This window comes from Pseudofrankia coriaricola (genome assembly GCF_032027725.1).
Classification (GTDB): Bacteria; Actinomycetota; Actinomycetes; order Frankiales; family Frankiaceae; genus Pseudofrankia.
This window is the reverse complement of record NZ_JASNFO010000029.1, coordinates 1-54,169: the sequence shown is the minus strand read 5'-3', so window position 1 is coordinate 54,169 and position 54,169 is coordinate 1. Positions and strand designations below refer to the sequence as shown.

The 54,169-nt window shown below is 73.3% G+C and carries 43 protein-coding genes and 1 pseudogene; 21 read left to right on the top strand and 23 right to left on the bottom strand.

Annotated features, from left to right (window positions below; genetic code table 11):
- Window positions 1-180: 180 nt before the first annotated feature.
- Window positions 181-1,068 (top strand): PHP domain-containing protein, encoded by an 888-nt coding sequence (locus tag QOZ89_RS16720; protein WP_071051399.1) that lies wholly within the window; start codon window positions 181-183, stop codon window positions 1,066-1,068.
- A gap of 3 nt (window positions 1,069-1,071) precedes the next feature.
- Here the strand turns inward: QOZ89_RS16720 and QOZ89_RS16715 are convergent, their stop codons facing one another.
- The 4 genes from QOZ89_RS16715 to QOZ89_RS16700 form a co-directional block, all read right to left on the bottom strand.
- Entirely contained in the window at window positions 1,072-2,058 is a 987-nt protein-coding gene (locus QOZ89_RS16715; protein WP_071051395.1) for a diacylglycerol/lipid kinase family protein, read from the bottom strand.
- 108 nt (window positions 2,059-2,166) lie between these two features.
- Window positions 2,167-2,841, bottom strand: coding sequence for a DUF6758 family protein (locus tag QOZ89_RS16710; protein WP_071051398.1), 675 nt, complete (start codon window positions 2,839-2,841; stop codon window positions 2,167-2,169).
- Between the two features lie 222 nt (window positions 2,842-3,063).
- Window positions 3,064-3,570, bottom strand: a complete 507-nt coding sequence (locus QOZ89_RS16705; RefSeq protein WP_071051394.1) for a MaoC family dehydratase — start codon at window positions 3,568-3,570, stop codon at window positions 3,064-3,066.
- 506 nt (window positions 3,571-4,076) lie between these two features.
- Window positions 4,077-4,730 carry a suppressor of fused domain protein gene (locus QOZ89_RS16700; RefSeq protein WP_312624174.1) on the bottom strand — a complete coding sequence of 218 codons (654 nt, stop codon included), beginning with the start codon at window positions 4,728-4,730 and terminating at the stop codon, window positions 4,077-4,079.
- 541 nt (window positions 4,731-5,271) lie between these two features.
- Here QOZ89_RS16700 and QOZ89_RS16695 point away from each other — a divergent pair.
- Window positions 5,272-6,837: a TerD family protein gene (locus QOZ89_RS16695; protein ID WP_312624173.1), complete on the top strand. Its 1,566-nt coding sequence runs from the start codon at window positions 5,272-5,274 to the stop codon at window positions 6,835-6,837.
- A 49-nt stretch (window positions 6,838-6,886) separates the two neighbouring features.
- Here the strand turns inward: QOZ89_RS16695 and QOZ89_RS16690 are convergent, their stop codons facing one another.
- The 3 genes from QOZ89_RS16690 to QOZ89_RS16680 all read right to left on the bottom strand — a co-directional run bounded on the left by QOZ89_RS16690 (window position 6,887) and on the right by QOZ89_RS16680 (window position 10,093).
- Window positions 6,887-8,083 carry an acyl-CoA dehydrogenase family protein gene (locus QOZ89_RS16690; RefSeq protein ID WP_312624172.1) on the bottom strand — a complete coding sequence of 399 codons (1,197 nt, stop codon included), beginning with the start codon at window positions 8,081-8,083 and terminating at the stop codon, window positions 6,887-6,889.
- Window positions 8,084-8,185: 102 nt separating this feature from the next.
- Entirely contained in the window at window positions 8,186-9,136 is a 951-nt protein-coding gene (locus QOZ89_RS16685; RefSeq protein WP_071049946.1) for an HpcH/HpaI aldolase/citrate lyase family protein, read from the bottom strand.
- Window positions 9,137-9,337: 201 nt separating this feature from the next.
- Window positions 9,338-10,093 (bottom strand): FkbM family methyltransferase, encoded by a 756-nt coding sequence (locus tag QOZ89_RS16680; RefSeq protein ID WP_071049947.1) that lies wholly within the window; start codon window positions 10,091-10,093, stop codon window positions 9,338-9,340.
- Between the two features lie 325 nt (window positions 10,094-10,418).
- Here QOZ89_RS16680 and QOZ89_RS16675 point away from each other — a divergent pair, with 325 nt between their 5' ends.
- Window positions 10,419-11,744, top strand: coding sequence for a magnesium transporter MgtE N-terminal domain-containing protein (locus tag QOZ89_RS16675; protein WP_083418957.1), 1,326 nt, complete (start codon window positions 10,419-10,421; stop codon window positions 11,742-11,744).
- A gap of 281 nt (window positions 11,745-12,025) precedes the next feature.
- On the opposite strand, the gene QOZ89_RS16670 is transcribed toward QOZ89_RS16675, so the two are convergent.
- Window positions 12,026-12,340, bottom strand: a complete 315-nt coding sequence (locus tag QOZ89_RS16670; protein WP_071049949.1) for a chorismate mutase — start codon at window positions 12,338-12,340, stop codon at window positions 12,026-12,028.
- Window positions 12,341-12,908: 568 nt separating this feature from the next.
- On the opposite strand from QOZ89_RS16670, the gene QOZ89_RS16665 reads away from it, so the two are divergent.
- Together QOZ89_RS16665 and QOZ89_RS16660 are read left to right on the top strand one after the other, a co-directional pair.
- Window positions 12,909-13,784 carry a RecB family exonuclease gene (locus tag QOZ89_RS16665; protein ID WP_071049950.1) on the top strand — a complete coding sequence of 292 codons (876 nt, stop codon included), beginning with the start codon at window positions 12,909-12,911 and terminating at the stop codon, window positions 13,782-13,784.
- Window positions 13,785-13,970: 186 nt separating this feature from the next.
- Window positions 13,971-15,188, top strand: a complete 1,218-nt coding sequence (locus tag QOZ89_RS16660; protein WP_083418922.1) for an aminotransferase class I/II-fold pyridoxal phosphate-dependent enzyme — start codon at window positions 13,971-13,973, stop codon at window positions 15,186-15,188.
- A gap of 21 nt (window positions 15,189-15,209) precedes the next feature.
- Here the strand turns inward: QOZ89_RS16660 and QOZ89_RS16655 are convergent, their stop codons facing one another.
- Complete coding sequence (locus QOZ89_RS16655) at window positions 15,210-16,004, bottom strand: hypothetical protein (RefSeq protein WP_131804065.1); 795 nt, start codon at window positions 16,002-16,004, stop codon at window positions 15,210-15,212.
- Window positions 16,005-16,214: 210 nt separating this feature from the next.
- Between QOZ89_RS16655 and QOZ89_RS16650 the strand changes: the two genes are divergently transcribed.
- Entirely contained in the window at window positions 16,215-17,144 is a 930-nt protein-coding gene (locus tag QOZ89_RS16650) for a ParA family protein (RefSeq protein ID WP_083418923.1), read from the top strand.
- An 8-nt stretch (window positions 17,145-17,152) separates the two neighbouring features.
- Window positions 17,153-17,599: a hypothetical protein gene (locus tag QOZ89_RS16645; RefSeq protein WP_312624171.1), complete on the top strand. Its 447-nt coding sequence runs from the start codon at window positions 17,153-17,155 to the stop codon at window positions 17,597-17,599.
- Between the two features lie 163 nt (window positions 17,600-17,762).
- Here the strand turns inward: QOZ89_RS16645 and QOZ89_RS16640 are convergent, their stop codons facing one another.
- Window positions 17,763-19,883 carry a DEAD/DEAH box helicase gene (locus tag QOZ89_RS16640; protein ID WP_241841871.1) on the bottom strand — a complete coding sequence of 707 codons (2,121 nt, stop codon included), beginning with the start codon at window positions 19,881-19,883 and terminating at the stop codon, window positions 17,763-17,765.
- 202 nt (window positions 19,884-20,085) lie between these two features.
- On the opposite strand from QOZ89_RS16640, the gene QOZ89_RS16635 reads away from it, so the two are divergent.
- A complete protein-coding gene (locus QOZ89_RS16635) occupies window positions 20,086-20,856 on the top strand; it encodes a ferritin-like fold-containing protein (RefSeq protein WP_083418925.1) in 771 nt (256 codons plus the stop codon).
- Between the two features lie 55 nt (window positions 20,857-20,911).
- Here the strand turns inward: QOZ89_RS16635 and QOZ89_RS16630 are convergent, their stop codons facing one another.
- The 4 genes from QOZ89_RS16630 to ligD form a co-directional block, all read right to left on the bottom strand.
- Window positions 20,912-21,139, bottom strand: coding sequence for a DUF3107 domain-containing protein (locus QOZ89_RS16630; protein WP_071049952.1), 228 nt, complete (start codon window positions 21,137-21,139; stop codon window positions 20,912-20,914).
- A gap of 328 nt (window positions 21,140-21,467) precedes the next feature.
- A complete protein-coding gene (locus QOZ89_RS16625; RefSeq protein ID WP_071049953.1) occupies window positions 21,468-22,145 on the bottom strand; it encodes a TetR/AcrR family transcriptional regulator in 678 nt (225 codons plus the stop codon).
- Window positions 22,146-22,364: 219 nt separating this feature from the next.
- Complete coding sequence (locus tag QOZ89_RS16620) at window positions 22,365-22,541, bottom strand: hypothetical protein (RefSeq protein WP_198543319.1); 177 nt, start codon at window positions 22,539-22,541, stop codon at window positions 22,365-22,367.
- A gap of 429 nt (window positions 22,542-22,970) precedes the next feature.
- Window positions 22,971-23,855 (bottom strand): non-homologous end-joining DNA ligase, encoded by an 885-nt coding sequence (ligD, locus tag QOZ89_RS16615; protein ID WP_071049955.1) that lies wholly within the window; start codon window positions 23,853-23,855, stop codon window positions 22,971-22,973.
- A gap of 572 nt (window positions 23,856-24,427) precedes the next feature.
- Between ligD and ku the strand changes: the two genes are divergently transcribed.
- The 3 genes and pseudogenes from ku to QOZ89_RS16600 all read left to right on the top strand — a co-directional run bounded on the left by ku (window position 24,428) and on the right by QOZ89_RS16600 (window position 27,600).
- A complete protein-coding gene (ku, locus tag QOZ89_RS16610; RefSeq protein ID WP_071049956.1) occupies window positions 24,428-25,483 on the top strand; it encodes a non-homologous end joining protein Ku in 1,056 nt (351 codons plus the stop codon).
- Between the two features lie 439 nt (window positions 25,484-25,922).
- A pseudogene (gene moeZ / locus QOZ89_RS16605) lies at window positions 25,923-27,095 on the top strand (adenylyltransferase/sulfurtransferase MoeZ); the annotation flags it as partial.
- A 103-nt stretch (window positions 27,096-27,198) separates the two neighbouring features.
- Window positions 27,199-27,600 (top strand): MGMT family protein, encoded by a 402-nt coding sequence (locus QOZ89_RS16600; protein WP_071049958.1) that lies wholly within the window; start codon window positions 27,199-27,201, stop codon window positions 27,598-27,600.
- A gap of 17 nt (window positions 27,601-27,617) precedes the next feature.
- On the opposite strand, the gene QOZ89_RS16595 is transcribed toward QOZ89_RS16600, so the two are convergent.
- Window positions 27,618-28,367, bottom strand: coding sequence for an SDR family NAD(P)-dependent oxidoreductase (locus QOZ89_RS16595; RefSeq protein WP_071049959.1), 750 nt, complete (start codon window positions 28,365-28,367; stop codon window positions 27,618-27,620).
- 211 nt (window positions 28,368-28,578) lie between these two features.
- On the opposite strand from QOZ89_RS16595, the gene QOZ89_RS16590 reads away from it, so the two are divergent.
- Together QOZ89_RS16590 and QOZ89_RS16585 are read left to right on the top strand one after the other, a co-directional pair.
- Entirely contained in the window at window positions 28,579-32,100 is a 3,522-nt protein-coding gene (locus tag QOZ89_RS16590; RefSeq protein ID WP_312624175.1) for an ATP-dependent helicase, read from the top strand.
- Window positions 32,100-35,831 carry an ATP-dependent helicase gene (locus tag QOZ89_RS16585; protein WP_397428792.1) on the top strand — a complete coding sequence of 1,244 codons (3,732 nt, stop codon included), beginning with the start codon at window positions 32,100-32,102 and terminating at the stop codon, window positions 35,829-35,831. Before QOZ89_RS16590 ends, QOZ89_RS16585 begins: the two co-directional genes overlap by 1 nt.
- An 18-nt stretch (window positions 35,832-35,849) precedes the next feature.
- Here the strand turns inward: QOZ89_RS16585 and QOZ89_RS16580 are convergent, their stop codons facing one another.
- On the bottom strand, window positions 35,850-36,761 hold the full coding sequence (locus tag QOZ89_RS16580; RefSeq protein WP_312624170.1) for an endonuclease/exonuclease/phosphatase family protein: 912 nt from the start codon (window positions 36,759-36,761) through the stop codon (window positions 35,850-35,852).
- 124 nt (window positions 36,762-36,885) lie between these two features.
- On the opposite strand from QOZ89_RS16580, the gene QOZ89_RS16575 reads away from it, so the two are divergent.
- Window positions 36,886-37,920, top strand: a complete 1,035-nt coding sequence (locus QOZ89_RS16575) for a nucleoside hydrolase (protein ID WP_312624169.1) — start codon at window positions 36,886-36,888, stop codon at window positions 37,918-37,920.
- Between the two features lie 37 nt (window positions 37,921-37,957).
- Here the strand turns inward: QOZ89_RS16575 and QOZ89_RS16570 are convergent, their stop codons facing one another.
- From QOZ89_RS16570 to QOZ89_RS16550, 5 genes are all read right to left on the bottom strand, one after another.
- Complete coding sequence (locus QOZ89_RS16570) at window positions 37,958-39,310, bottom strand: PucR-like N-terminal domain-containing protein (RefSeq protein WP_312624168.1); 1,353 nt, start codon at window positions 39,308-39,310, stop codon at window positions 37,958-37,960.
- An 83-nt stretch (window positions 39,311-39,393) separates the two neighbouring features.
- Window positions 39,394-39,837 (bottom strand): hypothetical protein, encoded by a 444-nt coding sequence (locus QOZ89_RS16565; RefSeq protein ID WP_131804066.1) that lies wholly within the window; start codon window positions 39,835-39,837, stop codon window positions 39,394-39,396.
- A 196-nt stretch (window positions 39,838-40,033) separates the two neighbouring features.
- Window positions 40,034-40,270 carry a hypothetical protein gene (locus QOZ89_RS16560; RefSeq protein ID WP_083418931.1) on the bottom strand — a complete coding sequence of 79 codons (237 nt, stop codon included), beginning with the start codon at window positions 40,268-40,270 and terminating at the stop codon, window positions 40,034-40,036.
- 248 nt (window positions 40,271-40,518) lie between these two features.
- Window positions 40,519-41,232: a response regulator gene (locus QOZ89_RS16555; RefSeq protein ID WP_083418932.1), complete on the bottom strand. Its 714-nt coding sequence runs from the start codon at window positions 41,230-41,232 to the stop codon at window positions 40,519-40,521.
- On the bottom strand, window positions 41,229-43,424 hold the full coding sequence (locus QOZ89_RS16550) for a GAF domain-containing sensor histidine kinase (RefSeq protein WP_083418933.1): 2,196 nt from the start codon (window positions 43,422-43,424) through the stop codon (window positions 41,229-41,231). The genes QOZ89_RS16555 and QOZ89_RS16550 overlap by 4 nt, the downstream gene beginning before the upstream one ends.
- 224 nt (window positions 43,425-43,648) lie before the next feature.
- Here QOZ89_RS16550 and QOZ89_RS16545 point away from each other — a divergent pair, with 224 nt between their 5' ends.
- From QOZ89_RS16545 to QOZ89_RS16530, 4 genes are all read left to right on the top strand, one after another.
- Window positions 43,649-44,464, top strand: coding sequence for a hypothetical protein (locus QOZ89_RS16545; protein ID WP_071049962.1), 816 nt, complete (start codon window positions 43,649-43,651; stop codon window positions 44,462-44,464).
- Between the two features lie 229 nt (window positions 44,465-44,693).
- Entirely contained in the window at window positions 44,694-45,422 is a 729-nt protein-coding gene (locus tag QOZ89_RS16540; RefSeq protein ID WP_071049963.1) for a DUF4386 family protein, read from the top strand.
- Window positions 45,423-45,600: 178 nt separating this feature from the next.
- A complete protein-coding gene (locus tag QOZ89_RS16535; protein WP_071050037.1) occupies window positions 45,601-46,902 on the top strand; it encodes a M16 family metallopeptidase in 1,302 nt (433 codons plus the stop codon).
- 130 nt (window positions 46,903-47,032) lie between these two features.
- Complete coding sequence (locus QOZ89_RS16530; RefSeq protein WP_071049964.1) at window positions 47,033-48,376, top strand: M16 family metallopeptidase; 1,344 nt, start codon at window positions 47,033-47,035, stop codon at window positions 48,374-48,376.
- Between the two features lie 93 nt (window positions 48,377-48,469).
- Here the strand turns inward: QOZ89_RS16530 and QOZ89_RS16525 are convergent, their stop codons facing one another.
- Window positions 48,470-49,651 (bottom strand): ANTAR domain-containing protein, encoded by a 1,182-nt coding sequence (locus QOZ89_RS16525; RefSeq protein ID WP_397428791.1) that lies wholly within the window; start codon window positions 49,649-49,651, stop codon window positions 48,470-48,472.
- Between the two features lie 207 nt (window positions 49,652-49,858).
- On the bottom strand, window positions 49,859-50,098 hold the full coding sequence (locus QOZ89_RS16520) for a mycoredoxin (protein ID WP_071049965.1): 240 nt from the start codon (window positions 50,096-50,098) through the stop codon (window positions 49,859-49,861).
- Window positions 50,099-50,398: 300 nt separating this feature from the next.
- Here QOZ89_RS16520 and QOZ89_RS16515 point away from each other — a divergent pair, with 300 nt between their 5' ends.
- The 3 genes from QOZ89_RS16515 (at window position 50,399) to QOZ89_RS16505 (ending at window position 54,023) form a co-directional block, all read left to right on the top strand.
- Complete coding sequence (locus QOZ89_RS16515) at window positions 50,399-52,771, top strand: ATP-dependent DNA helicase UvrD2 (RefSeq protein WP_083418934.1); 2,373 nt, start codon at window positions 50,399-50,401, stop codon at window positions 52,769-52,771.
- A 396-nt stretch (window positions 52,772-53,167) separates the two neighbouring features.
- Window positions 53,168-53,635, top strand: coding sequence for a hypothetical protein (locus tag QOZ89_RS16510; RefSeq protein WP_312624167.1), 468 nt, complete (start codon window positions 53,168-53,170; stop codon window positions 53,633-53,635).
- Window positions 53,636-53,729: 94 nt separating this feature from the next.
- Window positions 53,730-54,023 carry a WhiB family transcriptional regulator gene (locus QOZ89_RS16505; RefSeq protein ID WP_071049967.1) on the top strand — a complete coding sequence of 98 codons (294 nt, stop codon included), beginning with the start codon at window positions 53,730-53,732 and terminating at the stop codon, window positions 54,021-54,023.
- Window positions 54,024-54,169 lie beyond the last annotated feature (146 nt).

Below are 54,169 nucleotides of genomic sequence, written 5' to 3'. Positions count from 1 at the left end.
GCGCGCCCACCCCCGGCCCTGCACCCGGGGGGCTCCCCCCGCCTGGGGGTGGGTTCCTCCGTGCCCTGGCACGGAGGAACCCACCCGCTGTCGGTTCCTTTCCGGAACATCGCCGGGGACCGGGGCGCTGCGGTGAGGGACAGGACGCGGAACACGTCCGCCGGATCTGGGGAGGTCGCGCTGGCCGGGATTGATCTGCACACCCACTCGACGGCGTCCGACGGGCTGCTCACGCCCACGGCGCTGATGGCCGTGGCGGCAGACGCCGGACTGTCGACGATCGCGCTCACCGACCACGACACCACGGCCGGGATGACGGCGGCGGAGGCCGCCCTGCGGCCCGGCATGACGCTGGTGCCCGGGGCCGAGATCTCGTGCGAGGTGCGAGTCGCCGAGGACCGTGTGATCAGCCTGCACGTGCTCGCCTACCTGTTCGACCCCGCCGAGCCCGAGTTCGCCGCGGCCCGCGCCCTCCTGCGCGACGACCGCGAGACGCGAGCCAGGCGGATGGTCGCCATGCTCGCCGCCGACGGCCACCCGGTGACCTGGGAGCGGGTCGATGAGCTGGCCGGCGGTACGGTCGGCCGGCCGCACATCGCCGCCGCCCTCTTGGAGGCCGGGGTGCTCTCCCATTTCGACGAGGCCTTCACCCCGAGCTGGATCGGCGGCCGCAACAGCCGGTACTGGGTCGGCAAGACCCAGCCAGACGTCGCCGAGGCGCTGCGGCTGATCCACCAGGCCGGCGGGGTGAGCGTGTTCGCCCATCCGTTCGCCGCCGCCAGGGGCCCGGTCGTCGGGCCGGAAGTGATCGAGGAGATGGCCCGGCTGGGTCTCGCCGGCGTCGAGGTCGACCACCCCGACCATCCGCCGGCCGCCCGTGCCCGGCTGCGCGCGCTGGCCGCCGACCTCGGCCTGCTCGTCACCGGCTCGAGCGACTTCCACGGCACCAGGGAAGGGCCGGGCCGCGGCATCGGCGCGAACGGCACCGCCCCGACCGTCCTCGCGGCCCTCGTCGACCGCGCCACCGGCGACATCCCCCGCACCAGCGCGGACATCCCACGGTTCTAACCGTCAGGCGGCGGGCGGGACCAGGAGGCGCAGCGCGCCGGGGCGAACGGCGATCTCGGCGGGCAGGTCGGCGACCGGGTCGCCGTCGGCATAGACCTGGAACGGCCGGTCGGCGTCCAGCGTCAGCCTGCTCGCCCGCCGCACGGTCACATGCTTCGTGTCGACGTGGCGTCCGGAGAAGACACGAGGGAACAGCGCTAGCAAGGTTAGCCGGCTGGTCCGGTGAATGAAGATCACTTCAAGCTGCCCGTCGGCGATGTCCGCGTCGGGGGCCATCCGCATGCCGCCGCCGTAGTACGGGGCATTCGCCGCGCCCACGGTCCAGCCGACGACCTCCCGTGGCTCACCGCCGTCGAGGCTGACGGTGAAGCGGGCCGGCCGCCACGGCAGCAGCGCCCGCAGGGTCGCGAAGGTGTAGACGTTCTGGCCGCGCAGGAACCTCGTCCGGTTCGCGATCACCTGGACATCCGAGTCGAAGCCGACACTCGCGATGCCGATGAACGGCGTGCCGTTCGCCTCCGGCAGGTCGACCCGGCGCTCCACGGCGCCCGCGACGGCCGCGGCGGCGGCCACGGGGTCGCGGGGGATCCCGAGGCCGCGGGCGAAGTCGTTGCCCCGCCCGCCGGGCAGCACGGCGAGCAGGCCCCCGGCCTTCGCGGTGGCCCCCGCGACCCGCCCGACCAGCCCGTCCCCGCCGAGCGCCACCGCTATCCGGCCCGAGCCGGCCGCCGCAGCGGCGAGCTCGTCCGCGTGCGCGATGTCACGGGTCCTCGCCACCTCGACGTCGGACGCCCAGCCGCGCAGCGCCGCCGTGACGTCGTCGAGCACCCGTCCGGCCCGTCCCCCGCCCGCGCTCGGGTTGACGATGACGCAGAGCCGGTCACGCGCGATCGGCACCGCCGCGAACTCTGCCGTAGCGAACTGTGCCGGCGCGGCGTCGCGTTCCGGGGTCGCCGGGGTCGCCGGGGCGTGGTGGGTGGTTTCGGTCATGGCGGCCGGTGCTCTCTCACTTGGGGGCGCGTCCGGGGTGAGCCTTCGGGCCCGCCGGGTGTGCAGAGCCTACGAGCGGACGCGGCGCGGCGGGAACCCCCTGGTGCGTCAGCCGCCGTCGCCGTTGCTCTGGCCCATACTCCCGGGCCCGGGCATCGGCGTGCTGAGCCGGTCGGTCGGCGCGCCGAAGAGCAGGCGGTCGGCGAGCGTCGAACGGTCGCGGAGATCCTCCAGGACCAGGTGCTCCATCAGCAGGAGCGCGGCGTCCGCGGGCCACAGCAGCAGCCACAGCCACACTCCGCCGGCCTCACCGACGAACGCCGCCCGGTCACGTGGGCATGCCACCGGCCACAGCGCGGTCGGGTGCCCCGCCGCCTCGACCTTCGCCTCAGGAAGGGTGTCCAGATGCCGCGGGTCGGGCCCGGGGAGCCCCGCCAGCCGGGCACCGAGACCCGTGCCGGGCGACTCGGCGACCAGCAGCATGTCCGCCGGCCCGCCGACCGGCGACGGGCCGGCCGTCGCCAGCGCCACCGCCCGGGCGCCGGCACGGTCGTCGCCGGCCCAGCCGATCCCGCCGACATACCAGTGGACCGGCATCGGCGACGGCACCCAGGCGGGCACCGTCGCCGTGTCAGCGAGTTGGCGCAGTGCGTGCTCCGGCGTGGCGGTTGCCTGGTGCCAGGGGGAGACGTCGCCGTGCTGTTCGCACCTCCACTGGTCGCTCCACAGGTCGGGCGGCCGTAGCCCACCTAGACATCGGGGACAGGTGGGTACGCTCGTCACCTGGCTCCTCCCGAACTCCTCTGCCACCTCACGGGCGGTCCACTCCAGCACGTCCTGGTGGACGTCTCACCTCGCGGATGACGCCAACCGCCGGATGCGTGTGGAAGCCGGCCGCCGGATATGGATCCGCGGACGAAGTGTGCCCAGCCCCGCGCTGGCAAACCCGAGGCGCGCGGCCATGTGGGGAGAAGCCGGGAGGACCGGCCCTGGAAGGTGCGAAGGTCAGGACTCGACCGGCACCGGGCGGCCGGGCTGCTCGCCGCCCCTGGCCTCGCCGTAGGACCGCTTGGGGACCATCACCTTGCGGCGGTAGATGCAGACCAGGACGCCGTCCTGGTTGTAGCCGCGGGTCTCCACGGTGACGACGCCGCGGTCGTCCTTGCTCTTGGACTCCACCTTGTCGAGCACTGTCGACTCGCCGTAGATGGTGTCGCCGTGGAACACCGGCTTGACATGCCGCAGCGACTCGACCTCGAGGTTGGCGATGGCCTTGCCGGACACGTCCGCCACCGACATACCCAGTAGCAGCGAGTAGACATAGTTGCCGACCACGACGTTGCGCTTGAACTGCGTGGTCTCCTCGGCGTAATGCGCGTCGATGTGCAATGGGTGGTGATTCATGGTGAGCAGGCAGAACAGGTGGTCGTCGTACTCGGTGATCGTCTTTCCCGGCCAGTGCCTGTAGACGGCACCGACCTCGAACTCCTCGTAGTAACGGCCGAACTGCATCGTGCCCTCCCATGACCTGGCGCACGGCGGAATGTCCCGCCCGGCGGGGGATCCTGGCTTCGGCGAAGCGCCGACCGCCTGGTTTCCCACGGAGCGTAGGCGTGGCCACCGGCGTCGCGCAGGCGGTCGCGAGCACGGTCACTACCGCCGGCCCGCGCTCCTTCCCACCGAGCCGGTGATCGGAAGATGGCGCACGTCCGTACCGCCGGCCGTCGGCGCCGCGAATGACGCGGCGGCCGGCCGCGAACCCGCCGAGACCTGCCGAGACCCGCCGGATCGCCTTCCGGACCTACCAGATCACGACCTCCCAGCAGATCTCCCAGATCGGCTTCGCCGATCCGGCAGGGACCCCGGGCTTCGCCGATCCGGCAGGGACCCCGGGCTTCGCCGATCCGGCAGGGACCCCGTCCGCAAGCTCCGCCGATCCTGCAGGAACCCCGGATCCGGCGGGGCCCCGAGGGCCCGAGGACAGATGGGCCCGGGAAAGGCCCGGCCGAAAACCGGCGTCAGATACGAAGGCCCCGTCGGAGGGGATCGCGCAGGTCCATCTCCGCGGCGATCCAGCGCTCCCGCAGCGCCGCCGCGCCGTGGACACGCTTGTAGGCCGATTCGTTCGGCGTCATGGGGAAGACCGGCAGAAACCGCACCGGCGCGGGGATCTCCGTCGGATTGGCGAAGCTGGGGGCTCCTGTCGGGTCGTCGACCGGGCAAGTCTGCCCAGGGGTTGGCGACCCGGCCGCGTCGGCGAGCCGCAGATCCGGCACCAGGCCGCCCGGCTCGCCGACCAGCACACCGTGGAATGGAGCCTCGTCCCACAGCGGCTCACCAAGGTCCAAGCCTGCGCCCGCGACCACCGGGACGCCCTCGATCGAGGGAATCGCGGCGAGCAGGGCCAGCTGGCGCGCGACGCTGTCACGCGGGACCCGAAGCGAGAGCACGAGCTCGGCTCGCGGGCCGGCGGGATCACGGACCGCCGCGCCGGGGTCACTCATCGGCTCCGCCGACATGCCCACCGTCGCATACCGGAAGAAGCCGTCGGGGCGCGGGCCAAACCGCAGCACGTCGATCGGCTCGGCGCCCAGAAAGGTGACCCCCGCACGGCCGCCGACCGGGCCAAACGCCGCCACGAGGTGCCGCTCGACCGCGGCGCGCACATCCACGGCCCCCGATCGTAGGGCGGTCCCGCGGCCGGACGCTCCGCGCCCCAGACCTCCCAGATCGCTTCGCGATCCGGCAGGGACCCCGGCCGGGCGCCGCCCTCGGGCGCTGAGCGCCCTCGCGGCCTGGCTCCGGGCACAGGCATGTATCTGTGGGCGGTCTGAATCTGGGTCAGTGACATGGCTGGGCTGGCGCTGCGCTGATGCGCTGTCACTAGGCGGGGTTGGGTTGAGCCGAAACGGTGACCGGGGCGTCGCTGGGGTGCGTGGCGTGGGCTGGGGTGCGGGCCGGGGCGGGTCCGTGGGGAGACTTGTGCAGGGGCGAGCGGTGGGGAGAACGCCGTGGGGCCGCGGGCGCGGGCGCCGTGATGTACTCGGGATCGTTCCCGGTGCGTATGCCCGCCGGCTCCGAGGAGAGTTTCTCGGCGGCGGGGATGTCCCGGAACCGGCGTTATCTGGAACGATCGAGGCGTCCGGCCGCGTTGGCCCGGGAGATGCTGGGCGAAGCTAGCTCGGCGAAGCAAGTCGGAGTACGGGAGGAACCATGGCTGGTGTGCTGAGCAAGGGGGCGAACGCACCGCTGCCGACGCCGGACGTGCGGGTGGAGGTTTCCTCGTCGACGCCGCTCGACATCGCGGCGCTGTTGCTGACGCCGGCGGGCAAGGTCCGTTCGGACGCCGACTTCGTCTTCTACAACCAGCCCAACGGCCCGGGCGTACGGCTGACGCCGCCCTCGTCGCTGGAGTTCTCGCTGACGGCTGTCCCGCCGGACATCGACAAGGTGGCCGTCACCGGAAGCCTCGACGGTTCGGGGCCCGCGACGTTCGCGGCTGTCCGCGGGCTGACCGTCACCGTGCGGGACAGCCGGGGCGGCGCGGAGATCACCCGGTTCGCGCCGGAAGGCCTGGGCACCGAGACCGCGCTGATCATGATCGAGCTGTATCGGCGGGCCGGTGCCTGGAAGGTGCGAGCGGTCGGCCAGGGCTATGCCGCCGGCCTTGCCGGCATCGCCACCGACTTCGGCATCGCCGTCGACGACCCCGGCCCGGCGGCCGCCCAGCCGGCCCCCGCCTCGCGACCGGCGTCGTTCGACCGGCGGCCCGCGGGGGCGGGGCCGAACGCGGCCGGGCCGGCCGGTGGATGGCCGGCGCAGAACGAGGAGATGTTCGAGGCCCCGACCCAGCTGGTGCGCCCGGAGGCGGCCGCCGCGCCCGCCCCCCAGCCGCCGCAGGCCCCGCCGAGGCCGGGGGCAACGCCACCGCCCGGGCAGCCCTGGGGCGCACCACCCCCCGGCGGTCAGCCGGGATATGGGCAGCCCCCGCCTTCCGGGCCTCAGCCGTGGGGCTCGCCGCCTCCATCGGGCCAGCCCCAGCAGTGGGGGCCGCCACCTGGCGGATGGGCGCCGCCGGCCGGGCCGCCCGGAGCCCCCCAGCAGTGGGGCGCGCCGCAGGGGCCGCCGCCCGGTGGCCCGCCGGCTGGCCAGCAGTGGGGTCCGCCGCCCGGTCCGGCCGCGGCGGCGGGCGCCGCCGGCGCGGTCAACCTTGACAAGGGCCGGGTGTCGCTGCGCAAGGGCGAGGCCGTCTCGCTGGTCAAGACCGGCGCGCCGCCCCTGACCCGGGTCCGCATGGCGCTTGGCTGGGACCCGGCGATGCAGGGCCGGTCGATCGACCTCGACGCGTCCTGCATTCTTTACGACGCCCGAGGCAAGGACGTCGACAAGGTCTGGTTCATGTCGAAGAAGGGCGCGAAGGGCGCGGTACGCCATTCTGGTGACAACCTGACCGGTCAGGGCGAGGGCGACGACGAGGTCATCCTTGTCGATCTCGGCGCGTTGCCGCCGGCGGTGACGGCGCTGGTGTTCACGGTGAACAGCTTCCAGGGCCAGCCGTTCACCGAGGTGCGGCGGGCGTACTGCCGTCTGATCGACGATCTGACCAACCAGGAGCTCGTCCGGTTCGACCTTTCCGAGTCGAAGCCGGCCACCGGCCTGGTGATGTGCAAGGTGCAGCGCGTCCCGAACACGCCGGTGTGGGCGATGACCGCGATCGGCGAGTTCCACGAGGGCAAGACCGTCCGTGCCATGGTCGAACCGGCCAGGCGCTACCTCTGACACCTGGCGGTGCCTCGGGGCTTCCGTCCCGGGGCACCGCCTGGCTCTGCTAGGCCAGTTTGTATTCCTTGAGCAGGGCGCGGCTGATGATGCGTTTCTGGACCTCGGACGTGCCCTCGCCGATCAGCATGAACGGTGCCTCGCGGAACAGCCGCTCGATCTCGTACTCCTTCGAGTAGCCGTAGCCGCCGTGGATACGGAACGCGTCGGTGGTGACCTCGTGGCAGTACTCGCTGGCGAGGTACTTGGCCATGCCGGCCTCGACGTCGTTGCGCTCGCCGCGGTCCTTCTTGCGCGCGGCGCTGACCATCATCAGGTGACCAGCCTCGACCTTGGTCGCCATCTCGGCGAGCTTGAACGCGATCGCCTGGTGGTCGGCGATCTGGTGGCCGAAGGTCCTGCGCTGCTGGGCGTAGGCGATCGCCAGCTCAAAGGCACGGATCATGATGCCGCAGGCGCGGGCGGCGACGTTGACCCGGCCGACCTCGACGCCGTCCATCATCTGGTAGAAGCCCCTGCCGGCGGCCTCGGGCCCACCCAGGACCGACGTCGCGGGGACCCGGTGGTTGTCGAGCACCATCTCGGTGGTCTCGACGCCCTTGTAGCCCATCTTCTCGAGCTTGCCGGGAATGGTGATCCCGCCGGTGGTGCCGAATCCCGGCTCCTTCTCCAGCAGGAACGTCGTCATGTTCCGGTAGACCGAGGACGCGCCTTCGTCGGTCTTGACGAGGGTGGCCACGATCCCGGCGCGGGCGCCGTTGGTCAGCCACATCTTCTGGCCGTTGAGGACGTACCCGTCGCCGTCGCGGTCGGCCCGGGTGGTGATCGCGGAGACGTCCGAGCCGCAGCCCGGCTCGCTCATCGAGAAGGCGCCGCGGATCTCGCCGGTCGCCATCCTCGGCAACAGCCGCTGCTTCTGCTGTTCGGTGCCGTGCTGGATCAGGAGGTAGGCGAGGATGAAGTGGGTGTTGATGACGCCCGAGACGCTCATCCAGCCGCGGGCGACCTCCTCGACGACCAGCGCGTAGGTGAGCAGCGACTCGCCGAGCCCGCCGTACTGTTCCGGGATCGTGATCCCGAACAGGCCCATCTCCTTCATCTGCTCGATGATCTCGTGCGGGTACTCGTCCTTGTGCTCGAGCTCGGTCGCGTGCGGCAGAATCTCCTTGTCCACAAAGGTGCGCACCGCCGACAGAATGTCGGCCTGGACGTCGGTCAGACCGTCGGTCTGCGCGATCCTGCCCATTCCCAATCCTTTCTGGGCGTCACGAGTCCTGGTCAGCGCCCGGCCGGGGCGGCCGGGCTGGGCGCGTCTGGCCCGGCCGCCGCCGGCCGGCCCGGGACGGGCTCAGCTGGTCGGCGGCTCGAACTTCCTGGTCCGCTGCATCCCGGCGGCGCGGCCCTTGCCGGCGATGACCTGGGCCATCTTCGCGCTCGCCTCGTCGATCATCTCGTCGCCGAGCATGACCGCGCCGCGCAGGCCGCCCGCCTCGGAGGTGTGCCAGGCATACGCGTCGAGGATGAGCTCGGCGTGGTCGTAGTCCTCCTGACGCGGCGAGTAGACCTCGTTCGCGGCGTCGATCTGGCCCGGGTGCAGCACCCACTTGCCGTCATACCCGAGCGCGGCGGACTTCCTCGCGACCGAGCGGAACGCATCCACGTCGCGGATCTGCAGGAACGGGCCGTCGATCGCCTGCACACCGCGGGCGCGGGCCGCCTCCACAATCTTGAACAGGACGTAGTGGAACGGGTCACCCGGATAGTCGGGGTTGAGTGCCCCGACGACGAGCGACGGCATGTTCATCGACGCCATGAAGTCGGCCGGGCCGAAGATGATGGTCTCGATACGGGGGCTCGCGAACGCGATCTCCTTGACGTTCGACAGGCCGAGCGCGTTCTCGATCTGCGCCTCGATGCCGATCCGGCCGACCTCAAGGCCCATGACCTGCTCGATCTGGGTCAACAACAGGTCGAGCCACTCCACCTGGGCGGCGGTCTGCACCTTCGGCAACATGATGCAGTCAAGGTTGCGCCCGGCGCCCTCGACGACCGTGATGACGTCGCGGTACGTCCACTTCGTCGTCAGGTCGTTGACCCGTACCACCCGGGTCTTACCGGCCCAGTCGCCCTCGTTCAGCGCGGCGACGACATTGCCACGCGCCGACTCCTTCGCACCCGGGGCGACGGAGTCCTCCAGATCGCAGAAGATCTGGTCCGCGGGCAGGCCCTGCGCCTTCCCCAGCATCTTGACGGAAGACCCAGGAACCGCGAGGCAGGAGCGGCGTGGACGTAGCGACATGATCGAGATAGTAGCCGCAGCCCGTTGCCGGCGCCCGAGAACGGAGCCGTTTTCGATCATGCTCCGGTGTGGGTTCCCTCACCAGCCCGGCGGCCGTGGCTCCATCGGGCGCGTGATGGCGCGGCTCCCGCCGTGCCACCCGTCCTGGCGCGGGATAAAACGTTCAGGACGAGGGAATGGCGTTGTCCACTTCCCGCCCGGTCAGCCGAGGCCGTCCGAGCACTCGTCGCGTACCGCCACGCAGTCGAACTCCAGCATCCGCAGCTGCGGGTCGTGCGAGACGGGAAACATGCCGGACAGCGAATATCCGTACGAGGCGATCTGGGGCCATGCGCGGTCAAAGGTCGGGTTGTCCTCGTACAACGGCTGAATAGCCATCTCCGACTGCAGTGCCACCACCTTCGGGAGCACTTCCTCCGCGCCGCGCAGTACTTCGAGGTCGAAGCCCTGCGTGTCCATCTTCAGGTAGACGCGCGGTTCGCCGATCCCTCTCGTGACGTTGTCGAACACGTCCGCCAGCCGGTGGACAGCCACCTCCTCGGTCGACGTCACCCTTGACTCGTCAGCAAAGAGCTCGGCCGCGAGCCTGCCGGGCGTACGGAACGAGCTGAAATGAGTGAAGTTGGTGACATTGATGCTGGCGCGGCCCTCGGTGGCGCCCAGCGCATAGGGCTCGACGACCCAGCCGGGGTCGCGGCTCGCGCTGGCGCGCAGGTGCCGGATGTTGTCCCGCACCGGCTCGAACGAGACGATTCGGCCTCGATAGCCCGTCCCGCGCAGCCAGCGGCCGAACTCGCCTTGGCGGGCTCCCACGTCGAACACGCAGTTGATCCCGTAGAGAGCAAGCAGTTCGTGCAGGTGGGAGGCGAGCATGTTGCCATCCGGCGCGGTCCGGACGATCTCGAATCCGGTCAGGCGAACAGTGTTGCGTAGTCGGTAGGCAAGGGGGCTGGCCATTTTGTCCGTCCTTCGTGCTTGCGGCACCGGGCCCGGCCGTGGCGTTCGCGGTCGCCGGGCGGCGGTGGCTGACGGGTTGCCTGTTTCGACACATTAGCGTGGTTCCGAATCGAGACACAACGGCTCCTGTGTGGTATTTTAATACGCCGCCTGCCTTGTCTTCATGACCTGGCCGCCTTCTGGAACGCGGCCACGGCGGCACTCGCGCCCATCCAGTTCGCGCGGGTGCCTGTCCTCCCGCGGGGGACCCAGGGCCGCCTGACCAGACCGGCCGGGGGTAGCCTCGCGCGGTGAGCACGCGTTGTTCCGCCGCGTCGTGGCTGCCGTGACGGGCCCGGGTGCGTCGCGTCCGCCGGCGCCGGTACGGGTGTACTGCCGACGGCTGGCCGGGCTGCTGGTGCTGGACCCGAACGGTGACCAGGTCGGCCGGGTCCGCGACGTCGTGGTGACGCTGCGTCTCGGGCATGCCCCGCCCCGGGTCCTCGGGCTCGCCGTCGAGGTCCAGCATCGGCCGATCTTCGTGCCCATCAACCGGGTCACCGGGGTCGAGTCGGGCGCCGTCATCCTCTCGTCGGCCCGGCTGAGCTGGCGCCGGTTCGCGCAACGCGCCGGCGAGACCCGCGTCCTCGGCGAGCTGCTCGACCGCAGGGTCGCGGAGGTGGCCACCGGCCGGGAGGTGACGGTCCTCGACGCGGCGATCGCGCCCGTCCGCGGCGGCGAGTGGATCCTGGACCAGGTCGCCGTGCGGGTGGGGCGAGGCCGGCGCGGCGAGGTGCACACGGTCGCCTGGGACGAGGTCGGCGGGCTGTCCCTGCCCGAGGACGGCCAGGGCGCGGCGAACCTCCTCGCCGCGTTCGAGAAGCTGCGCCCGGCCGACCTGGCCTCGCTGCTGCACGACCTGTCCCGCAAGCGGCGCGCGGAGGTCGCGGCGGCGCTGGACGACGAGCGGCTCGCCGATGTACTGGAGGAGCTCCCCGAGGACGAGCAGGTGGAGCTGCTGGGCGGGCTCGCCGACGACCGGGCGGCCGACGTGCTGGAGGCGATGGGCCCGGACGATGCCGCCGACCTGCTCGGGGAGCTGCCGGAGGAGGACGCCGAGCGCCTGCTCCAGCTGATGGAGCCGGAGGAGGCCGCGCCCGTCCGCCAGCTCCTGCGCTACGCCGACGACACCGCCGGCGGCATGATGACCAGTGAACCTGTCATCCTCGCGCCGAGCGCGACCGTCGCCGAGGCGCTCGCCCGGGTGCGCGCCCCAGAGCTGTCACCAGCGCTCGCGGCTCAGGTCTACGTCGTGCGCCCGCCTTACGAGACGCCGACCGGGCGCTACCTGGGCCTGGCGCACTTCCAGCGGCTGCTGCGCGAGCCGCCGTCGACGCTGGTCGGCGCGGTGATCGACGTCGACACCCGGCCGCTGCGGCCGGACACCCCCCTCGCCGAGGTCACCCGCCACCTGGCCTCGTACAACCTGGTCGCCGCGCCGGTGCTCGACGATGCCGGCCGGCTGGTGGGCGTGGTGACGGTCGACGACGTCCTCGACCACATCCTCCCGCCCGACTGGCGTGAGCGGCAGCTCACGGACGACGTCGCGGAGTACGGCGCGCTCCACCACGAGCCGGACGGCGGCGAGCCGGACGGCGGCAGGGGGCCGTAGCCGGCTGGGGCGGGCCACGACGAGCCTGGCCCCGGCGAGAGGCGGCCGGCCCGGGCCTCCCGGAGCAACTCCCGGACCTCCCCGATCGCTGACCTCCCAGATCACGACCTCCCAGATCACGACCTCCCAGATCGGCTTCGCCGATCCGGCAGGGACCCCGTCCGCCGATCCGGCAGGGACCCTGTCGCCGGTCGGGCAGGGACCCCGGATCCGGTGGGCCCCGGACCTTCCGGGCCCGCCGGATCGGCGACGTCAATCCGGGAAGGACCCCGGGGAACCGCTCAGGTAAGGGAGCCGCGGCAGAGAGTCAGGACGGCGAGCGCGATCTCGACGCCGCGTGGGCCCAGCTCGTCGGCCCACGCCGCGATGATCTCGTTCTCGCGGCCGTGCTGGACGCGCGGGCCGCCGTCGGCGCTGCGCAGCGCCTGAATCTGCCGGGAGATGTCCCGGCGGACGGCGACCAGGTCACGGAGCTGGACGTCGAGGTCGTCGATCAGACGACGGCCCTCGTCGATCGTGGTGATGGTCGGCGCCGTCGGCGCGGCCGAGCCGGCGGCCAGAGTGCCATCCAGGCTGGCGTCCACGGTGTTGCTCACGGGGAACCCTTCGGGTCTGGGCTCGGCACGGCCCAGGCACGAGAACGGCCCGGGGCGTCCGGGCCATCGGTCTGTCTTCTGCGCAGGTCAGCGGCACAGCGGGAACCGGGCCCGGCCCCCATAAAACTGGCGTCGCGTCTCGTGTACGGGCTCGTGCCCGGCCGCGAGTGCGCTGCGCTCCATGCGGAGCAGCATGCCAGGCTGTGGCCGTTACGTCCAGTTGCCCAGCGCACCGGCTCCGGGCGCCGTGCGCACTCTGGGCACCTGCCAACGCTGGTGTCGCTGGTTCGCGGGGACTCGGTCGGCTCCCGCTGTGAGCCGCCCCACCGCCCGTCCCGTCCTGTTCCGGCTCGGCGCCCGCGCCAGAACTGTCGGTGTCCGGTGCGATGATCCTCTCGACTCGTGACCCCTGACGTGACCTCCAGCCGCGCGAGGCTTCGCCATCGTCGCGGCGGGGTTCCCGGATCCTCCACGGATCCGGGGTCCCTGCCCGATCGGCGAAGCCTATCGGGGAGGTCCGGGAGCCCGTGGGGCGCTTCGGCCTCTGACCCGGTGAGAGGAAGACATCGTGGCGCAGCTGTTGCTCGACGGGATGCCCCGCAGGTTGTTCAGCTGCACCCCGACGAGGCTCGCCTCCTTCGAGGACTGCCCGCGCCGCTACCGGATGACCTACGTCGACCGGCCGGTCCCGCCCAAGGGGCCGCCCTGGGCGCACACCTCGCTGGGCGTGAGCGTGCACAACGCGCTGCACCGCTGGTGGGACGAGCCGGAGCCCCGCCGGACGCCCGCGCGGGCCGCCGAGCTGCTGCGCGCCGGCTGGATCCGGGACGGCTGGCGCGACGACGAGCAGTCGGCGGCCGCCCGGGAGCGGGCCGCCGCGATGTGCGAGCGGTACGCCGCCGGGCTGGACCCGGCGGTGCCGCCGCGCGCGGTGGAGCGCCAGGTCGCCACCCGTACCGAGATCCTGGCGCTGCACGGGCGAGTGGACCGCCTGGACGAGCGGGACGGCGAGCTGGTCGTCGTCGACTACAAGACGGGTCGGCGCCCGCCGGAGGAGGGCGAGGCCCGGACGTCGCCCGCGCTCGCGCTGTACGCCTTCGCGGCCGAGCGGATGCTGCGGCAGCGCTGCCGCTGGGTTGAGCTGCACCACCTGCCGACGGGCCGGGTCGTCGTGGCGGAGCACACCGACGAAAGCCTCGCCCGGCACATCCGGCGGGCCGAGTCCGTCGCCGTCGACGCGGCCGCCGCCACCGAGAAGCTCGCCGCCGGCCAGCCGGCCGATGTGGCGTTCCCGCCGCGCCCCGGCCCGCTGTGCTCCTGGTGCGACTTCCGCCGCCACTGCCCCGAGGGCCAGGCCGCCGGTCCCGAGCTCACCCCGTGGGCGGGCGCGGAGCAGTTCGCCGAGGCCGGCGGCGAGAACACCGGCGGGCAGGCGCTGGACTGACCGTCGACCCGTCGACCCATCGACCCATCGGCGCGATCGGGTCGGCCCTGCTCGCGGTTCGACGAGACCTCTCCCGGCCTCGGCGTGAGGTTTTTCGCGGGTCGAACCCCGTGGTGAGCCCGGTCGACGCGGTGCACGGACCGCCCATGAGCACCAGCTCGGTGGGGATAGAGGCATCATGGGCCGGTGGCCTCGAAGATTGCGTACTCGCAGCCGGCTCCGGCGGCCGGTGCCGCCCGGCTGTCGGCGAAGGCGGCGACGTTCACCGAGTCCGTCATCCGGGAGATGACCCGGCTGGCGGTCGCGCACGGCGCCGTCAACCTGGCCCAGGGCTTCCCGGACTTCTCCTGCCCAGCCGAGCTGAAGGACGCGGCGAAGTCGGCCATCGACGCCGACGACAACCAGTACGCCATCACCTGGGGCGCGCCGGCCTTCCGCGCGTCGATCGCGGCCAAGGTGGCCCGCGCCTACCCTGGCTGGAACATCGACCCGGACACGCAGATCTGCGTCACCTGCGGGGCCACCGAGGCGATGATCGCGACGATGCTCGGGCTCGTCGACCCGGGTGACGAGGTCATCCTGTTCGAGCCGTTCTACGAGAACTACGGCCCGGACGCGGTGCTGTCCGGCGCCGTGCCGCGGCTGGTGAAGCTGCGCGCGCCGGACTGGAGCTTCGACGAGGCGGAGCTGCGCGCCGCCTTCTCCGACCGGACCAGGGCCATCGTCGTCAACACCCCGCACAACCCGACCGGCAAGATGTTCAGCCGGGCCGAGCTGGACGTCATCGCCGAGCTCTGCCAGCGCCACGACGTCCTGGTCATCACCGACGAGATCTACGAGCACATCCACTACCTCGGCCCCGGCGGGCACATACCGCCGGCGACCGTGCCCGGCCTCGCCGACCGCACGGTGACGGTCAACGCCTTGTCCAAGACCTACGCGGTCACCGGCTGGCGAGTCGGCTGGACGATCGCCCCGGCGGCGCTCACCGCCGGCATCCGCAAGGTGCACGACTTCCTCACGGTGGGCGCCGCCGCCCCGCTCCAGGCCGCCGGCGTCGCGGCGATGGGCCTGCCCGCGAGCTACTACACCGACCTCGCGGCCGCCTACCGGGCCCGTCGCGACCTGCTGTGCGACGCGCTCACCGAGGCGGGCTTCGGGGTCAGCCAGCCGTCGGGCGCCTACTACGTGATGTGCGACACCAGCGCCGTCGACCCGGCCGGTGACGATGTCGCCTTCGCCCGGCGGCTGGTGAGCGAGATCGGCGTCGCCGCCGTCCCCGGCTCGTCGTTCTTCGCCGACCAGGCCGACGGCCGCCACATCATCCGGTTCGCGTTCCCGAAGCGGGAGGAGACCCTGCGCGAGGCCGCCAGCCGCCTACGGCGGGTGCGTGACGGGCGCTGAGCCTGACGTCCCGGATCGCCGTCACCAGGGGCTTGCCTGACCGCGTGCCGGGGACGCGGCCGCGGTGGAGGCGGGGAGCGGGAGCGGGTATCCGGCGGCGGCGGCGCGGGCCCGGCCGGCGCGCAGCTCGCGTTCCAGGGCGCGCAGGTAGCCGCCGATGCCCCGCCGGCGAAGGCCGACGCGACGCAGCCCAGGGTGATCAAGCATCGCCAGGTAGGCCGGCAGCAGGTAGCGCCCACGCAGATGTTCGCCGACCCAGCTCGCCTGTGCCCAGGCGAGCTGTTGGCCAAGGCTCGACGGCGGCATTTCGTCGTCTTGGCCCGTGTGCCGAGTGGACGCGTCGCCTGGCTCCGTGAGCGCCGCGCCAGCGCCCTCGAGGCTGCCAACCAGGTAGACGCCGTCGGCTCGTGGATGGAAGACGCCGCCGTACCAGGGAGCGTCGACACCGATCACCCCGGCGACGGCGGCGACCGTCGTCACGGTCACCACGATGGCATCCCAGCTGCCCAGCGGCCGGCCATCAATGCTGATCTCGAAGCCGCGCCCCGGGTCGTCCTCCGTGCCGACGCGGCTGACGACGGGCAGGAGATCGGCGGTGGCCTCGTCCACGGGAGTCCGCGGCGCCGACTCACCGAGGTCGTCATCCCGGCCTCCGACGCGGCGGCTGGCGAGCGCGCGCTCGGCGAGCAGCACTCCGGCGGCCGGCGTGGGCGACCCGACGTAGACGGCGTCGATTCCGCCGTCGATGAGGGCGGTCAGCGCGACCGCGCCGGTCAGGTCGGCGCCGAGCACAGCAACGCGGGGGAGCTGAGGCACGGTGCAGGACTGTAGGCGGTCGCGCCGCCGATCGCCGCGCCGGGCGGCCCCGCGCGTCCGCGCCTCCGCGCCGCCACGCGCGGTGGGCGGTGGGCCGGGCCCGAGAGGGCGCCCCTCGCGCCCGTCGTGCGCGGGACCTAAGTAGTCGGCGCGACACTCGTGGGCGAGGGAGGTTGTGACCACACGGTCACGCTTGACACACTCTCAGTTGTGGCCCGCGTTCTCGCTGTCGCCAACCAAAAGGGTGGCGTCGCCAAGACGACCTCTGTGTCGAGTCTCGGCGCCGCCCTGGCCGAGCTAGGTCAGCGAGTCCTGCTGGTCGACCTGGACCCGCAGGCCTGCCTGACGTTCTCGCTGGGGCTCGACCCGGACGCGCTCGAGCTGTCCGTCCACGACGTGCTGCTCGGACGCCTGTCCGCGGGTCTTGTCGTCCTGCGTACCGCCGACGGGTCGGACCTGCTGCCGGCGACCATCGAGTTGGCCGGCTGCGAGGCGGTCCTGCTCTCGCGCACCGGACGGGAGCACGTGCTGCGGCTCGCCCTCGCCGAGATCGTCGACGACTACGACTTCGTCCTGGTGGACTGTCCGCCGTCGTTGGGGGTGCTGACCATCAACGGCCTCACGGCCGCCGACGAGTTGATCATCCCGCTGCAGTGCGAGACGCTGTCCCACCGCGGGGTCGGCCAGCTGCTCGACACCGTGCACGACGTCCGCCGCCTCACGAACTCGAAGCTGCGCGTGCGCGGCGTGCTGCCGACCCTCTTTGACGGCCGCACCGCCCACAGTCGAGCGGTGCTGGCCGATGTCGCGGCCCGCTACCAGGTCAGGGTGCTCGAACCGCCGGTCGCGCGCTCGGTGCGCTTCGCGGAGGCACCCGGCATCGGCCGCTCGATCCTCACCACCGCGGCCAGGTCGAAGGGCGCGCAGGCCTATCGGGCGCATGCCCGGACGATCGCCGGTCTCGGGCTGGGCCCGGTGCCCGGCGTCGGCGGGGCGGTGTTGTTGGCCGGCGCGCTGCCGGTCGTCGGCCTCGCGGAGGACCACCTGGCCGAAGACGTCGACGAGCTGGCCGTCGACGAGCTGGCGGCCGGCTCCCGCGAGGTGGCCGCCTCGGCCGCGTTGTCGCGCGTCGGCCGGTGAGCGGGCGCATGGCCGGCGCGGCCGTGCCGCCGGGTAAGGCCGGCGCGGCCGTGCCGCCGGGTAAGGCCGGAGCCGCGAGCGGGGGCGAAGGCGCGGGCAGGCGGGCGCGGGCCGCGTCGGCCGGGTTCGACCGGCTGCGCCCGCGCACCGGGCGTTCGCCCGCGTCCGGCGAGGCATCGTCCGGGTCCCGGCCAGGCGTCATCGGCCGCGACATGCACGGCAAGCGCGCTCTCTACAGCGGCGAGCGCCCGCCCGACCCCCACGGCTCAGGCGTGACGGTCAACTGTTCCCGGTGCATGCAGGCGGCGACGGTGGGCGCGAGGCGTGCGCTGACGCTGCTCACCCCGAGCCTGCACCTGCCGATCATCCGGCCGCGGTACCCGTCGTTGCTGCGCTGCCCGGCCTGCCGCCGGGTCTCGTGGGTCCGGCTGACGCTGAGCGTCACGAGAGACTGAATCGTGTGTCCGTGTCCGTGTCCGCGCACTGAGCCCGGCGTGTGTGCCCGAGACGGCGGGACCGGGGTCCGGCGTCTGGTCCCAGCAGAAATGCCGCGGGAACCCGGGAGCGGAACCCAGAGGATTCCGTTCCCAGGTTCTGAGGCTGCCTGGTCGTGGCCGCTTAGGCGGACTCGGCGTGGGACTCCGGTGCGCCGTCCTCGCCGTCGGCCGGCGTGATGTCCAGCGCGTCCGCCGCGGTGGACCGGGCAGAGCGGCCACGGCCTCCGCGCCGGCGCCGGCGTCGGCGCGCTGCGCCGCCCTCGGTGCCCTGTTCGTCGGCCCCGGTCACCTCGGATCCGTCGGTCTCGTCGGCGATGTCGGCCGCCACGAGCTCGGCCGTGGTGAGGCCGGTGACGTCGGCTCCGCCGTGGGCCCCGACAACCTCGAGCGCGACGGCGCCCTCGGTACCCTCGTCCGCGTCCTCAGGGAGCCCGACGGCTGCCGCCGCGGCGCCCGCGCCGCGGGTGCGGCGGCGCGTCCTGGCCCGGGCGGTCGCGGCCTCCTTGGCCGCGGCACGGTCGGTGTCGCCTGCCTGGGCCGCCGCGGGCCGGCCGCGGCGAGCGCGCCGGGCCCCGCCGCCGAGGTCCTCGATCTCCTCGGCGGCGAGCCCCGCGCGCGTCCGCGCCGCGCGGGGCAGCACGCCGGTCGACCCGGCCGGGATGCCGAGCGCCTCGAACAGGTGCGGGGAGGTGGAGTAGGTCTCCATCGGCTCGTCGAACGGGAGCGCGAGCGCCCGGTTCACCAGCTGCCAGCGTGCGAGGTCGTCCCAGTCGACGAACGTGACCGCGACCCCGCTGCCGCCGGCACGGCCGGTGCGGCCGATCCGGTGCAGGTAGACGCTCTCGTCCTCCGGGCACTGGTAGTTGACGACGTGGGTGACACCGCCGATGTCGATGCCGCGGGCGGCCACGTCGGTGGCCACCAGCACGTCTACCTTGCCGGCGCGGAACGCGCGCAGCGCCTGCTCGCGTTGGCCCTGGTTGAGGTCGCCGTGCACCGCGGCGGCGGCGAAGCCGCGTCGCGACAGGTCCTCGGCCACCTTGTCGGCGGTGCGCCTGGTCCGCACGAACACGATCGACAGCCCGCGGCCGTCGGACTGCAGAATCCTGGCCAGCACCTCCATCTTGTCCAGCGCGTGCGCGCGGAAGACGTGCTGGCTGGTGGTCGGGACGGTGCGGCCCTCGTCGGGCTGCTCGGCGGTCACGTGCACTGGCCGGATCATGAACCGGCGGGCGAGCGCGATCACCGGGCCGGGCATCGTCGCCGAGAACAACATGGTCTGCCGGCCAGCCGGCAGCAGCGAGACGATGCGCTCCACGTCCGGCAGGAAACCGAGGTCGAGCATCTCGTCGGCCTCGTCGAGCACCAGCGTCGCGACGTTGCCCAGATTGAGCGCGCGCTGACGGGCGAGGTCGAGCAGGCGGCCCGGAGTGCCGACGACGACGTCGACGCCCGTGCGCAGCGCGGCCAGCTGCGGCTCGTAGGCCCGGCCGCCGTATACGGACAGCACGCGCACCTGCCGGCGGGCACCCGCCCGCTCGAGGTCGGCCGTGACCTGGACACACAGCTCACGGGTCGGCACGACGATGAGCGCCTGCGGGCGGCCATCGGCGCCTTCGTTCAGGCCGATGACCTTCTGGACGATGGGGATGCCGAAGCCCAGGGTCTTGCCGGTGCCGGTGCGCGCCTGGCCGATGATGTCGGTACCGGCAAGCGCGAGCGGGAGCGTCAGCTCCTGGATGGGAAAGGGATGGATGATGCCCGCGGCCGTGAGGGCGTCCACCGTCTCGTGGCGAACGCCGAGGTCGGCGAAGGTGGTCTTGTGCTCGGCGGCGGCCGGGGCGTCTACCTGCGCCGGAGCGGTGAGGCCAGCGCCGGCGGGGGTGTCAGCATCGGCGTCGGCGGTGGATGTGGTGTCGGTGATGGTCAGAGATGCGGCTGTGACGGACAGCGGGTCGCTCCTGGTCTGCTCCTGAGCGGTGTCCGATGTTGAGGCGCCGCTCGCGATGTGTCGGGCCGCGCCAGCGACCCGATCGAGCGGGGGTGGGCCAGCGGCTCCGAAACCAGTGGTTTCGAAGCCAGCAGCTTGGCCCAGCAGCCCGGAAACCGGGGCGACGCGTTGCCTTCGACGGCCGGCCGGTCTGTGATGACCACCGGCTACGACAAGGATAGCCTGTGTGACCGCTCGATGGGCGCGCTCCGCGACGATCGTGGCCCGTCCGACGTTACTGAGGCGGAACATGGCCCGGTCAGTCGGCGTGCGCTCAGCGATGAGGAACGAACGGCGCCAACGGGTAACACGTCAGGTGACGACGTTGGATCAATCAGCCTGGGAGTTGAGGTACGTGACGGACAGCACAGTGCTTCCGGGGGCTGGGGGGTCCGCAGGGAGTGAGGGGCACTTTGGCGCCCCCATTGCCCCTCGAGACCCGAAAGCAGCACCTATGACCGCGCTCTCGCGGACAACTCCCGAGAAGACCACCGATGTGACCCTGGGCGACCTGACCGACGGAACGGTGACCGATGGGGTGGTGACCGATGGGGTGGTGACCGATGGGGTGGTCGTCGAGCGAGTGGTGGCCGACCAGGCCGTCGTCGACCTGCTGGGGATGATCGCCTACGGTGAGCTCACGGCGTTCGAGCGCCTGGCGACCGACGCGCGGATGGCGCCGACGCTCACCGACAAGATCTCTCTGGCGGCGATGGCCGCGGCCGAGTTCACGCACTTCGAAGCGATCAGCATGGCCCTCGTCGGCCGCGGCGTCGATCCGGAGGCGGCGATGGCGCCGTTCATCGGCCCGCTGACGGCCTTCCACGCGCTGACCGCCCCGGCCGACTGGCTGGAGAGTCTTGTGAAGGCGTACGTGGGCGACAGCATCGCGGCGGACTTCTACCGCGCGATCGCGCACCGCCTCGACGACGACGCCAGGGCGCTCGTGCTCGACGTGCTCGCGGACACCGGGCACGCGGCCTTCGTGGTCGACCGGGTCAGGGGCGCCATCGCCGTCAACCCGGTGGTCGCCGGCCGGCTCGCCCTCTGGGCGCGCCGCCTGGTCGGCGAGGCGCTCAACCAGGCCCAGCAGGTCGCCGTGGAGCGCGACGCCCTCACGGGCCTGCTCGTCGGGGTCGGTGACCTGGAGGCGGTCGCCGCCATCTTCAACAGCATCATGAAGGCCCACACGGAGCGCATGGCCGCTTTGGGCCTGTCCTCATAGACACCACTGGGGCGCGACCCACAAGGTCGCGCCCCAGGCTGGTCCGTTCCGTGCTCTATGAGGCGCCGAAGCCGACGCGGCGGGACTCGGCCTCCGCGATCTCGACGTAGGCCAGCTTGGCGGCCGGGATGACCACTCGCCGGCCCTTCTCGTCCAACAGGGAGAGCAGCCCGTTGTCCGCGGCGAGGGCCGCGGCGACCGCCTCGGCGACCTGGTCCGGCGTCTGGGCGCTCTCAAGCACCAGCTCCCGGCCGACGTTCTGCACGCCGATCTTGACCTCCACCCGGATGACCTCGCCTTCGTGTGCACTACGGGCTGATATTTAGCGTCGGCCTCCGGCCGCGCGGGCTTCGCCTTGTCACAGCCGAGATCCACAGGAGCCGGCGTCAACCGATCCCTGCGGGAGTGTCTTCGTCCGGAGCGTCCCCCCGGATGACCGACGGACACAGCCGGCGGGCGCGCACCGCCGTCGGGCGATCACAGGACACACTATGACCCCAGGAGCCCCGGCGGCTGACCCGAGTCGTCGTGTTCGCTCCCGGCACAGCGGTCATCGCCCGCTCGCGCGCCGCCCACGACCGGCCCGATACGGCCGGTACGAGTAGCGCGGGTCAGCCGGCGTCGACGCCGGCTACGGGGCCGTCGCCGTCGGAGGCCGGCGAGCTGCGGGGGTAGCCGCCGATTCCGTGCCAGGCGAGCTCGACCATCGCCTCGATCGCTCGCTCCGGCGGCACCGTGCCGCCGCGCACGAGCCACCAGCGCGAGCATGTCTCGGCCAGCCCCACCAGGCCGACCGCGAGCAGGTCGGCCTCGTCCTGGGACAGACCGGTGTCGGCGACGATCGTCGCCGCGATCGCGCGCACACACTGGGCGAAGGCGTCCTCGACCCGTTGCCGGACCGCCGGCTCGCTGCGCAGGTCGGACTCCAGCACCAGCTGGTGGGCGCCGCTGGGGTCGTTGACGAAGTCGAAGTAGGCCCGGACCGAGCGCTCGACCCGCAGCCGGTTGTCCGTCGTCGACGCGAGCGCCTCGCGGACGCTGCTGACCAGCTTCTCGGAGTGCTCCTCCAACAGCGCCAGATACAGCTCGAGCTTGCCGGGGAAGTGCTGGTAGAGCACCGGCTTGCTGACCCCGGCCCGCTCGGCGATCTCATCCATGGCCGCGGCGTGGTAGCCCTGCGCGACGAAGACCTCGCGCGCGGCGCCGAGCAGCTGGAAACGGCGGGCGGTGCGAGGGAGGCGAGGAGTCCTGCCTGGGCGCGACTGTGGCGCGGCCGGCTCGACGGTCACAGCCCACCTCCTGTTCGATCTCGACAACACTACTCACCCTCGTGCCCGCGCGCGCCGCCTCGTGGGGACGCGCCACACCGCGCCACACCAGGTGGCGGGCCCTGCCCCGGTACAGCCTGGCCGCCGGCTCCGGTATGGCGTGGCCGCCGTGTGCCGAGCGCGCGGCGGCCACAGGGCGGCCGGCCGGGCCGCCCTGGCCCGGCCGTGAGGCGGCGGACGTCAGCGGTAGTCGTCCTCGTCCTCCTTCACCTCCAGGCTTTGCTCGACCGCGTCGTACTCGTCGGCCTCGGCGACGACGGACGGCGGGGCCCACGAGTCGTCCGGGCGCACCTCCTGCGCCTGCTCCGCGGCGTCGGCATCCGGCACGTCGAGCGGAAGTTCGGTCGGTGCGCTCATGTGTTCCTCCACGTCATAACGGGATGAACCAGCGGGATGAACCGGTCGGTCCTCGGCGTCGGACTCCCGGTGGCGGGCCGCTGGCGGCCTGTCCCGGGACGGGCCGCGCGACGGGTGGCCAGGCTCCCGATCCAGCATCAGGATGACCCTCGCCGTGCGCGCCAGCCCGGTGACCACGCGGCCGGGCGCTGGTGTGCCCGACCAGGCAGGCCACTCACGGTCCGTCGCACCTCCGTTCCGAGCGTGCGCGGCCGGGCATCTGAGGCCGCGGGACCGCCGCCGGGGTCGGGACCCTGGCCATACCCAGACGAGCGCGGACTGAACGCCCGTCCCGGTGGGATCCGTCGTCATGAGCTCCGTCGTTCGGAGAGCCGGCGGGCGGCGACGGTGCCGGTCGTCAGGGACGTCGTCAGGGGACAGCGCCGGTCGTCAGGGCAGCAGCGGAGCGAAGAGGTCTCCGTGCGCCTGAACGCGGTCGAGCACCTGGGGAGCGGTGAAGCGGAGGTCGTCGACGTCCCGGGCGGCCGCGACCTCGTCCCAGGTCACGGGGGTCGAGACCGTCGGCGCGGCCCTGGCGCGCAGCGAGTAGACGGAGACAGTCGTCTTCGCTGGATTGTTCTGCGACCAGTCCAGCAGCACCCGGCCGCCGCGCAGGTCCTTGCGCATGTTCGACACGACCAGGTCCGGATGGTCCTTGGTCAGCCGCTCGGCGATGATCCGCATGTCGTCGCGCACCCGCATGCTTTCGCGCCCGTCGTCCACCCTCCCGTACACCTGCAGGCCCTTGGACCCGCTGGTCTTCACGCAGAGCGGTTCGGGCAGGACGTCGCGCAGCAGCAGCGCGACCCGCGCGCAGTCGAGCACGGTCGTCCCTGGACCGGGGTCGAGGTCCGCGACCAGGATGTCCGGCCTGCGGGTCGAGACCCGCCACATGGGGGTGTGCATCTCAAGAGCGGCGAGGTTCGCCAGCCACACCAGCGTGGCCTGCGCGTCGGCCACCAGGTAGTCGATCGTGCGGCGGTTCTTCGATGACCCGGGCGACGGCAGGGTCGCGACCGGCACCCAGTCCGGGCGGTGCGCGGGAGCGTTCTTGCTGAAGAAGCCCTCGCCTCCCACGCCCTCGGGGAACCGCACCACGGTCAGCGGGCGGTCGGCGAGGTGGGGGAGCAGAACGTCGGCGATACGGGTGTAGTAGTCGATGACCTCGGCCTTGGTCGTTCCAGCGGCCGGATAGAGCACTTTGTCCAGATTGGACAGCTTCAGCCGCCGACCAGCCACCTCGACGGTGGTGCTCGCGCCGCTCGCCTCACCCATTCGCGCCTCCCGCGCTCTGCCCTCACGTCCGTGCCGACCAGCCGCCGGAACACCTCGGCACGATCCAGCGTCTCGCGGGAAGCGCCCAGGCGGGCTCATTCCGGCCGCACCCGCGCGGACGGCGCGGGGAGGCGGGTGGCTAGCCCCCTTCTGTGGACGGCGTTCCAGGCCTCCGCTCATCGGTGCCGGAGCACCCACCTGCCATCAGATGCCTGAGATCGAGGACAACGTCCGCGTCGGCAGCGGCGTGCGATCGGGCCCGACTGGCCGGAGTGGGCGCGCCCGAGGGCGGTTCGGCACCCCTGGACGCGGAGGGCGCGGCTCGCATGTCGCTACGCCCAGGTGCGTCCCGACGATCAAGGCTTCCGCCGGCGGAGATGCTCCGTCCCGCCGGCCGCGAACGCGCCGGCGAGATCCCGGCCCCATTCCGCCGCGGCCGAGGGTGCCCTGGCTCGGGTAAAAGCGCAGGTCAGCAGAGTAATGCGAACATATGTTCGAATAAGTTTCGGTGATCCGGCAGACACGGCGCGGCGCGTGCCTCACCATGAGAGTGACGGGAGGTGACCTGAAACATGCGTTCGATCTGGAAGGGCGCCATCAGCTTCGGCCTCATCTCGATCCCCGTGAAGTTGTACTCGGCTACCGAGGAACGTGACGTCGCCTTTCACCAGGTCCGGCGCTCGGACGGGTCTCGGATCCGTTACAAGCGGGTCGCCGCGACCGATGGCGAGGAGGTCCCGTACTCCGAGATCGCCAAGGGCTACGAGCTGACGGACGGCGAGACCGTCGTCCTTACCGACGAGGACTTCGCGAACCTGCCGCTGTCCACGTCGCGCGCGATCGAAGTACTGGAGTTCGTGCCGCTGGAGCAGGTCGACCCGATCTACTTCGCGAAGAGCTACTACCTGGAACCGGACAAGATGGCGGCCAAGCCATACGTGCTGCTGCGCGACGCGCTGGAGTCGTCGGGCCGGGTCGCGCTGGTGAAGATCGCCCTGCGGCAGCGGGAGCAGTTGGCCACGCTGCGGGTCCGCGACGGCATCTTCGTGCTGGAGACCATGCTCTGGCCGGACGAGGTCCGCACTCCCGACTTCCCGTTCCTGGAGGAGGACATCCAGGCCCGTCCACAGGAACTGGCGATGGCGGGCTCGCTGATCGACATGCTCGCCGGGGACTTCGACCCGGCGAAGTTCGGTGACGGGTACCGTGCCGCGCTCCTCGAGGTGATCGACGCCAAGATCGCCGGCAGGGAGATCGTGGCTCCGCCAGCGGAGGAGAAGGCCGCGCCCGCCGGCGACCTGATGGCCGCGCTGCGGGCCAGCATCGAGGCGGCGCGCGCGGGCCGCCCGTCCGGCGGCGCCGCGTCGACGGCACAGGCCGAGCCGGAGGCGGAGCCTTCGGCCGAAGCGGAGACGGAGACGGCCGAGGCCAGGGAACCGGCGACGGCCGGGGCCAAGGGCAGGTCCGGTACGTCCGGTACCAAGAAGCCCGCGGCCAAGAAGCCCGCCGCGAAGAGCGCCCCCGCCAAGACAACGTCCAAGTCCGCGTCGACCGGTCAGAAGACGGCCCCGGGCAAGAGCGCGTCGACCAAGACGGCGGCCAAGACGTCCACTCGCCGCTCGGCCTGAGGCGCTCCCGTCGCGGACGCTCCGCGCCCGCGACCGGGCTGCGCCTGCCAGACGCTCCGCGCCTGGCGATGTGGCGCTCCCGCGGCAGACGCTCCGCGCCTGCCGCCGGGCTGCGCCTGCCAGACGCTCCGCGCCTGGCGATGTGGTTCCGGCTTGAGGTGTATGGCGGTGGTTCGGCTGGCTCCGGGTCGGTGAGGTGGTTGGGTAGGCGCAGGCGCTGATGCGCGGTCGCCAGATGTGGCTTGGTTGCGCTTGTCAGTCGCCGGAGCAAAGCGGAAACCCTGCGGCGGGCGGGGGCGCCGGGAACATCTGGCCTGGCGGGGGCGCTGCACCACAGGTCGTGGACCTCCACCCGCGGCTTGGCAGGCCGGAGGGGGAGCCAACTGTGGCATCGTCGAGGAGACGCCCTCACCGGCGATGCCGATAGCAAGGAGCACGTGTGTCCCTTCCACCTCTGGTGGAGCCCGCCGACGGGCTCTCCGTCGACGAGGTCCGCCGATACTCCCGACACCTGATCATTCCGGATGTCGCGATGGACGGGCAGAAGCGCCTCAAGAACGCCAAGGTCCTGGCGGTCGGCGCGGGTGGCCTGGGATCGCCGACCCTCATGTACCTGGCCGCTGCCGGCGTCGGGACGCTCGGCATCGTCGAGTTCGACACCGTCGACGAGTCCAACCTGCAGCGCCAGATCATCCACGGCCAGTCCGACGTCGGCCGGAGCAAGGCGGAGTCTGCGCGCGACACCGTCCGGGAGATCAACCCGTACGTCAACGTCGTGCTGCACGAGACGCGGCTCGACGTCGACAACGTCATGGACATCTTCAGCCAGTACGACCTGATCGTCGACGGCACCGACAACTTCGCGACCCGTTACCTCGTCAACGACGCCGCGGTGCTGCTCGGCAAGCCGTACGTCTGGGGCTCGATCTACCGGTTCGACGGGCAGGCCAGCGTCTTCTGGGCGGAGCACGGCCCGTGCTACCGCTGCCTCTACCCCGAGCCGCCGCCGCCCGGCATGGTGCCGTCCTGCGCCGAGGGCGGGGTGCTCGGCGTGCTCTGCGCGTCGATCGGCTCTATCCAGGCCACCGAGGCGATCAAGGTGCTGACCGGCGTCGGCGACCCGTTGGTCGGCCGACTGATGGTCTACGACGCCCTGGAGATGAGCTACCGCGCCATCAAGGTCCGCAAGGACCCGGAGTGCCCGCTGTGCGGCAAGAACCCGTCGATCACCACGCTCATCGAGGACTACGAGGCGTTCTGCGGCGTGGTCTCCGAGGAGGCGCAGCTCGCCGCCGCCGGTTCGACGATCACCGCGTCCGAGCTCAAGGAGTGGATGGACGAGGGCGCCGCGATCGAGCTGATCGACGTCCGCGAGCCGGCCGAGTGGGAGATCGTCCGGATCCCCGGCGCGAGGCTGATCCCGAAGGGTGACCTGCCCGCCCACCTGTCGGAGCTGCCGCAGGACAAGCGGGTCGTCGTCTACTGCAAGTCGGGCGTCCGCTCGGCCGACGCGCTCGCCACCCTGAAGGGCGCCGGCTTCTCGTCGGCCGTGCACGTCCAGGGCGGCGTCACCGCCTGGGCGACCCAGGTCGACAAGGCCCCCCCGGTCTACTTGACCGGTCCCGGCCCGTCACGCGGCCCCGGCTCCGACCAGGTCGGCGCCGGGGCCCTCGGCCACTTCAGGGAGTGTCGGACGTCGCTGGCATGCTGCCCCCATGCGAGGACCTAGGCCGGGCGGCCGGGGAGCGGGCGCGCCCGCGAGCGTGTCCGCGGGGCTGGGCACCCGGGTGCGCATCCACATCGGTGGCCGGCCGGGGGAGTACGCCAGGGCGGTGCTCGACGCGGTCGCCCAGATCCCGCCCGGCAAGGTGATGACCTACGGCGACGTGGCCGAGTACGTCGGCGGCGGCACCGGCCGCCATGTCGGCGCGGTGCTCGCCCGCTTCGGTCACGAGGAGGACGTCCCGTGGCATCGCGTGATCCGCGCCAGCGGTGAGCCCAACCCCTCCGCCCCGGTCGAGGCCATCACCCGCCTGATCGCGGACAGCACCCCGCTGCGCCCCGGCGGCGATCGCGTCGACCTTCGTCTCGCCCGCTGGGACGGCCAGCCGGCCTGAGAGGACGGCCCGGTCGGCTACCGGGCGGTGTAGCCGGCGTCGGCGAGGTAGACGCTGCCGGTGACGACGGAGGAGCGGTCGGAGAGCAGGAAGAGGACGACCTCGGCTACCTCGTCGACGGTGGCGAAGCGGCCCATCGGCGCGAGCAGGGCCGCCCCGCGCATCTTCCGTCCGGACCCCGCGTTGATCATCGCGGTATCGACGAAGCTCGGCGCGACCGCGTTGACCCGGATGTTGCGGGCGGCGTTTTCCAGCGCCGCGGCCTTCGTGAGGCCGATGACGCCGTGCTTGGCCGCGACGTAGGCGGCGGTGTCCGTGAAACCGACGACGCCGAGCACCGACGCCATGTTCACGATGGCGCCGCCGCCCGCCTCGCGCATCGCCGGGATCTCGGCGCGCAGGCAGTAGAAGACACCGTTCAGGTTGACCTCGACGACGCGTCGCCACTCGTCGACCGGGATCTTCTCGACGAGCTGGCGCGGCATGGAGATCCCGGCGTTGTTCACGGCCAGGTCGAGCCTGCCGAACGTCCGCGTCGCCGCCGCGACGGCCTCGGTGACCGCGTCCGGGTCGGTCACGTCCAGCCCGAGGGCGAGCGCCTTCGAGCCCGCGTGCTCGATCTCGTCGGCGGTCTTCTTGGCCGCGGCCTCGTCGACGTCGGTGACGACCACATGCGCGCCCGCGGCGCCGAGCAGGCGGGCACACGCCGCTCCGATGCCCGCGCCCGCTCCGGTGACCAGCACGACCTTGTCCGTGCACTCTCCCATACCGTGCAGACTCCCACAGTGAGCGCCGACGGGCCGCGCCGGTGGGATGCCGGCGCCCGGGCCGTGCCGGCGGACGCGCTCGGGGCGATCGCGAAACTGTCGGAGTCACGTGGTCTGCTGTATCCGTGTCCACCTCGTCCACCGTCACAGACGATCCACCGTGACGCCGCCCACCGTGACGCCGCCCACCGTCACGCCGCCGGTCGCCCTGATGCGGCCGGGCGCTGACGTACGCCGCTACCGGCTCGACCGGTCGGCGCCGGTGGCCGCGTGGGCCGAGCCCGCGGGGCTGGACGAGGCCCAACGGGCGGTGCTTGAGCACTCGGGTGGGCCGCTGCTGGTCCTCGCCGGGCCGGGCACGGGCAAGACGACGACGCTGGTCGAGGCGGTCGCCCGCCGCGTGGAGGCGGGGCTGGATCTTGGCTCGGTTCTCGTGCTCACGTTCAGCCGGCGGGCGGCGCGGGAGCTCTCCGAGCGGATCACCGCCCGCGTGGGCGCCGCGGTCGGCGGGACGGTGGCCTGGACCTTCCATTCCTGGTGTTATTCCGTGCTGCGGGAGTTCCCTCGCCCGGGCGACCCGCCGCCGCGGCTGCTGACCGGTCCGGAGCGGTTCACCCGGCTGCGCGATCTGATCGAGGGCTCGCGTGAGCTCGGCCGGCCGCGCTGGCCGGCGTCGCTCGAGGTGTGCCTGCGCACCCGGGGCTTCGCTGAGGAGGTCGAGGCGCTGTTCGCCCGGGTCCGTGAGGTCGGGTTCGACCCGGCTGGCCTCGGGGCGCTCGCGGCCCGCGCCGGGCGGCCTGACTGGGCGGCGCTCGCCGAGTTCTACACGGACTACCTGGACAACCTGGGGTACGACGGCGCGGTCGACTACCCGGAGCTGGGCCACCGGGCGGTGACGCTCGTCGAGGACCCGGAGTCCGGCCAGGCGCTGCGCGCCCGTTACCGGGCGGTCTTCGTCGACGAGTATCAGGACACCGATCCCGCGCATGAGCGGCTCCTGGCCGCGCTGACGGCGGGCGGGGCCGACCTGGTCGCCTTCGGCGACCCGGACCAGTCGATCTACGCGTTCCGGGGCGCGCGGGTGCGTGGCTTGCTCGACTTCCCCGACCGGTTCCGTCGCGCCGACGGTTCACCGGCCGACGTGCGCGCGCTCGGGGTGTGCCGGCGGATGGCCCCGCCGGTGCTGGCCGCGAGCCGGCAGGTCGCCAGCCGCCTGCCGGTGTCGGGCCTGCCAGTGGCCGCGCTGCGGGCTCACCGCGCGCTCGTTCCCGCGGAGCCGGACCGGGCCGGCCAGGTCGAGGCGCTGTCGTTTCCGTCGGAGGCCGCGGAGACCGAGGCGATCGTCGACCTGCTGCGTCGCGAGCACCTCGCGGGCGGGGTGGCCTGGCAGGAGATGGCGGTGCTGACTCGTTCCGCCGACGCGTTGCCGCCGGTGGCGCGGGCACTGACGGCGGCCGGCGTGCCGGTCGACATGGCCGGTGACGAGCCGCCGCTGGCGGCGCGGCCGGCCGCGGCTCTCCTGCTCACCGCGCTGCGCTGCGCCGACGACGCGGCGTCGCTGACCGCGGCGGACGCCCGCGCGCTCCTGCTGTCCCCACTCGGCGGAGCGAACCCCGCCGGCCTGCGGGCCCTGGGCCGCGCGCTGCGGGAGCACGCCCGCGCGGCCGAGTCAGCCGAGTCGGCTGGGGCCGCCGCGGTTGGGTCGAGCCGCGCCGACGCCGACGACTCAGCGGACGCCGACTCGTCAGCGGACGCCGACGGCCCGGCTGAGCCGGACGCCGGCGCCGCGCGCGCCACGCGTGGGCCGGAGTCGTCCGCGGAGATGATTCGGGCCGCCCTGGCCGACCCCGCGTTGGTTCCGGACGGCGTGGACGCCGGCCTTGCCCGCCCGGTGGCCGAGGTCGGTGCGCTGCTGCGCGCGGTGCGCCGCCGGCTGCGGGCCGGGGGCACCCCGCGAGACGCGCTCTGGGCGTTGTGGGAGGGCACCGGCTGGCCGGCGCGGCTGCGGTTCGCCGCGGCCAGCGGCTATGGGGCGAGGCGGCGGGCGGCCGAGGCCGATCTGGATGCCGTCGTCGCCCTGTTCGACGCGGTCGGCCGGCTCGGCGAGCGCCGCGGGCCGGGCGGCGGCGCCCGCGGGCTGATAGCCGACCTGACCAGCCAGGACTTCGCCGCCGACAACCGCGCGGGCGCCGAGATCCGCCCGGACGCGGTCCGGCTACTCACCGCGCACCGCGCCAAGGGCCTCGAGTGGGACATCGTGGTTGTTCGCGGCGTTCAGGACGGGGCCTGGCCCGATCTGCGCGCACAGCACTCGCTGCTCGGCACCGAGCAGCTGGACACCCCCGACCGGGGTGGGCTGCGCCCGCCCGAAACTCCCCGCGACTGCTGGGCCGAAGAGCGCCGGCTGTTCTACGTCGCGGTCACCCGCGCACGGCGCCGGCTCGTCGTCACCGCTGTCGACACCGCGGGCGAGGACGGGACGGCGGGCGAGAACGGCTCCCGGCGCAGCGAGTTCCTTGCCGAGCTGGGCGTGCCGGTGGTGGACGGCTCGTCCTGGACACCGCGGCCGCTCACCCTGACGAGCCTGGTCGCCACCCTGCGCCGGGTGTCGGTCGACCAGTCGGCGAGCCCGGCGGCGCGGCGCGCGGCCCGCCGTCGGCTCGCGGCGCTGGCCGCCGCCGCCGACCACGCCGACCGGCCGCTGGTTCCCGCCGCGCACCCCGACCGTTGGTGGGGCGTGCGCGACGTGACGTCGTCCGACGTACCGGTCGTCCCGGCCCAGGAGCCGATCCGGCTGTCCGGGTCGTCGCTGACGAGCCTGCGCGACTGTTCGCTGCGCTGGTTCCTGGAGCACGAGGCGCACGCCGGGCGCCCGGCGACGACGGCGCAGAGCTTTGGCCGGGTCGTGCACGCGCTCGTCGACGAGGTCACCGCGGGCCGTACCCCGGCCGATCTCGTCGCGCTGGACGCCCGCCTCGACACGGTCTGGCGGCATCTCGCCTTCGAGGCCCCCTGGCGCTCGGACCAGGAGCGCGCGGCGGCGCGGGAAGCGCTCGCCCGCTTCCTCGACTGGCACGCGGCCGAGCGTGGCCGGGTCGTCGTGGGCTCGGAGGAGCGGTTCAGCATCGACCTCACCGTCGACGGCCGCCCGGTCCGGCTGCGCGGCTCGATCGACCGGCTCGAGCTCGACGACGCCGGCCGGGTGCACGTCATCGACTTCAAGACCGGCCGGGCGGCCGTCGGTGCCCGCGACCTGGCCGAGCACGTCCAGCTGGGCACCTACCAGCTCGCCGTCCGCGAGGGCGCCGTCGACGCGCGAGTCGCGCCGAACGCCCCGTCCGAGCCAGGCCTCGCGGCCCCGCCGGAGGCACCGGACCGGGGAGAGGCGCCAGACCCGGCGGAGGCGCCGGACCGGCCGGAGCCCGCGCGGCTCGCGGAGGCCGGCGACCGGCACGCCGTCCCTGGCGGCGCCGAGCTCGTTCTCCTGCGCCGCGACGCGGACGGGGACCGGGCCGGCCCCCGCGAGCCGGGCGAGCCCACCGGGTCGCCCCAGGTCCAGCGGCAGGAGGCGCTGCCCGCCGGGCGGGCCTGGGTGGACGAGCTGCTCGGCCAGGCCGTGCGCACGATCGCCACCGAGACGTTCGCCCCGACGACGGGGCCCAACTGCGACTACTGCTCGTTCCGGCGCTCATGTCCCGCGTGGCCCGCGGAGGGCAGGCAGGTGGTCGAGTGATGGACACGTCCCCGCCGCTTCCGGATCAGGCATTCGACGAGCCGGCTCCCGGTGCCACCCAGCGCCATGCCGACGGCACCGCCGCGCGTCGCGCGGATGAGGCACTCCCCACCCTGCCCGCTGGCGCCGTCCCGTTGGCGTCCGTGCCGCTCGGGACGAGGCCGGCTCGCTCGGCCCCGCCGCAGCCCGCTCTGCCCGGTTTCGGCGGCGACGGCGTGGATGCCGGCGCGGTCGCCGAAGTGTGGTTCGAGGAAGCCGGGCGCGGGGTTCCTCCCGATCCGGCCGGCGATACGGCCGCGGCCCTCGAACCGCGCCGGCTGACCAGGGAGGGACTGCGCGGCCTGCTCGGCGTTCCGTTCACCGAGGAGCAACTGGACGCGATCTGTGCGCCCGCGGCCCCCGGCGTGATCGTCGCCGGAGCGGGCTCGGGCAAGACGTCGGTGATGGCCGCGCGGGTGGTGTGGCTTGTCGCCGCGGCCGGGGTGCCCGCGGAGCAGATCCTCGGCCTCACTTTCACCCGCAAGGCCGCCGGCGAGCTGGCCGAACGGGTGCGCCGGGCCCTGGCCCAGCTGCGCCGCGCGCGCCTGGCCGTCGCGGGCGCCGCGGGCGGCGTCGAGCCGGGCAGCCCCGAGCCGGGCAGCCCCGAGCCGCCGGCCGCGGGCGGCCAGGTCCTCGGTGACGGCGGCCTCGCCGCCCCGGCTCCCGAGGCGGCCCAGACGTGGGCGGACGACGGTGTCGGCGAGCCCACGATCGCGACCTACAACTCGTTCGCCAGCCGGCTGGTCGCCGACCACGCGCTGCGGCTGGGCCTGGAGCCCGACTGCGTCCTGCTGCCCGCCGCCGCCCGCTACCAGCTCGCCGCGCACGTCGCCCGCGGCTACCCAGGCCGCGTCGAGGCCTTCACCGGCTCCATGTCCGCGCTCGTGGAGGCGGTTGTCGCGCTCGACGGCCAGTGCGGCGAGCACCTCGTCGACCCGGACCAGCTGATCGCCTTCGACCGGCGCTGGCTCGCGGACGTGCTCGCGGCGACGGAACGCGCCCGCGCCCGGCAGAACACGGCCACCCTGGTGCGGGAGCTGCGCAGGCTGGCCTTCACCGCCCGTCGCCGGCTCGAGCTCGCGGAGCTGGTCAAGGCCTACCGCGCCACCCGCCGTAGCCGTGAGCTGCTCGACTACGGCGACCAGATCACGCTCGCCGCCCAGCTGGCCGAGCAGGTGCCCGAGGTCGGCGCGCTGCTGCGCCGCCAGCACTCGGTGGTGCTCCTGGACGAGTACCAGGACACCTCGGTGGCCCAGCGCCGGCTGCTGGTCGGCCTGTTCGGCGCGGCGCACCCGGTCACGGCCGTCGGCGACCCGGCACAGGCCATCTACGGCTGGCGCGGCGCCTCGGCGAGCAACCTCGACCGGTTCCCCGAGCACTTCCGCCAGGCCGACGGCACACCGGCGGCGACCTACCAGCTGTCGGTGAACCAGCGCAGCGGCGGGCGGCTGCTCACCCTCGCCAACGCCGTCGCCGAGCGGCTGCCGACCAGGTCCGTCACCGTCCTGCGTCCACGGCCCCAGGCCATGCTCGCCGGGGAGACCGTCGTCGCGCTGCACGCCACCTGGGCCGACGAGACCCGCTGGGTCGCGGGCCAGCTCGCCGGGCGGGTCCGGGCCGGCTGCCCGCCTCGGGAGTGCGCGGTACTAGCCCGGTCCTGGTCGGACGTGCCGGCGCTGGTGACGGCGCTGACGGACGAAGGGCTGCCCGTCGAGGTGCTCGGGCTCGGCGGCCTGCTGTCCAAGCCCGAGATCGCCGACATCCGGGCGACGCTGGAGGTGCTCGACGACCCGACGGCGAACCCGTCGCTGGTCCGCCTGCTGACGGGGCCGCGCCCACGGCTCGGTCCCCGGGACCTCGCCGCGCTCGGCCGCCGGGCGGTCGAGCTGCTGCGCGCAGCCCCCACCGCGCGGAACCCGTCCGCGGCGGCGGCGCCGGCGGACGCGCTGGACGACGCGGTCGCGGACGTCGACCCGGGCGACGTGGTCTCGCTGGCTGACGCGCTGGCCGACCCGGGAGAGGAGATCTCCGCCGAGGGCGCCCGGCGCGTCCGCGCGCTCGCCGCGGAGCTCGCCGAACTGCGCGCGCACGCCGGCGCGGGGCTGGTGGAGCTGGTCCACCGCGTGGTCGAGACGACGGGCCTCGACGTCGAGCTGGAGCTTGCCGCGCCCCGCGGGACCCGGGGCAGGGAGAACCTCGCCGCCTTCCTGCGGGTCGCGGCGGACTTCGACCGTTCGGCCGCCGGCTACGACGACGCGAGCGGGCGAGCCTCGCTCACCTCGTTCCTGGGCTTCCTGCGGGCCGGCGAGCAGTACGAACGGGGGTTGGACGCCGACGTCGCCGGAGCGGGCAAGGCCGTCCAGGTGCTCACCATGCACGGCGCCAAGGGCCTGGAATGGGACGTCGTCGCCGTGCCCAACATCAGCCGCGGGTCGTTCCCCGACAGCATGGTCGGAGATCGGTGGACCACCTCGCCCTCCGTGCTGCCGACGCCGCTTCGCGGCGATGCCGAGGACCTGCCGGAGTTCGCCGTCGACGACGAACGTGCGGTGTTCGACCGGTTCGCCGACCAGTGCCGGGAGCAGGCGGAGCACGAGGAGCGCCGCCTCGCCTACGTCGCGTTCACCAGGGCCCGCTCGACGCTGATCTGCGGCGGCCACTGGTGGGGCCCCACCCAGAAGAAGCCGCGTGGCCCGTCGACGTTCCTCGACGAGCTGCGCGAGCACGCACGGCGGGATGGCAACGGCCGGGTGGAGCACTGGGCCGACATCCCCCTGGAGAAGACCAACCCGGCACTGGAGACCCCACCCGAGTACGTGTGGCCGGTACCGGCCGACGCGCTGGCGGGGGCCGTCCGGCGGGCGGTGGCGGACGCGGTGCGCGGCCTGCTCGCGGGCACCCCGGCCGCCGCCGCCGTCTCCGCCGCCGCGGCGGCCGGCGCTCCCGAGGGCCGGGGCGCCGCCGCCGTCCTCGTCGAGACGGTCACCGGGATCGCCGAGACGGACGACCGCGCCGGCATGACCGCGCAGGAGCGGGCGCTGCTCGACGCCCTGGACCAGGAGACCCGGCTGCTGCTCGACGAGGAGCTCGCGGCCCGCGCGCCTGTCCGCCGGGTGCCGCTGCCGACGGGGCTGACGGCGACGCAGGTGATGAAGCTGCGCGCCGACCCGGACGGGCTCGCCCGGGACCTGGTCCGCCCGCTGCCGCGCCGGCCCGTCCCCGCCGCGAGCCGGGGCATCCGCTTCCACACCTGGGTCGAGGAGATCTTCGACCGCCGCCCGCTGCTCGACCACGAGGACCTGCCGGGCGCCGAGGACGACTACCTCGACGACGCGGAGCTGCGCGCCCTCAAGGAGGCATTCCTCGCCGGCCCATATGGCGGCCGGCGCCCGCTCGCCGTGGAGACGCCGTTCGAGCTCCCGATCGGCGGCCGGGTGGTCCGCGGCCGCATCGACGCCGTCTACGACCTGGGCGACGGCCGCTACGAGGTGATCGACTGGAAGACCGGCGCCACCGCCGCCGACCCGGTCCAGCTCGCGCTCTACCGGCTGGCCTGGGCCCGGCTGCGCCGCGTCCCCCTCGGCTCCGTCGACGCGGCCTTCTACTACGTCAGGGACAGCCGCCTGGTGCGCCCGGAGCTCCCGGCCGAGGCGGACCTGGCCGCTCTCCTGGGGCCGCCCCGCGCTCCCTGAGCCGGCCGCCGGCCGTCGTCACCGGCCACCCGCGAGGTCGACGATCAGGGCGCGATGATCGGACACCGCCGTCCACTCGGCCCGCACGGCGGCGACCGGCGGCACGGTCCCGCGGGCGAGGACGTGGTCGAACTGCACCCGCGGGGCATGCGCCGGGTACGTGGGCGCGGCGGCCAGCCGCCGCCAGCCGGTGAGCACCCGCGGCAACGGCCCCGGCAGATTCAGATCACCGAGAATCACCGTGGCCTCGTCGATCCCCTGGGCGCCTCCAGCGCCGACAGCGCCGGCGTTGTAGACGTTGTGGGCGTTGCCGGCCCCGGCGTCAGCGGCCCCGGCGGTGCCGCGTAGCGGCGGCGAGCCGGCCTCGCCCGGGGCGCCGTCGTGGCGCAGGGCCCGCGTGAGGCGGCGTAGCTGTGCCGCGTTCCAGCCGGGCACGAAGGACAGATGGGTGCTCACGACGGTCAGCGGCGCGACGGGCGTCGCCAGCCTGGCGATGATCGCGACGCGCGGCTCGTCCGCCAGCAGGATCAGCCGCGGCCGGCCGTCCGGCCCGGGCACGGCGATCGGCGACCGCACCGGCGCCCGCCCGAGCGTCACGGCCCGCCAGCCGCGGACAGGAAACCGGCTGACCAGAGCGATCCCGTAGGCAGGCTCGCCGGGCGAACGGCACCCGTCGGCCGGCCGCCAGGCGAGGCCCGGAGTGCCGTAGACGGTCGCCTCGAACCGCCGGTCCTCCTCCGCGACCCCCAGCGCGTCGGCGGCCACCGCGCACAGGTCGGCCCCCCCGGACCGGGGCTGGCCGGCGTCGACCTCCTGCAGCGCCAACACGTCGCAGTCCAGGGACGCGACGGCCGCGCGGAACCGCGCCAGGTCGACGTCCCCATCCCTCGGCGACCGGCCGTGCATCACGTTGAACGTCCCCAGCCGCACGGGTCGCACCGTAACCGACCGGACCTCCCTGGTCGCGGGCACGCCCCGGCCTGGGGGCCGGGTTCGCCGGTTACGCGAGGATGGTCCGGGTCTGGCGGCGTGAGGGCGTGGGAGGAGCGGGCTGATGCGGCTTGTCATCGACAGCGACGGCGGGATCGACGACGCGGCGGCGATCGTGTGGCTGTGCGGCCGGCCGGACGTCGAGATCGCCGCGGTCACCGCGGTGGGCGGCAACGTCGGGGTGCGCCAGGCCGCCCGCAACCTGCGGGTCATCCTCGAGGCGGCCGGCCGCCCCGACATCCCGGTGTACGTCGGGGCGGACCCGACCGACCCGGCGCCGCACATCACCCGGCCGGTGTTCATCCACGGCGAGGACGGGCTGGGCGACGTCGGGTTCGCCGACCCGGAGCGAGGTGCCGACGAGGACACCCCCGCCGTCGACGTGCTGGTCAGGGAGATGCGCCGGGGCGCGTCGCTGCTGACGCTGGGGCCGCTCACCAACCTGGGGGCGGCGGTGCGCGCCGACGCGGCGGCGGCCGCCTCGAGCCGGCTGACGCTGATGGGCGGCAGCGCGCATGCCCAGGGCAACGCCCGGCCCAGCGCCGAGGCCAACGTCGCGAACGACCCGCTCGCCGCGGCCACGGCGCTCGGCGCCGGCTGGTCGGCGCCGCCGGTGATGGTCGGCCTGGACGTCACCCACCAGGCGACCCTGCGCGACGTCGAGTTCGCCGCGCTCGCGGCGCGGCGGACCGCCGCCGCGGCCTTCCTCCACGGGCCGCTGTCGTTCTACCGCCGCAACGCGGGCTCGCTGTGCGCCGAGGGCGAGACGCCCTGCCACGACCTGCTGGCGGCGATGGCCGTCGTCCGGCCGGACATCCTCGGCGTCGAGACGCTGCCGGTGGAGGTCGACACCGGCGGCAGCGCCGCCTGGGGCCAGACCGTCGTGGACCTGCGCCAGCTGGGCTGGCGACGCCGCCAGGCCGAGCCCGCGGCCCTGGCGGCTCCCGTTGCCCCGGGCGTCGCCGCTGGCCGTGGGCCGGACGGCAACGCCGACGGCATCGGTGCTCCGGTCGCCGTCGGTCTCGCGGTCGACGTCGCCTTCTTCCGAGCGGCGGTACGCGAGCTCGCGGGGGAGCCGGTGGCGGGGCTGTCGGCCTGACAGATCCTCCGGCGGAGCCGCCCTGGTAGCGATGTGGCTAGTCGGGGGACGACGGCCGGGCGCCGCGCCGGGCCCGTGGCCGCGCCGCGCCGGCGATGAGCGCGACCTGGCCTTCGTGCGCGGCCCCCGCCGATCCGGCCGGGTCCGCCGGGACGGGCTGGCTTCGGGCGCCTTCGCCCTCGTCGTCGTGCGCGCCCTCGTCTCCGATGATCGTGCCGGCGCCGGCACGCAGGACGAGCTCCAGCTCGAAGCGGGCGTCCGGGTCGTCGAGAGCGTCACCGAACAGCTCGCGCAGCTGCAGGACGCGGTAACGAACGGTCTGCGGGTGGATGTGCAGCCGGCGGGCGATCAGCCCGCGCTGGCCGTGCAGGGCCAGCCAGTACAGCAGGGTCGCGGCGAGCCGCTGCCGGGTCCGCTCGGGCAGGCCCGCGAGCGGCTCGAGCCGGCGGCGGGTGAGGTCGGCGAGCAGCAGCGGGTCGCGGGTGAGCAGCAGCGCCGCGAGGTGGTCATCCGTGAACAGCGGGCCGCCTTGCGGGTCCGCGGTCAGCAGCCCGTCATCGCGCGCCTCGCGCGCGAACCTGACCCGTTCGGCGCTCGCGGCCGCCCGCGCCCAGGGCACCGTCGGGCCGACGACGGCCGAGCGCCCCGCGAGCTGGCCGGCCAGCCGCTGCCCGCGCGCGTCGTCCCCGCTGACGAACAGCCACAGGTCCGAGCCGTGCGTGGCGCTCGGGCAGCTGGTGGGCAGCCCGAGCCGCCGTCGGCCGTCGGCGAACGTGGGGACCAGCACCGCGGCGAGGCGGTCCGGGATCCGCAGCGACGCGGCCTGGGTGATCTCCTCGACGCTCGCTGGGTCCGCCCCGGACAGCAGCAGCTCGCCGATCCGGTCCCACAGCCGCTCCCGGGCGCCCGCGTCGGCGGACTGGGCCAGCGCGTATCCCTCGGTGGACGCGGCGCAGACACCGTCGATATAGCCGAAGAGCGTCTCGCCGAGGGTTATCAGGCCGGCGGCGTCCAGCCCACCGCGCAGCAGGGCCACGTCGGCGAACCGTCGCCACGCGACCCGGGTGCCGATTCGGTAGGCGGCGAGCAGGTTGTCCAGGGAACGGCCGGCGTGGAACTCGCCGTGCCCCAGCCGCACGTAGATCTCGCGGCTGGCGGCGATGTCGGCCGGGTCGTCCGGGCCGCCGTTGACGATCGCGAGGAACCGGCGCAGCGCCTCGGCGACGCCCGCCCGCACCCCCCGCCCGAACCGCCCTTCCAGGGGGCGGGCATAGGCCGGCACCTCCGCCGCGATCGCCGCGATGATGTCCTCACCCACGGAGGCCAGTTCGAAGCTGAGCAGGGCCTTTAGGCCGGCCGGAAACTGTCCCCCGGGAACAGTCGCATCCACGCTTCTCACGGTAGCCGCCCAGACCGCCGATCCGCCGGCGCCGTCCGTGCGCGTGCGGGCCGATGCACCGCCTGCCTGGTCCCCTACGGCGTCGCGACCGCGTAGCCCATCTGCGTCAGCTGGTCGGCGGCGGCCTCGGGGAGGCGCCGGACGGCGGCGCGGAGCTGACGGCTCAGGAAGGCGTCTCGGGATCTGGCCAGCACATCCCGCCAGCCGTCGCGCGCCTCGGTGATCCGCTCCACGATCAGGAACTCGACGAGGTCCTCGACCGTCGGCCGGAACCGCCGACCGCCAGTCGGCAGGTGAAGGTGTCCCAGCTCCTTCTTCGCGTCCGGGCATCGGCTCAGCAGCGAGACCCAGGGCTCGGATGTTGCCGGAATCTGCAGGTGTGCTTCGGGGTACCCGTCTGTCTTTTCGCGCTCATAGTCATAGTGCAGGAGGACCTGCTTAATGTTGGCGTCGGTATAGAGTCCGATGTAGGAAGTGAGGACCATCAGGTGCTGACTGAATTCGTCCATGCCTGTCACGAAACTCAGATCCAGCCAGCATCGGGGCGCGCGTCCCACTGAGAGCGGGATGCCTCGTGCACCGAGAACTTCTCTGTTGCTCGACCTGTAGCCGACCCAGACGTGGTCTCGGTTGGAGGATGACCGGACGGTTATCAAGCGGACGCCGCGACAGACGGTGCCGTTGAGGAGTGCGCTCAGCTCGTCGGCAAAACGCCTAGTCTCGCGTTGGAGGTTCCCGCCAAGGGAGGAGGCTCTTGACGATGTGCCAGGCTCGATGCGCGGACGCTGTCTCGAAGGCTCCGGTTCGCGCTTGCTCCGCGAGCTCCTCATAGGAGAATCCCGCTATCTGCAAGGCGTTCAGCCAGGCCTGATGCAGGTCCTCGTCCGAAGCAACGAAGTCCGCCTCGTCGTCGTCCGCCGGGCTGTCCAGCGGCATGGCTTGAGCAACCATGATCCACCTCCGCTCGTCGTGGGTTCCAGGGACGTACATCAATGGTAGTGCATGGCGCCAACAGTTTCCGAGGCTCCGGTGCGCGGTCGCCGGTCGGCCCGACCTGAAGACGCATAGCGGTCTCGGTCGAGCGCGCCGGCTCGGGGTGCGCGACCCGGAACCGGGCAACCGGTTCGTATCTGTTCATGTGGCGACTATAGGGCGCAGCGGTCGAAAAGGTGAGTCTCAACGGCGTGTCGTTTTCGAGATTATGGGTCGCCAAAACCGGCTCGACGGGCGGCGAGAATCGCTGCGGCGCGATCTGTGGCATGGAGCTTCGCGAGGATATTTGAAACGTTGTTCGCGACGGTTTTCGCGGTGAGGCCAAGATGGCGTCCAATTCGGCCGTTGGGCCAACCGTTCGCGAGTAGGGCGAGTATCTCCCGCTCCCGGTCGGTGAGCTCGGGGAACGGCTTGGCGGCCGGCCGCGGGTTGGCGAACGCGCGCAGCACCCGCTGCGCGACGTCCGGCCCGAACACCGCGTCGCCACGCGCGGCGGCGCGGACGGTGCGCACGACGTCCTCCTGCTGGGCGCCCTTGAGCAGGTAGCCGCGGGCACCGGCGCGCAGCGCGGCGAAGACGAACTCGTCCTCGCCGTACATGGTCAGCATCACCACCGCCACCGACGGATACGCGGCCGCGATCCGCCTGGTCGCCTCGACCCCGCCGATCCCCGGCATCTCGACGTCCATGAGGACCACGTCCGGGTGCAGCCGCCCGACCAGCCCGACGGCCTCCTCGCCCGAGGTCGCCTCGCCCACGACGGTGAGCCCGTCCATCGAGTCGAGGAGCACGACCAGGCCGCCGAGCACGATTCGATGATCGTCGACGATGACCACGCGGATGTCCGCCGCCGAGCCCTCGGCCCCGCCGCCAGGCCCCGCCGCTTCCGGGCGGCTGGCGGTCCCGTCCGTCTCCGTCATCCCGCGCTCCCGGCCAGCTGGGCGTCCGTCGCGTGGCCGACGCCCTTGATCTTCGAAAGGTCCGTGACGCCTGAGGCGTCCGTGCCGCCCGTGCCGTCCGCCGGCCATGGCATGGTGCTCCCGGCCAGGGACAGCGGGAGCTTGACCAGGACGCGGCCGCCGGCGGCGGTGGGTCCGGCGTTCCAGGATCCGCCCAGGGCCGTGACCCGCTCCCGCATCGAGGTCAGTCCCACCCCGGGCATCCAAGAGGTCGCGGTCCCCTGGGAACCGTTCGCCCGGCCGTTGTCGCGGATCTCGATGGTCAGGGTGTCGGCGCAGTTGATCGTTACGTCGCAGTGGGTGGCTCCCGCGTGTCGGGCGACGTTGGTGACGGCTTCGGTCACGATCCGGTAGGCAGCGACCTCAACCGCCGCCGGCAGTGGCGGCAGTGTGTCCGGGGCCGTAAGCGTCACCGGCACCGCGGGGCCGCGCAGCGTCTCGCGTAGGGCAGCCAGCAGGCCGAGCTCGTCCAGGGCGGGCGGGCGCAGCGCGTAGACCAGTCTGCGCAGGTCGCCGAGCGCCGAGGTGAGGTCGCGGCGCACGTCGGCGAGCAGGTTCGTCGCCCGGGGTAGGTCGCGGCCGGCGAGGTTGCGGGCGGCGTCCACTTTGGTTGCCGCGGCGGTGAGGACGGGTCCGAGGCCGTCGTGCAGGTCGCGGCGCAGCCGGCGGCGTTCCTCTTCGGCAGCGCTGACGATTCGTTCCCGGGAGCGCATGAGTGCCTCGGTGAGCCGCACGTTGCTGGCCGCGACCGCCACCTGCCGGGCTATGTCGGTGAGCAGCCTGGTCTCGCGTGGGGCGAGCGCGTTCTGCCCGGATCGCAGTGCCACGACGAGCGCGCCGATGTCCTCGCCCTGGTGGACGAGCGGGAACCGAGCGGCGGCCCCGCGCGCGGATCGGTCGGCCGCGCGGCCCGCGTCGTCGATGTCCGTATAGGTGATGGCGCGGACCGACCCGTCGTCGCCGCGCAGCTCCACGGTGGCGCGTGGCAGACGCAGGGTTCCGGCGAGTGCCTCGACCAGGCTCGGCAGCAGCGCTTCGACGCTGCCGGCGGCTTCCAGCCGGGCCGCCACGCGGGTCGTCACGGTGTGGGGATCGTCGCGTTCGCCGTAGAGGAAGCGGTTGACGATCCGTTGCACCCGCGAGTGGGCCGGGGCCAGGCTGAACGCGGCGCCGAGGGCGGCCGCCACCGTCCAGGGGCCGCCGATGGCCTGCCCGAATGCGGCGAGCACGGCGACGCCGGCCGCGTACACCGCGGACACGAACGCGGTCAGCAGGACGTAGACGAGCGTGCGGTTAAGCACGACCTCGATGCCGTAGACCCGGTTCGCCAGCACCACCGCGACGATGACGACCAGCTGCACGACGGTGCCAACGTTGGCGATCATCTCGCCGGCCGGCAGCGCCACGACGAACGGCGTCAACACGATGCCGAGGGCGTTGACCACGGCCAGCCAGCGCAGCACCTGGCGCAGCTCGCCCCGCGCGCGCAGCCATCGGACCACCATCACCACCGACCCGAGCAACAGGCCCGAGGCGAACAGGAGCACCGGTAGCCATTCGGGGAGGGGAACGCCGATCGGGTTGGTGAGGTCGGCGTACTTCGGTGGCGGATCGACGAGCTTGAAGTCCCACAGCGGCCCGGTCAGCCAGGCCACAACGCACAGCCCGATGCTGAGGGCGGCGAGCCAGCCGATCCGCCCGCGCGGGAACCGGCCGTAGGGAAAGGTCGCCCAGGTAGTCGCCAGCACGACCGGCTCGGTCGCCATGCAGGCGGGAGTAATGATCGCCACGGGCAGCACGCCCGGCAGGTCGTGCCCCCCGTACACAGCGACCATCGTCCAGCCACCGCCGGCCGCCCCCGCGGCGTGGGCGAACGCGGCGGCGAGCGCCAGCCAGCCGAACGGCACCTCCGGCCGGCGCGAGGCCAGTAGCCAGCCGGCGACCACGTACGGTACCGCCAGCGTGATCTCGGTCCAGCCGTCCCTGCTCACCGAGTTCCCGGACGGCGAGATGACCCCGTCCGGGACGGCGCGGAGCATCACCACACTGGCGACCATGAGCGCCAGCACGGTCAGGGCGAGGACGTGTGCCAGCCATCGCCACCGTGACCGCGGGTCGGTCGGCCGCGGCTGGTCCTGAGCGGTCACATCCACGCCTGCTCCCTGCGCTCGGGCTTCCCGGGTGCGGATCGGTCCATGTGATCGCACCAGGTCGCACCAGTGTGGGGCACAGGCGTTCCCGTCCGGGCCGGGAAATCCTCCCGGCGCCGGCGGGCCGGCGCACACGTGCTGCCGGGAACGAACCGCCCGAATGATCGCCCTGCCACAGCGACCGGTCAGCCGGACCGGTCCGGCCAGGATCCGATCAGGAGATAACGATGGAGACCCACAGCATCGGCGGCCAGGCCCGCCGCAGCCGACACAGCTGGACCGTCGCCGCCGGCGCCCTCGGCCTCGGCGCGGTCGTCCTGCTCGCCGCCTGTTCCGACTCGTCCGACTCACCCGCCGCCGCGGCCACGCCCTCGGCCTCGGCCTCGGCCAACAACACCCAGGCGGCCTGCGCCGCCGCGCTGGCCAGCGACTGGTCGAACGTCCCCGGGATCGACCCCGACGGCCCGCCGGCGTCCGCGGCCGAGCTGGCCGCCTGGGCGACGCCGCTGCAGACCCAGATCACCGCGTTGCGTGCCGGTGTCCCGGCAGACCTGACGAGCAAGGTCGACGTGCTGGCCACGGTTGTGCAGGGCGCGAAGGAGGGGAAGCCGGTCTCCACCGAGGACGCCTCGCTCAGCGCGGCGCTCACCGCCGTCAACGGGTGGGCGCACGACTCCTGCGGCTACACCACCCTCGACGTGACCAACAGCGCCGGCACCGCCCTCGACGGCGTGCCGGCGACGCTGCCCGCCGGCCCGGTGGCGATGAAGTTCGCCAACACCGGCACCGACCCGGCGAAGGCCGGCTTCATCCTGCTGCTCGGCAAGGTCCGCGACGGCCAGACCGCGACCGCGGCCGACGTGCAGGCCCGCAAGGCCAACCTCGAGGACATCGCCGACATCGTCGCGGTGGCCCAGCCCACCGGCTCCGACCCGGCCTACGGCCTGGCGACGCTCAGCCCCGGCCGCTACATCGTCTCCACCCCCGTCGGGCCGCCCCCGGAGTTCGCCAGCATCCTCGCGAGCGGCTTTGAGGTCAGCTGACCCCGCGGCCCCGGGTGCCGGCCGACCCGGCTGACCCCGGGGCCGCGCCGGCTCACCCGGCTCACCTCGACCGCCCGCTTCGCCCCGAGTCCGCGCCAGCTTCGCCCAGGTCTCGGTCCGGTCCCTCGTCGCGGCAGCGCGTCGCTCGACGCCGCGACCACATCCCGCGCTCGAAGTCATCCAGTCCTGGACGCCATCAGTCCCGGACGCCCTGGAAGGAACAGATGCCATGCCCACCGCCGCAACCCCCGCCGTACCGTCCACCTCGCCGGTCGGCCGGCTGCTCGCCGCCGCCTGTCTGCTCCTCACCGGGCTGGGCGCCGTCCTGGCGACCGCCCTTCTCCCCGCGAGCGGCGAGGGCGATGATGTCGCCGCGGTCGACAGGTTCGCGGCGCACGCCGGTCGGGTCGACGCGGGACTCGCCGCGGAGATCCTGATCCTGCTGCTGGGCGCGGCCACCGCGATTGCCGCGCTGCTGGCGTTCCCACGGGCGCGCCGGCTCGCGAGTGTCGCCGGCTGGCTCGGGATCATCTCCGGCAGCGCCTGGATCGGCCTGGTCAGCACCGACAACGTGCGCGCGGCGGCGGCGGAGACCGACCACGCTGCCGGCGCCGCGCTGATGCACCACATGAGCGGCTCGGCGCAGTTCCAGGCGTTCGTCCTGTTCAGCCTCGTCGGTGGTCTGGTCTCGATGGTGTGCCTCGGCATCGCGCTGTGGCGGTCGCGGGCCGTGCCCCGCTGGGCGGCGGCGCTGTTCGTCGCCTACGAGCCGGTCAACTTCGCCGGCGGCGGTAGCGGCGTCGTCGGCACCATCGCGAACGCGCTCCTGCTCGTCGGGTTCGCCGTCTGCGCCGGCACCATCCTGCGCGGCGGTCTCCCGGCCCTCGCCATCAGCGCGAGCCCGATCGCGGATCCGGCCATCCCGACCGCGTCCGCCACCCCGACCCCAGCCCGCTGACCCTCACCTGGCTTTGGCGGACGAACCGCGTCATCGGCGCCGTGTTCCGTCCGCCAAAGCGCGCGGGCGCCCCGGGGCCCGCCGGTTGGCGCTACCGGTGCCGGTGAACCGTCCTGGGGCAGTAGCGTGGCGAGATGTGTCCTCACGCACCGGCACCGACCCGACGGCGTCCGCCACGATGACCTCGTCTCTCCCCTCGCCCGCCTATCCGCTCGAGAAGACCCGGCTCGACAACGGGCTGCGGGTCGTGCTCGCCCCCGACGCGACAGCGCCGGTCGTGGCCGTCGCCGTGCACTATGACGTCGGATTCCGGTCCGAGCCGGAGGGCCGCACCGGGTTCGCGCACCTGTTCGAGCACATGATGTTCCAGGGCAGCGAGAACGTCGGGAAGGCCGAACACCCGAAGTACGTGCAGGCCGCGGGTGGAATCTTCAACGGTTCGACGCACCCGGACCACACGGACTACTACGAGCTGCTTCCGGCCGGCGCGCTCGAGCTCGCTCTCTTCCTCGAGGCCGACCGGATGCGGGCCCCGAAAATCACCCGCGAGAACCTGGACAACCAGATCGCCGTCGTCCAGGAGGAAATCCGGGTAAACGTGATGAACCGCCCATACGGCGGCTTCCCCTGGATCACCCTGCCGCCGGTCGCGTTCGACACCTTCCCAAACGCCCACAACGGCTACGGCGACTTCAGCGAGTTGGAGGCGGCGAGCCTGGACGACGCGGAGGATTTCTTCGAGAAGTTCTACGCGCCAGGCAACGCCGTCCTGACGATCGCGGGTGACTTCGCCGCCGACGACGCGATGAAACTCGTGGAGCGGTACTTCGGCGATATCGCCGCCCGCGCGGTGCCGGAGCGACGCAGCTTCGCCGAGCCGGTCAGGTCCGACGAGCGGCGGGACGATCTCGTCGACAAGCTCGCGCCCCGGCCGGCGCTCGCGATCGGCTACCGGGTCCCGGACCCGGATGCCGACCTGTCCGCCTTCCTCGCGCACTACCTGCTGACCGACGTGCTCACTTCTGGTGACGCGAGCCGGCTGGAGCGGCGGCTGGTACAGGCCGACCGGTCGGTGATCGGCGTGAGCAGCTACGTCGGCACCTTCGGTGACCCGTTCGACCAGCGCGACCCGCTGCTGCTGACGGTGGAGGCCCGCCACCCGGCCGAGTCACCGGCCGACGGGATCCTCGCCGCGATCGACGAGGAGCTCGACCGGCTCGCGACCGACGGTCTTGCCGACGGCGAACTGGAACGGATCCGCGCGCGCGTCGCCTCGGGGCTGCTGCGCGAGGCGGACGACGCGCTGGGCCGGGCGCTCGCGTTTGGTGCCTTCGAGCTGCACCGGGGCCGCCCGGAGACGCTCAACGAGCTGCCGGCGTTGCTGTCCGAGGTGACCGGCGACGACGTCGCCGCGGCGGCGGCCGCGCTGCGCGCGCAGGGACGCTCGGTGCTGGAGCTCAAGGCCGGGGCGGCCTCATGACGGTGAACGCGCGGAAGTACGCGATGGTCGCCCGCGGGGCGGCCGATCGGCCGAAGCCGACGCGATCATGGCGTGGTTCCGCGTGCCCGGCGGCTGGTAGTGGACATCGAGCGACGGGACGGAGCGGGCGATGACGACGATGACCGAGCGGGCCGGCGTCATCCCGGCCGTCCGCCCGACGCTGCCGGCGGAGCTCCCGACGGTGGTGGAGCGGACGCTGCCGAACGGGCTGCGCGTGCTGGTGGTGGCACGCACCAGCGTCCCGCTGGTGGAGCTGCGCCTGCGGATCCCGTTCACCGGCCTGGGCACGGACTTCGCCGCGCAGTCCGAGCTGCTCGCCGAGACGCTCTTCACCGGTACGTCGAAGCGTGACCGGGTGGAGATCGCCACCGCCGTGCAGGCACTCGGCGGATCCCTCTCTACCGGGGTCGACGCCGACCGGCTCGCGGTCGTCGGCTCGGCGCTGGCCACCAACCTCGACCCGCTGCTGGGCATCCTCGCCGAGGTGCTGACCGAGGCGACCTACCCCGACGACGAGTTCAGCGGCGAGCGCGACCGGGTGGTCGAGGACGCCACCATGGCGCTCAGCCAGCCGGCCGTGATCGCCCGGGAGGCGCTGCTGCGCCGGATGTTCCCCGGGCACCCCTACGGCAGCGTGGTGGCCGAGCCGGCCGTGCTCGCCGGGGTGGGCGTCGGCGCGGTCCGTGACCTGCACACGGCCAGGATCTCCCCGCGCGGCGCGATCCTCACCCTGGTCGGCGACGTCGACGCGGCGACCGCGCTCGGCGCCGTCGAGGCGGCACTGGGCGGCTGGTCCGGTGGCGAGCCCGAGGCCATGCCGACGGTCCCGGCCCTGGCGACCGGTCCGATCCTGATCGTGAACCGACCGGGCGCGGTGCAGACGAACATCCGCCTCGGCGGCGGCGCGCTCGACCGCCACGATCCCGGCTACCCGGCGCAGCGTCTCGCCAACACGATCTTCGGGGGCTACTTCAGCTCCCGGCTGGTCGACAACATCCGCGAGGACAAGGGCTACACCTACTCGCCGCGCAGCTCCGTCGACCACTACCTGGCCGGCTCCCGGTTCACGGCCGCCGCCGACGTCGCGACCGACGTCACCGGGCCCGCGTTGCTGGAGATCTTCTACGAGCTCGGCCGCATGGCGGTTCTCGAGCCCGCCTCGGACGAGCTCGAGGCGGCCCGGCAGTACTCCGTGGGGACGATGGCGCTAGGTAGCGCGACGGCCGCCGGCCTCGCCTCCACGCTGTCGGGGCTCGCGGGCGCGGGCATCGGGGTCGAGTACCTGCGTGACCACCCGGCGGCACTGACCAAGGTCACCGCCCACGACGTGCTCGCCGTGTCCGCCGGCCTGCTCGCGCCGACCAGGCTCGTCACGGTCCTCGTCGGAGACGCCGAGAAGATCACGGGCGCGGTCGCGGCGCTCGGCTCTGTGACGGCCACCGTGGTCGACTAGTCCGACCGGTTCCTGGCTCTTCGGCGCCCGGGCCGCTGGCCGCTCCTCGGGACGCACCGTCGAGGAGCCGGCCGGCGCCGGAGGTCGCGCGCGTCAGTGGCGGGTAGGCGTGGGACGCGGTGGGGTCGGCCGGGGCGCGGTGCCCGGCCCTGGCCCGGCCGCGGCCCCCGGCCCCGGCCGGCCGCCGAGCTCTCCTGGCAGCGCGATCCGCGGGTCGCTGACCGATTCGACGACCTGGCGGGCCAGGTCATGCACCCGGCGGCCCATGCCCCGCGCGGTGCGCCGCAGCCGCTCGAACGCGTCTCGCGGCTTGATGTGATGGCGCTCGGCCAGCACGCCGATCGCCTGCTCCACGATCACCCTGGACGCGAGCGCGTGCTCCAGCTGGACCACCGACAGCCGCAGCTTCTCGATCTCGCCGAGCTCCCGGTCGGCGCGGCGCGGCCGGCCGGGCGGGTTCAGGTCCTCCGCCAGCAGATCGGCCAGCACCATCGCGGAGATCAGGTCACCCACCGGTCGGACGTCCGTGCCGGGGCCTTCGACCACCCAGCCGGCGCCGGTCCGGCGCAGCCGCATCTCGCCACCCGCTCCCGGAGCCGCTCCGGGCGGTGCCGTCGATGGCTGCGCGGGGTGCGGGGCGGCGGCGCGCGGCGGCGGCCCCGGCCGGGGACCCGGCCGTGGCGGGGGTCCGGGCCGCGGTGCCCTGGCCGCCCCGGCGGCGCCCCCGGCCAGCGGGCCGGGTCCGGGTACGGCGCGTCCGGGGCCGGTGACTGGCGGCCCCGCCGCGGCGCCGGGCGCCGTCGACGGCACGCCGCGCTGGCCAGGCCCCGGTCGCGGTGGTCCGAGAGAGGGGACGCCGGGTACGGCGCTCGTGGAGGTTTCGCCGGCCGTGCTCGGCGCGGCCGGTGGGGCCGCGGCGGGCGTGGCACCGTCCGCCGGCCACGCGGCGCCCAGACCATCGGCTATGCCGCGCAGCAGTGGCAGCGCGGTGGGACCGACCTCGACCGCGCCGCGGTCGAGCCCGACCAGCAGTCCGGCGAGCTCACCCGTCCGGGTGAGGACCGGCACGACGACGTGACTGCCCACCCCGAGGCGTTCGTGTTCCGCCGTGTCCGCCAGACTCGGTTCCATCCCCACATTGGTACCGATGGCTGGGGCACCGTCGAGTACGCGGGCGGCGAGACTTGCCGACCGTGGAAACTGCGTTCCCGGATCCAGACCGGGCAGCGTCCCAACCACCTGCAGGTAGGTGGCCGTTGTCGCGGAGATTTCCACGAACCCGGTCGCCTCCATGTGGTGGAGGGCTTGCGCGGCCCGCGCGGCAGCGTCCACGGTGCTGCGCGCCTGTCCTGAGGGTGGTGACGACACAGGCCGAACTCTCCCACAAACTTCACGGGCAGTGACGGACACCGTCCCATGAGCCGGCCGTGTATGCGTCCGGAGGGCGTCGAGCGCCGATTTTCTCGTTGCTCTGCGTATCCGTTATGCGGCAGAAGTGACCTTCTCGGCGACCTGACGGAGGGACGGATTCGTCATCACAGTCCCATCCGGGAAGACGACCGTGGGTACGGTCGCGTTGCCGTTGTTCGCATCGCGGACCAGTTGCTCGGCAGTGGGGTCGGACTCGATGTCGACGACCTCATACGGGATGCCCGCGTCGTCCATCTGGCGCTTGAGCCGCTTGCAGTAGCCGCACCAGCTGGTGCTGTACATCGTGAGCACTGGTCATCCTCTCGCCCGTCGGGCGCTGAGCGCCCGATCTACCCGGTCCCGGTCCCGGACAGCCGGCCGTGGCCTGGCCCTGTTCGGGCTGGACGAGGTGACTGGCAGACCTGCCGGATCGCCGCCAGGACACTCAAGCACCCAACCCGTCGCCGCACCGTCACGAGGCAGAGACCGACATATCTGGGCACACGGGTAGAGATTCCGACGCTGCGGCCGCTCATGCCGGGTGCCAGCCATCCACAACCCGCCGACGGCCCCGCCGCTTCCCACCGCGAGCAGTGACTACGGTTTCAGGTCATGTCCGGTGAGCTGGCCGCCGCCTCCCGTCCGTCTCGCCCGGCCGTGTCGGCTGACGCCGCCCGGCCGCGCCCGGCCACGGGCGGAACCGGTCCGCGCGGCGCCGCGGCCGCCGGGCTCGCCGGCGGCTCCACCGACAGACGCCGCTACGAGGGCGGAGAACCCGAGGACGGCCCGCTGGCCGACCGCCTCGAGGAAGGCGGGCTCGACCCGGAGCAACGCGCGGCGGTGCTCGCCCCGGTGGGGCCGATATGCATTCTCGCCGGCGCCGGGACGGGGAAGACCAGGACCATCACCCGCCGGATCGCGCACCTCACCCGCCAGGGCGTGCCCGGCGACCAGGTGCTCGCGGTGACGTTCACCAACCGGGCCGCCGGTGAGCTGCGTGCCCGGCTGCGGGGGATGGACGTCGAGGGGGTACAGGCCCGGACGTTTCACGCGGCGGCGCTGCGCCAGCTTGGGTACTTCTGGCCGAAGGTGGCCGGTGCCGCGCTCCCCGCCCTTGTGGAGAGCCGCATCCCACTCATCGTGAAGGCCGCGGGCCGTTCCGCGCGACGCCCTGACCGGAGCGAACTGCGTGACCTCGCCTCCGAGATCGAGTGGGCGAAGGCCACGATGGTGACCCCCGAGGACTACCCGCGCACGGCCGAGGCGGCGGGGCGCGAGACCGTCTGGCCGGCGGACGCGGTCGGCCGGCTCTACGCCGACTACGAGCAGGTCAAGCGCGCGGCCGGCGTGGTCGATTTCGACGATCTGCTGTTGCTGACCGCGGCGGTCATCGAGGAGCACTCCTGGGTCGCGACGGAGCTGCGGTCGCGGTACCGGCACTTCGTCGTGGACGAGTACCAGGACGTCAACCCACTGCAGCAGCGGGTGCTCGACGCCTGGCTCGGGGACCGGGACAGCCTGTGCGTCGTGGGTGACCCGCACCAGACCATCTACTCGTTCAGCGGCGCCTCGCCGCGCTACCTGGTCGAGTTTCCACGCCGGTTCCCGGACGCGACCGTCGTCCACCTCGTCCGCGACTATCGCTCGACCCCGCAGGTCGTCGGACTCGCGAACGCGCTGCTCGCCGCGGCTCCCGCGGGGCCATCGGGATCGGCGGGGCAGGGGAAGGCGAGCGCGCGGCCCGGCGGGGTCGTCGGCCGCGCCGGCATCCCCGCCGTCGGTGGGGTGGCGGCCAGCAGGCCAGGTCTCGTCGCGATGCGCCCCGACGGCCCGGAGCCGGCGCTGCTCGAGTGCGCGGACGAGGCGGACGAGGCCAAGGCCGTGGTGGCCCGGATCCGGACCCTGCTCGCCGGCGGCGTGCCGGCGAGCGAGATCGCCGTGCTGTACCGGATCAACGCCGCCTCGGAGGCCTACGAGGAGGCGATTGGCGCCGCCGGCATCCCGTACCTGGTGAAGGGCGGTGAGCGGTTCTTCCAGCGGCCGGAGGTGCGCGACGCGGTGCGGCTGCTGCGCGCCGCGGTGCGCTCCGCCGACACGGACCGCCCGGCGGGGCTCACGGACACGGTCGCCGATGTGCTGAGGGCCGGCGGCTGGCGGGCGACGGCGCCCACCGTCGGCGTCGAGCGGGAGCGCTGGGAGAACCTCGCCGCTCTGCACCGCCTGGCCGTCGACCTGTCCGTCGCCGAGCCCGACGCCGGGCTGGAGCGTTTCGTCGCGGACCTCGCCGACCGGGCGACGCACCAGCACGTCCCCACCGTCGAAGGGGTGACGCTGGCCTCGCTGCACGGGGCCAAGGGCCTGGAGTGGGACGCGGTGTTCCTCGTCGGGCTGGTCGACGGGATGGTGCCGATCGTGCACGCGCAGACCGACGAGGAGATCGAGGAGGAGCGCCGGCTGCTCTACGTGGGTGTCACCCGGGCGCGGGAGCATCTGGCGCTGTCGTGGTCGCTCGCGCGCGCCGCGGGGGGGCGCCCGCGGCGGCCGTCCCGGTTCCTCGACGGGCTGCGCCCGGCGGGTGGCCGGCCCGCGTCCGCTGGCCGCCGAGGCCCGTCGGAAGGCCCGAGAGGGAGTGGCGGGGACGGCGCCGCGGTGAGCGGGGCGGCCAGGCCGAGGGGCCGGTCGGCCGTGCGCTGCAGGGTGTGCGGTCAGGCGCTCACCGGCGCGGCGGCCCGCGTCGGCCGGTGCGCGACGTGCCCCCGCCACGTCGACCGAGCCCTGCTCAACCGGCTGCGCGAGTGGCGGGCGGAGAAGGCGCGCGAGCTGGGCAGGCCGGCCTTCGTCGTCCTGACCGACGCGACGCTGGAGGCGATCGCCGAGAGCCAGCCGAGCACGGTCGCCGAACTGGTCGCCATCCCCGGCATCGGCCAGGTGAAGCTGGACAGCTACGGCGCCGACGTGCTCGCCCTGGTCACCGCCACGCCCTGACCAGCTGGCCGGCTGACCGGGCTGACCGGCTGGCCACTCGGCCGGCGGCGGTCAGCGGGGTGGGTCGGCCGGCGCGTCGAGGCCACACACCGGCCGCCGTCCGTGACCTCTCCGGCATGAGTCGTCACGTGACGTAATGGGCTGACAGTTCGTCTCGGCGGGCGTTACCTATGGTGTCGCCTGTCCGACTCAAAAAATAAGTTGTCGCGGTTCCGGCGGCCCCCTACCGTTACCCGTGAACACCGGAGCTGGTGCTCACTGAGCGCTGGGCCATGGTCCCCTGGGTCCCCATCCCACGGGTCTGGGCACGGCGATCATTGTGGCTCCGGATCTCAGATGCCAAGGACAGATGTCGGACGCGAGGGCGGACCGGCCGTGCGAGAGGAGGCGATAGGGGTGCTTACTGGCATTCGTGTCGCGGTCTTCGACGCCGGCTGTGCCGAGCTCGGGTCCGTTCTCGCGCGTCCGCGTGAGGCGAGCATCCTGTCCGGCCCCATGCTCGGGGCTGCCGGCGCAGGCGGTTTCTGGCGCGGCACCAACGCGGCGGGGGCATCGGCCGCACGTGGCGGGACGGATGTCTCGACGCTGACCTTCGTGTCCATGGCGGACATGCCGCCGGCCGAGGCGCCGATGGCATATGCGCTGGCGGACGAAGCCCGTCTCGACGTCGTTCCGGCTGTGAAGCCGATCGTCGTCCCGGCGGATCGGCATGCCGCGAGCGTCGCCGCTCCGTCCGCACGGGACAAGTCCGCCTTCAAGACGGCTGCCATCGCCCACACCAACCAGCTCCAGGCCAAGACCCAGGCGTTCACGCGACGCCACCCACGCAGCAGGGGTCCGTCCCAGACGGAACCGCCGGTATAAGACCGGCACCTAGGCCAGAACCCGAGGCCGCGGACCCCGCTGGGGACCGCGGCCTTTGTGTTTTTCCCCTTCTGACCGCACCGAAGAAATTCCCGTGTCGGAGGTGACACCGGTGTTCGACCCCTCGATCGTTGCCCGGATCGAGCGGGAGCGTCTCTCGCTACCCTGCTGGGACGCTGACCCCGACCTGTTCTTCGCGGAGTCGCCGGCGGACGTCGAGTCCGCCAAGGCGATCTGCCGCGACTGCCCAATCCGGATGGCCTGCCTGTCGACGGCGCTTGACCGCCACGAGCCCTGGGGCGTGTGGGGCGGTGAGCTCGTGGTCACCGGCGTGGTGGTCCCGTACAAGCGCCCCCGTGGCCGTCCTCGCAAGGTGGTCGCGGCCTAGCCCCTGAGACCGTGCGATCATGCTTTTCGATCACACAGCCGACAGGTCCCGCCATCCGTTCCCGATCCTCACCCGCTGGCCGCTTGGCTCGCCCCACTCGGGCGGGCCAAGCGGCCCGCACCAACTGGTCGGTGTGTGGCCCCACG

Bases quoted from the DNA above. Each gene is read 5' to 3' on its own strand.
- ligD (WP_071049955.1), bottom strand. From the start codon at position 23,855: ATGGGTGAGGCGAGCGGCGCGAGCACCACCGTCGAGGTGGCTGGTCGG.
- QOZ89_RS16600 (WP_071049958.1), top strand. From the start codon at position 27,199: ATGCGAGGACCTAGGCCGGGCGGCCGGGGAGCGGGCGCGCCCGCGAGC.
- QOZ89_RS16545 (WP_071049962.1), top strand. From the start codon at position 43,649: ATGGAGACCCACAGCATCGGCGGCCAGGCCCGCCGCAGCCGACACAGC.
- QOZ89_RS16645 (WP_312624171.1), top strand. From the start codon at position 17,153: ATGGCCGGCGCGGCCGTGCCGCCGGGTAAGGCCGGCGCGGCCGTGCCG.
- QOZ89_RS16595 (WP_071049959.1), bottom strand. From the start codon at position 28,367: ATGGGAGAGTGCACGGACAAGGTCGTGCTGGTCACCGGAGCGGGCGCG.
- QOZ89_RS16515 (WP_083418934.1), top strand. From the start codon at position 50,399: ATGTCCGGTGAGCTGGCCGCCGCCTCCCGTCCGTCTCGCCCGGCCGTG.
- QOZ89_RS16715 (WP_071051395.1), bottom strand. From the start codon at position 2,058: ATGACCGAAACCACCCACCACGCCCCGGCGACCCCGGCGACCCCGGAA.
- QOZ89_RS16555 (WP_083418932.1), bottom strand. From the start codon at position 41,232: ATGACGGAGACGGACGGGACCGCCAGCCGCCCGGAAGCGGCGGGGCCT.
- QOZ89_RS16560 (WP_083418931.1), bottom strand. From the start codon at position 40,270: ATGGTTGCTCAAGCCATGCCGCTGGACAGCCCGGCGGACGACGACGAG.
- QOZ89_RS16535 (WP_071050037.1), top strand. From the start codon at position 45,601: ATGACCTCGTCTCTCCCCTCGCCCGCCTATCCGCTCGAGAAGACCCGG.
- QOZ89_RS16705 (WP_071051394.1), bottom strand. From the start codon at position 3,570: ATGCAGTTCGGCCGTTACTACGAGGAGTTCGAGGTCGGTGCCGTCTAC.
- QOZ89_RS16680 (WP_071049947.1), bottom strand. From the start codon at position 10,093: ATGGCCAGCCCCCTTGCCTACCGACTACGCAACACTGTTCGCCTGACC.
- QOZ89_RS16640 (WP_241841871.1), bottom strand. From the start codon at position 19,883: ATGTTCCGCCTCAGTAACGTCGGACGGGCCACGATCGTCGCGGAGCGC.
- QOZ89_RS16635 (WP_083418925.1), top strand. From the start codon at position 20,086: ATGACCGCGCTCTCGCGGACAACTCCCGAGAAGACCACCGATGTGACC.
- QOZ89_RS16585 (WP_397428792.1), top strand. From the start codon at position 32,100: ATGGACACGTCCCCGCCGCTTCCGGATCAGGCATTCGACGAGCCGGCT.
- QOZ89_RS16690 (WP_312624172.1), bottom strand. From the start codon at position 8,083: ATGGGCAGGATCGCGCAGACCGACGGTCTGACCGACGTCCAGGCCGAC.
- QOZ89_RS16540 (WP_071049963.1), top strand. From the start codon at position 44,694: ATGCCCACCGCCGCAACCCCCGCCGTACCGTCCACCTCGCCGGTCGGC.
- QOZ89_RS16620 (WP_198543319.1), bottom strand. From the start codon at position 22,541: ATGAGCGCACCGACCGAACTTCCGCTCGACGTGCCGGATGCCGACGCC.
- QOZ89_RS16530 (WP_071049964.1), top strand. From the start codon at position 47,033: ATGACGACGATGACCGAGCGGGCCGGCGTCATCCCGGCCGTCCGCCCG.
- QOZ89_RS16575 (WP_312624169.1), top strand. From the start codon at position 36,886: ATGCGGCTTGTCATCGACAGCGACGGCGGGATCGACGACGCGGCGGCG.
- ku (WP_071049956.1), top strand. From the start codon at position 24,428: ATGCGTTCGATCTGGAAGGGCGCCATCAGCTTCGGCCTCATCTCGATC.
- QOZ89_RS16590 (WP_312624175.1), top strand. From the start codon at position 28,579: ATGCGGCCGGGCGCTGACGTACGCCGCTACCGGCTCGACCGGTCGGCG.
- QOZ89_RS16685 (WP_071049946.1), bottom strand. From the start codon at position 9,136: ATGTCGCTACGTCCACGCCGCTCCTGCCTCGCGGTTCCTGGGTCTTCC.
- QOZ89_RS16695 (WP_312624173.1), top strand. From the start codon at position 5,272: ATGGCTGGTGTGCTGAGCAAGGGGGCGAACGCACCGCTGCCGACGCCG.